Genomic DNA, 57,671 nt, shown 5'->3' with positions numbered 1-57,671 from the left:
AGATGAGGAAACAGCTATAGGTGCCATGAATCGTGCAAAATGTGTTCTAGCGATATCTGGTGGGGATATAGGAATTGGATTAGAAGGAGGGGTGATGGAAACACCTTTTGGACTTGCGCTAACCAACTGGGGTGCTCTAGCTACCAGTACCCAGCCTCCTATTATTGCAGGGGGGGAGAGAATCATCCTGCCTGAGAGTATTGCTGAGAGATTAAGAAGTGGCGAAGAGCTTGGCCCTGTAATGGATGACTATAGTCAAAGAGAAGGGATACGTCATAGGGAAGGTGCTATAGGAATCTTTTCAAATGGAAAAATTACGCGACATGACATGTTTTATCATGTTGTTAGATTACTTCTTGGACAGTGGCAGTATCAGAATGGGTTTGATTGAGTGAAGAGTTTTTCTTAAGACCGTGGTGTCAGTCCCTACCATTGAGGAGTGGGGTTTTGATGTGGTTTGTAGTTCATATAAATTTACATAAGATTTTCTAGGTAGTGACGGACCCCTATGCTCCTGAAATGAGGGTGCTGACCCTCGTTATCGGAGAGAGGAGTGTGGCTCATGGATTTTTTGTATAGGATTATTTCTTCGTTTTGAACTCTTTTGCTTTTGATTTATACTAACTCCAGCGCCTAGGCCCTCGAGTCATAAGCCAAGCCATGAATGAAGGGAGAAAGCGCCCTTCCTTCTTGACTCGACTTATGCTTGTCCGGCCTGTTCAAGGCGCTTCCGCTTTTGGGTGTTACTCCGTGTCAAAAATATATGACAGTGCTTTTATTGCTTGATTTACGGTTTCGACTGTTACATTTGCTTTACTAGAGAGCTCTTTTAAAGGATGGTGAAGCTGTTCTGGACGAATGAGAATAAGTGGTTTTCCAAGTGATAATGCAGTGCTGGCATCCATAGCTGTATTCCATTGCTTGTATTTTTCACCAAATAAAGCAATGACGATATCTGATTTTTGCATAAGCACGCTGGTGCGTAGATTATTAAAGCTAGAAGCAGTCTCGTCTCTAAGTACTGCATTTGGCTGTTTTCCAAGAATCTCTTCCCCGATTGAATCGGAACGGTCATGATTTTCCATCGGCCCTACAAAAGATATAGGTAGTTTTAATGACCTAACTTTTTCTTTTACTTCATCTCTCCAGCTGCTATGTATTTCTCCTGCTAAATAAACGGTCAATTCCATTTACAGTCCCTCCTCTTATGAATTTATCCATATTCTATCATGAACCTCCAATACTTTCTTTAATATACACTTTCTTAGGGATAAAAGATTAGCGTCTTTGGAAAACTACGGGATACATAGGTTGTCAATAGTACTTTATGACGGGTATTATAGACTTGATTCTAGGCTCAGTAAAGGAGGATCCTATGAAAAAAATATATATGACTTTGATGATATCGGTGTTCTTTGTTCTGATTCTATCTGGATGTAATAACATGACTTTTGACGAACATTTAGGGAACATTGAAAAAATCGTAAGTGAATCATTGGATAACCCTAATGGGAAAACAAATGAAGAAACTGAAAGATTTAAGTTTCATTTACCCTTTGGTGCGGACATAAAAGAAAAAAAGGAAAACAATGTCATCATTGAAAAAGGAAATAATACTTTTATTTTATTTAATAACCCTAATGAGGAATATGATAGTGAAACCCTTTATAAATCTTCTACCAAAGATCAAACGGGGATTATTAAAGAAAAGACCTTCGAACAAAATAACCGATTTGGCTATTATATTGTTAGGGAAATAAAGAATGATAAGTATGAATTAACAGTGGGAATAGGTGGTATCAAAATGACAACAAAGAGTGATAGGAATGACCTCTCCGATGCTGCTGAATTTATGATGGATGTTATTTCTTCTGTGAAATATAAGTAAAAGAGGATTACCTAGAATAAACTGCAGGTTTATTTTAGGCTTCCTCTTTTTTTATTTGTAAGAGCCAATTAGAAAAACGACAAATTAAATGTATCAGTAACAAAAATCTAAAAATGACTACTAAAATTAGATATAGACAAAAACAACATGTGTCTTTACACTAGTAAATAGCTGTAAAAGGGGGGACTTAAATGAAAAAGTTCTTAGAAAGTAAAAATGTTAAAATATCAGCGAAAGTGTATTTAATAGATGCTCTAAGTTATATGGCTTTAGGTTTATTTAGCTCATTAATCATTGGGTTGATTATTAAAACAATTGGGGATGAAACGGGCTTTGGATTTTTCACGGAGATGGGAGCACTCGCTATGAGTTTGACTGGCCCTGCTATAGGTGTAGCTATTGCTTATGGTTTAGGTGCACCACCACTTGTCGCGTTTGCTGCTGTTGTGACGGGAGCAGCAGGTTACACATTAGGGGGCCCTGCTGGCGCATATGTAGCAGCTGTAGTCTCCACAGAAATCGGAAAGCTTGTAAATAAAACAACAAAAATTGATATTATCGTCACACCCTTTGTCACAATCCTAGCTGGGTACAGTATTTCTGCATTGATAGGCCCTGAAATTGATAGCTTTATTAAAATGTTCGGGAGCTGGATTGAGTGGAGTACAGAACAGCGTCCGATTATAATGGGAATCCTGGTTGCAGCTCTTATGGGATTGGCTTTAACTGCTCCAATATCAAGTGCTGCCATCGCTTTTATGCTTGAATTGAGCGGAGTTGCAGCAGGGGCTGCGACAATTGGTTGTAGTGCTCAAATGGTCGGATTTGCCGTAAGTAGTTATCGTGAGAATAAAATGGGGGGAATATTTGCCCAAGGGATAGGGACGTCCATGCTTCAAGTCCCGAACATTATTCGTAACCCACTCGTTCTCATCCCGCCAACCATTGCCGGTATGATCTTAGCCCCAATCGGAACCACCATTTGGGTGATGCAAAATAATCCAGCAGGAGCTGGCATGGGGACTAGCGGCTTTGTAGGACAAATCATGACCTTTTCTGTAATGGGCTTTACCTCAGGTGTAATCATGAAGGTTCTTGTGTTGCATTTTATTGGACCTGCCGTCATCAGCCTGATACTATCAGAATATATGAGAAAAAGAGGTTGGATCAAAGATGGGCAGTTGCTCATAAGAACTGGAGGAAATTAATATGAAAACATTAGAATCAATGGAAGAATTTAAAGAAAGAAAATCTACGGGTAAGCATATTTTTATGTTTTCGGCTGATTGGTGTCCTGATTGCCGTATTATCGAGCCTATTCTTCCAGAAATTGAAGAGAAGTATTCAGAATATACTCTTGTCTATGTTGATCGTGATAAGTTTATCGATCTCTGTATTGACCTTGATGTTTTTGGAATCCCAAGCTTCCTGGCATTTGAAAATGGAGAAGAATTAGGACGCTTCGTCAGTAAAGATCGAAAGACGAAAGAAGAAATCGAAAACTTTATCGACTCTCTTTCCTCATAATTGGCACATTAAATCCCTTCATCCTTTGTGTTGAAGGGATTTTAATGTACAATGGTACGGGATACTTAAAGAAAGACCTCTACTCTTAAGGAGGGAATAACGATGGATGTAAAACAGATAAAGAAAAAACTTGAAAATAGACTCGCTTCCTCAAAGCGAACCTTCCATTTTGATCGTGAAAAGGATACTCTTAGAATTGAAAATATAGAGACTGGAAAGGGGATCACTATCACTCTTCCGCCGATTGTAGCAAAATGGGAAAATCAGAAAGAAAAGGCTATTGATGAGGTCGTCTATTATGTAGAAGAAGCCTTAGATGTGATGGGCAAAGATCAATCTTTACGTAATGAAGAAAAGAAAATATTTCCTGTAATTCGCTCCACTTCTTTTCCAACTGAAGCAAGAGAGGGTGTGCCATTTGTCACAGAGGAACATACGGCAGAAACTCGGATTTATTTTGCTCTTGACTTGGGGAAGACCTATCGTATGATAGACAGGGAGCTATTGGCTAAAGAAGACTGGGATGAGCAAGAGATGAAAGAAATGGCCAGGTTTAATCTCCGCTCATTACCAACGGAAATGAAACAGGATACTATAGCTGGTAACATTTTTTATTTTTTAAATAGCAAAGATGGTTATGATGCGAGTCGAATTTTAAATGAATCTCTTCTAAAAGAAATGAAAAATAAGCTTGAGGGTGAAATGACGGTGTCTGTTCCCCATCAGGATGTCCTGATCATCGGCGATATTCGCAATGAAACAGGGTATGATGTCCTAGCCCAATTAACGATGAGCTTTTTTACAAATGGGCATGTTCCGATTACCGCATTATCATTTCTTTATGAAGAGAATGAGCTTGAACCAATCTTTATTTTAGCTAAAAATCGAAAATCTAGAGAGGAGAAATGAAAATGAACGTTTTTTACAATAAAGAAGGTGTTGGTGATACCCTTATTATTTCCTTAACACCATCATTTGAGGGTGAAAAGGGGTTTCAGAAGAAGGGAAATGCAGTACGAATTTTCAACGCAGAAACCGATGAAACTCTAGGTTACAATTTGTTTAAAGCCTCTACATATTTAAATGTAAGTGAAAATGGCCAAGTTTTAATGGAAGATGACCGCCTTCAAAAGATTAACAAAGCATTAAAGGAAAACGGGTTTACTGAAGAAATTGTAGCCGACTTTTCACCGAAATTTGTTGTTGGTTATGTAGAAGAAAAAGAAAAACACCCGAATGCTGACAAGTTAAGTATTTGTAAAGTGAATATTGGAAACGAAACACTTCAAATTGTGTGTGGAGCACCAAATGTAGATCGGGGACAAAAAGTTGTCGTAGCAAAAGTAGGGGCTGTTATGCCAAGTGGAATGGTTATTAAAGACGCAGAACTCCGGGGTGTGGCTTCCTCTGGAATGATTTGTTCAGCAAAAGAATTAAATCTTCCTGATGCACCACAAGAAAAAGGAATTCTTGTGTTAGATGAAAATGAGGTTATTGGTAAGCCTTTTTCATCATGATTGACCGAATCCTAACAGAGATTGTCTAAAAGGTTCGTACCTTTTGGCACAGTCTCTGTTTTTAATTTGTACTTTTCTGTAACATAACTCCTAATCTAGTAAATGTACTCGAATTTTTTCTAGTAACTGTTACAATAAAAGGTGATTCTAATAGAAAGAGTGATTATATTGAGTTGGTTAAAAAAACTATTAGGAAGAGTAACTGAGGATGAAGATGATTATATAGAAAAACCGAATCATACGGCACCTAGAGAAAAAAAACAAAAACTTGAAAAAAACCGAGAAATTGAGACAAGAATGACTTACCAATATCCAAAAGGTGAATTTCGTTTTCCTATCATTCCAGATGGATCCGAGGAAAAACCAAAGGGAAGAAGGAGGCCAAAGGATGGCCCAAAGCCTCAGCAGGAAAACAAACAACCCATTAAGAAAAAAGAGGAGAAGAAGGTAGTTGTAAAGGATACAAAGAAAATTGTAAAGAAAAAGAAAAACGATCCATATCAACGACCGTTTCGCCCAACAGAAATACCGTCACCTATTTACGGGTTTAATCAAAGACCAAACCTCAAAAAAGAAGAAGACTTTCATGAGCCTGTCTCGATTGAACTGAAGACTTACGAAGAGCTAAGAAAACAATTCGTCCATGAACCCGTTAAGGTTGAAAAAAAACCAGCTTCCCTTTCATTTGAATTGGATGAAGAGGATGAATTAATGGTATCTGAGACTGAACATTCTGATGCCGATAAGGATACAGACGAATTTCAAAATGAATCATGTGATGAAAGGAAAGAAAAAGCCGCTGTAACACAGATTAATTTTGGAGAAGAGATGGCTGTGGCAGAGAAAGAAGTCGCTACAGCAGTTGAAGTAGTTCCTGAATCAGCTCAGGTAGAAGTACCAATAGAAGAAGAGGAAGATAATGGGGATTCTGAGGAATTAGAAGTAAATGAAATTCCTCGCTTTGAAATAGTTGAGGAGAAAAAAGCAGAGCCACCGAAAAAGAAGTCAGGTCGTTCACATTTGCCCTTTAATGTACTTATGTTAAAGCAAGACAAAAGGAAGCTTGAACAAGGACAAATGGGAAGAGGGAATTCAATAGAGAAAACCGTACCTACTAAAACAAGTAGTGAAAGACAAGGCGAAAAAGCTATTGAAGAATACAAAGAATTAGAGAAAACGGATTTCTATCAAGAGGCAGCAGGGGATTATGAATTTCCATCGATCAATTACTTGGCACCTCCTATTGCGAAGGAAATGAGTTCAGAGTGGCTAACGAACCAAAGTCATCTTTTAAATGATACGTTGCTGAACTTTAATGTTAAAGCAAGGGTTGTGAATGTGACTCAAGGTCCTTCTGTTACGCGTTTTGAAGTTCAACCAGAGCCGGGAGTTAAGGTGAATAAAATTACCAATCTATCAGATGATATTAAGTTAAGTTTAGCCGCTAAAGACATTCGCATTGAAGCGCCAATTCCTGGAAAGCATACTGTCGGAATTGAGGTTCCGAATCAAGATAGCAGACCTGTATGTATTAGCGAGATCATTACGAGTGAGGCTTTTAGAGACTCGGATTCACCTTTAACGGCGGCGTTGGGACTCGATATATCCGGTCAGCCAATTGTCACGGATTTGAGAAAAATGCCTCATGGATTAATTGCAGGTGCAACCGGTTCAGGAAAGAGTGTTTGTATAAACTCGATTTTAGTGAGTCTATTATACAAAGCCGATCCCGAGGAACTGAAATTATTATTGATTGACCCTAAAATGGTCGAGCTAGCTCCCTATAATCGAATTCCACACCTCGTTAGCCCTGTGATTACAGATGTTAAAGCGGCAACAGCTGCATTAAAATGGGCTGTAGAGGAAATGGAAAGAAGGTATGAACTATTTGCTCATACAGGAGTTCGAGATATTACTAGATTTAATGAACTAGCAAAACGGGAGGGGAATCTGAAGAACAAGCTCCCTTATGTCGTGATCATTATTGATGAATTAGCAGACCTCATGATGATGTCGCCTGCAGATGTGGAGGAGGCGATTTGCCGAATTGCCCAGAAAGCAAGGGCATGTGGTATTCATCTTATTATAGCGACACAACGACCTTCTGTAGATGTTATAACAGGATTAATTAAAGCAAATGTCCCAACAAGAATTGCCTTTTCTGTTTCATCAGGAGTAGATTCTAGAACAATCATTGATTCAAGTGGAGCTGAACGATTACTTGGAAAAGGAGACATGCTCTTTTTAGAAAACGGCTCTTCAAAGCCTGTTCGTTTACAAGGGACATTTGTTTCAGATGATGAAATCGATGATATTGTCAGACACGCTAGAGAACAAAAAGAACCAACCTACCTCTTTCATCAGGAGGAGCTTTTGAAAAAGGCTCAATCAGTAGAAGACGAAGATGAGCTTTTCTATGATGCCTGTGAATTCGTCATTGATCAGGGGGGTGCATCGACCTCATCACTACAAAGACGCTTCAGAATCGGGTATAATCGTGCAGCTAGATTAATCGAAATGATGGAGGACAATGGGATTGTCTCTGAAGCGAGAGGAAGTAAACCGAGAGATGTATTGATAACAGAGGAAGATCTTGGCTCCCTACTAGAGACTAGTAACAATTTTTAATACGTGGTATTCTAGTGCTATGTGTAAAAATACTTGGGAATACGAGAGAACGATTAATCCTTCTAAAAGATAAATCGTTCTTCTCATTTTGGTTTTTACAGGACATTGTAAGGAGCTTCGAGGATGAAAGAAATCGAGTTAAAACTTCAAGGAAAAATAAATCGTTTAACAAATAAAACCTTCAAATTTGACAAAAGAGTTAGGGAAGGTTGGTTTTCTGCTGTATATTTTTTAAAAACAAGAGAAATTGTCAAAAAATATAAACCGGAAAGCAAGATTACCATGCAATTCTTTCAAAAGAATCATGGTGTCCTATGTGGAACGGATGAAGCCATTGCTCTTTTGCATACATTCGCAGACAATCCAGAACAGCTTGAGATTCATTCACTAAAAGATGGAGATGAAATTCATCCTTTTGAGACAGTTCTAACCATATCTGGACGTTACCAAGACTTTGGATACTTGGAAGGAATAATCGATGGGGTCCTTGCAAGACGGACGTCAGTTGCAACAAATGTCTATCGATTGATGAAAGCCGCTGCTTTATCAGGGGAGCAAAAGCCGGTGATATTTATGGGTGACCGTGACGATCATTTTACTCAACAAGCAGGAGATGGTTACGCTGCTTTTATCGGAGGCTCTACAGCACAAGCAACCAATGCTATGAATGAGTGGTGGGGGAAGCAAGGAATGGGAACGATGCCTCATGCCCTTATTCAAATGTTTAATGGTGATATTGTCGAGGCAACTCAAGCTTACAAAGAAACGTTCCCAAATGATGAACTCATTGCCCTTGTAGATTACAACAATGATGTGATTACGGATTCCTTGAAAGTTGCCCGAGTTTTCGGGGATGAATTAAAAGGAGTCCGTATTGATACATCAAGAACGATGATAGATAAATATTTCCTTCGAAATCAACATCTCTTAGGTACATTTGATCCAAGAGGGGTCAATGCAGAACTGGTTCATGCATTGCGTAATGAGCTTGATTCAGAAGGGTTTCAACATGTGAAGATTGTCGTGACTGGTGGGTTTAACGAGGAGCGTATTACTCAATTTGAAAGCAATAATGTTCCAGTCGATGTTTATGGAGTTGGAAGTAGTTTATTAAAAATTAATATGGGATTCACAGGCGATAACGTTATATTAGATGGTAAGCATCAAGCAAAAGCAGGTAGAAAGTTACGCTGGAATCCTCGCTTAGAAAAGGTCGATTTTGAATAGGTGTGAAAAAAATGTCTGACCAGGAATTCCTTATTGATTTAGACGCTTACCGAAAGAAGAAATTGCAATTGGCTATTGCGCAAGGAATGAACTTGTACAATGAAAGTCTTGAATTTTTAAACAGAGAAGTGAACATTCGCGAAAAAGTAAGAGCGAAAATGCTTTTTCAAGAGAAATTTCACATTGCTGTAGATAAAGAATTAACTTCAACTAAAATTAAAGATACGTTTCAACATTGGCTGTTATTTGATTATAAAACGATTAAGGGCCAGTCCATTTTCTACCAATTTTTGCATTTGAAAGCTTCTGAAGCTTCAGAGCCTACCAGATTATTGGGGGCTCTGTTTTTAACGGCACCCTGGCAACCGGTAAAATTAATTGACCTGTCAGAAGAATACCTGGTCGTTCGCAGCCTTTTTAATGATGAAAACTTGCATGTAGTAAATAAATCATTTAAACAAAATAACGAGCATGACCCATATTTATTTATAAGAAGTATTCCAATTCAATTAAATCAATTGTTACTTGGTCCAGCTTATTGGGTAAAAGAAAAAAGCCTTATGAATGACCTTTTGGATGACTATAAACGGGTAGAGAACTCAGAGAATACATGGAGAAGTTTTCTTAAAGAAAATGCTGTTCACTATATCTTAAAGACACTGTAACATGCGATTCATAGAAATGGGCTTGAAAAGATGATATAATGAGGCAATATGAAAATCATAAGTAGTATGACTATAAAAAGATTGTTACATGATTACATAGCAAAATAGGCTAAGTATCATATACTGTTTACAGATAGACGATTGTTGGAGGTTCTATTATGACAATATACCATTTCGTAGGGATAAAGGGTTCTGGAATGAGTGCGCTAGCCCAAGTGCTTCACGATATGGACTATAAAGTTCAAGGATCTGATGTGGAAAAGTATTTTTTTACACAGAAAGCATTGGAAGATTCACAGATAAAGATTATGCCATTTAATGCTGATAACATTTATGAGGGGATGGAAGTAATTGCAGGTAATGCTTTCCCTGACAGTCATGAAGAAATTGAAAAAGCACAATCACTCGAATTACCAATCACAAGGTATCACAAGTTCCTAGGTGATTTCATGCAAAAATTCACGAGTGTGGCTGTGACTGGAGCTCATGGGAAAACCTCTACTACAGGCTTACTAGCCCATGTCATGAGAGGAGCTAAACCTACCTCTTATCTTATTGGGGATGGAACAGGTAAGGGAGAAAAAGATGCAAAATATTTTGTATTTGAAGCATGTGAATACAGAAGACATTTTCTTTCCTACTATCCAGATTACGCTATCATGACCAATATCGATTTTGATCATCCTGATTACTTTGCCAATATTGACGATGTCTTTGAAGCATTTCAAGCAATGGCCATGCAAGTTAAAAAAGGAATTATTGCATGCGGTGATGATGAACAACTTCAAAAGATACAAGCAAAAGTTCCAGTATTGTTTTACGGATTTGCAGAAGAAAACGATTTTCAAGCAAGAAATATCGTAAAAGAACCAAGTGGGACAACTTTTGATGTATTTGTCAGAAACGAATTCTACGCAACTTTTACAATCAATACATTCGGTGACCATAGTATCCTTAACGCTCTTTCTGTTATTGCACTATGTCACTACGAAGATATCGATCCTGAGAAGGTTCAAGATAGGTTAGCTTCTTTTGAAGGTGTTAAACGCAGATTCTCAGAAAAACAATTAGGTGGACAGATTCTTATTGATGACTATGCCCACCACCCAACAGAAATCAAAGCAACGGTTGATGCAGCTAGACAAAAGTTCCCTGGCCGGGAAATAATAGCAGTCTTTCAACCGCACACATTCACAAGAACTCAGACCTTTCTCACCGATTTTGCCGACAGCTTAAGCGAGGCAGACAAAGTATATCTCTGTGAAATCTTCGGCTCTGCCAGGGAAAATCATGGGAAGCTTTCGATTAAAGATCTTCAGAACAAAATCGATGGCAGTATGATCATTCAAGAAGATAATACCTCACCACTTCTAGTCCATGATAATGGTGTGCTAATATTTATGGGTGCTGGAGATATCCAGAAATTTCAAGATGCATATGAACGTACTCTTGAAGAACATTTAAAGATAGAAAAGTCTTAAGTGGCTTTTGATAAGAAGGTGATCCTATGATGGGTCACCTTTTTTGGGGGGAGAAGAAAAGCTGGAGTAATCTAGTGGAAACTTAGATTTAAAGTAGCCTATAAAAGTATTAAAGAGGCTTGAAAACGGTTGGACGCATAAAATCGGAAAAAGCATCATAAGGAATGAATTTGGCGCATAAAAAGAGGGAAGTGCCTCATAAAAAGTTGATAGAAGCTTATAAAAAGGGGGGGGCATATGAAATCGAAAGCTTACCTACAATCAAGGAGTCAAGCTGCAATACACCTCTCATCTACAAAGCTACATTCTAATACTGCTACTAACTAATTCACTAAAAAGGTTAATCACACGAATTATCCTTATATATTGCACGAACACCTGTCCTATTTACACAAGATTTAAAATTTATGCACCAAAACAGGCCATTAATTGCACGAAAACAAAATTTATTACACATTTCCCGAAAATGGTTTCTTTTTATTTTCTACTTTGCACTCTCCCAACCAAAAAAAGGGCAACTCCAGCTGAGTCACCCTCCAAAATAAATGATTACTTTAAATTCTCAGGATTCAACCCCTCTAACTCGGGTAAAACAAATTTTCCATCTTTTCGAATCAGAACATCATCAAAGTAAATTTCGCCACCACCGTATTCAGGGCGTTGAATCATGACCATATCCCAATGGATATTGGAATGGTTTCCATTATAGGCATCTTCATAGCACTCGCCAGGTGTAAAGTGGAAGCTGCCATCGATTTTTTCATCAAATAAGATATCTTGCATTGGATGCTGGATATAGGGATTTACTCCAATCGCAAACTCACCAACAAAACGAGCTCCTTCATCTGTATCGAAGATTTTATTAATGCGCTCTGTGTCATTAGCTGTAGCTTCTACAATTTTCCCATCCTTAAATGTTAATTTAACATTTTCAAAGGTAAATCCATGGTAAGGGGATGGAGTATTGTATGAAATCGTCCCATTAACAGAGTCTTTTACAGGGGCAGAATATACTTCTCCGTCAGGAATATTAAGGCGGCCTGCGCATTTAACAGCCGGTATGTCCTTGATAGAGAATGAAAGATCTGTGCCTTCACCGGTAATGCGAACTTTGTCCGTTTTGTTCATTAAATTGACCAGTGTATCCATTGCCTCATCCATTTTTGCATAATCAAGGTTACATACGTTAAAATAAAAGTCTTCAAATGCTTCTGTACTCATTTTAGCAAGCTGGGCCATTGAAGCATTTGGATACCTTAGTACAACCCATTTTGTTTTTGGAACACGAATTTCTCTATGTACTTTTTTCCCGATGGTATTTCCGTGGATTTTCATTTTTTTATCAGGGACATCAGATTGCTCGCTGATATTTTCTCCAGATCGGAGACCGATATAAGCATCCATCTGACTCATGACATTGGCTTCAAAGTGTGCCATCATTTCATATTGTTCTTCATTTGCTCCCATTAGGAGTGAGCGATCTACTGTGTGATCTTTTAACGATACAAATGGATGACCTCCAGCTGCGTAAGCTTCTTTCACTAAAGCTGTTACAAGTTCACGCTGCAGTCCGAAGTTTTCAATCAATATTTTTTCTCCCGGTTGTAATTGAACAGAATATTGAATTAAATTTTTGGCTAGTACGTCAATTCTTGGATCTTTCAATTTTAATTCCTCCTTTTTTTCTATTTTATCGTATATTCGGTCATTAATTAAAAGCTTTTTCTTCAATAATTTTTCATCTATTGGAGGGCTTCTTATTATTGATGTGTAAACATTTTAAAAAAATATTCGTTAGGGCAGGAAAATGAGCAGAGCGTACAGAAAGTATAATTAACTGTTTATAATAAAATTTATTGGGTAAAGAATACTGTAAGCAGGAGGTGCATAGCAAAATGGAAGTCATATTATATTTAAGTGTTGCCCTAATCGCAATTGCTTTTTTAATTTTAGTTATTAGCCTTACAAATACCTTGAAGTCGGTAAAAACTACACTAGATAGTGTTTCAAACACGATGGAAGGGCTGGAAGGGCAGCTACAAGGTGTAACAAAAGAATCAGCGGATTTGTTACATAAAACAAACCAATTGGCAGAGGATATCCAGAAAAAGTCCGAAAGCTTAAACACAGTCGTCTATGCCGTAAAGGGTGTAGGAGATTCGATTAATGATTTAAATACCTCTGTTAGAAAAGTTACTAATTCTGTCTCTTCTGAATTAGAGAGAAATCAACATAAAATTTCTCAAGCTGTTCAATGGGGAAATGTCATCATGGAGTTAAGAGAAAAGTGGAAGCAAAAAAACACACCCACTGAATCAAAAGTGGAAACAACTGAACAACATGAACACATCCAAGAACCCAGATCTAAAGAGAAGAAACAAAGAGTGAGAATGGTTCAAAGAGCCAGACAATAAGAAAAGGGAGGAATTTAAATGGCACAGCAAACTGAAAACAAACAAAACACAACGGAAAGTAATATTAACACAAAGGATTTCTTAATTGGAACCCTAATCGGTGGAATTGTAGGGGCCACTACAGCATTATTCCTTGCTCCAAAATCCGGAAAAGAACTTCGCACTGATTTAAATGAGCAAGCTGGTGTATGGAAAGAAAAAACCGGCCAATGGAAGGATAACGCTGTTGAGAAAAGTAACGAATTTGCAGCTGTTGCAAAAGAAAAGACATCTGCTTTAACAAAATCAGTCCAAGAGCAATCCTCGAACATTGCAAACAAGGTAAAATCTTATAGAGGTCAGTCATGTGACGAATCCGTCAATGAGGAGTTGCCTCAGGATGCAATTGCTTCAGATCTGGTTCGAGAAGATGAAGCAAATCAAAAGCTTGAAGAAACGAAAAAGGCTTTTGACGAAACAGAACAAACCATTAAACAATAGACGGCTATATTAGATATACTGCCCGCCTAAATGAATAACTTGATTATTAAAACGGTGAAGTGGTAAGATTACTTCACTGTTTTTAATTGAAAAGAAAGGAGCGCTTGAAATGGTGACCAAAATCAATGAAATTGAAGAATTCGAACAGCTACTGAATGAGCATAACCGTTTCTTTTTCCTAAAGCATAGCCTTACATGTCCAGTGAGTGGAAATGCTTATGATGAATATGTGACTTTTATAAATAATGAGAATATAGATGGTTATTATCTAGCGGTACAGGAGTCACGTTCCCTATCTAATTACATTGCCGAGAAGTTTGGAATAAAGCATGAGTCTCCTCAGGCCTTTCTATTTATAGATGGTAAACCAGGATGGACAGCTTCTCATTGGAATATTACTCAGAAAGCTTTAAAGCAATTATAATTCTAATATGAGGTTGCCCCATAATTTAATGGTTAGGTCAAAGAAATTTTCAGGTTAAAAGTTTTCGTTGCTGAAGATTGTTTTTCCTGATCTTTATAGGGCAGCCTCTATTGTGTTCATCTTTTTGGAGTTGATATGACTGGCCAAGAAATTTCTAACCGATCACCAGTAGAAATTGAATCGTAAAAAGATGTTTCTTCCCCATTTTTTAAAAGAATGAAATTTCCTTTAGCATTTGTTGGCATTTCAATTTCTACATGCCGAAAGATATCTTGAAAGATGAACGTGGCTTCTTCGTTTATTTTATACTGAATAGAATCACCTGAATGGATAAGGGAGTCTGATGAAAGCTTCTTATCATTTCTAAATACCTCACCAACTTGTTTCTTTAATTGAACTTCTTCCTCATGAAAAAATACCGTGATTTCCTTTTCGAATTCCATTTGTTTTTTAGTTAGAATCATCTGAAGAGTGGGAGTTTCAGGCAGATGAAAATCGATCGAATCCTTATGTTGGACAATATATGTCGGTTTTACGTCGATTCCATTTGCTTTCAGTTTTCCAGTAAATGCAGGGAAAAAGGTGTCTTTACCATTAATGGTTACTCGAAATGGGTGAGCCAGTGATAGATACTCTTGATAACCTAATTGAAGAAATACATCTTTTAAATCTTGAGTTTGTTTCACTTCAATTCGGTCTTGATCGCAGACTATTTCGTTTATGCTCACTACTTTATCATTTTTTTTAACGTTAATAGAAACTTCATAGGGTTTGTTATTTATTCTAATTTCTTTCGTAGGAATCGCATCAAGTAAATCCGATATTTTGATGTGTGGAGACAAGCCGTCTTCCCCTTTGCCGACTATGATTCGATCTCCATTGCTTATGGCAGTTTCTAAGGATCCATGCTTTCCATTTATAGATATACTAGGGGGATTTCCATAAGTCCCTGGAAGCGTTATCGCTTGGTTATTTACATATGCCATGATAGCAAGCCCTGGTTTCCCATGAAGTTTGTTAACATTATGACCTGCTGCAAGTAAACAATCACCGACGGTTAATGGTTTAACCTCGAACATTCGAACAGGCTTATCGTTCACATATGTAGTTATATACTGAACAGGTGCCTTCTTGGCAGCAATTGCGATGCCGACAGGAGTTACGTATTCTGGCCCTTTCATTTTCTCCTCATGGATGGATAGTTCACTAATTGCCTCGCAACCTCTAATAGCAACACGATTCGGTGGCAGCTGTAAACATTCCGCAATCATTTCAGTTATATTCGGTGTTAAACTCCCACCTCCAACAAGCATAACGGCCTTAGGTGGTTTTTGATTGTTTAATCTTAATATTTCCGTTGAAATCTTTTGTGCAAGGTTCTTAATAGCAGGAGCAAGTTTTTCCTCCACTTCTTCTCGGGACAAAGTGTTTTCAAATCCAAGAATGTCTTTAATTTGGATAGTTGATTGCTGTGAAAACTCCCTTTTAGCTTGTTCTGCTAATGGGAAATCTAGTAGGAACTCATCACTAAAAGCTTCTGTGATTTCATCGCCTGCTGTTGGAACCATGCCAAAAGCAATTACGGTTCCGTGGTGCGTAATGGCAATATCCGAGGTTCCTGCACCAATATCAATAAGAGCAACATTCAATCTTCTCATCGATGGGGGAATGAGCACGTTAATTGCTGCAATTGGCTCAAGGGTTAAAGCTTCCATTTCTAATTTAGAACGATGAAGGGCAGAAATAAGAGACTCAACCACAACCTTTGGTAGGAAGGTAGCAATAATTTCTACACTTGCCACTTTCCCTTGTTGATCAATGAGGCTACCAATCTCTTCACCATCTAATTTAAAATGAAGGACAGAATATCCTACACAATAATAGTGATAACTTTCCTCACTTTCGTTTTGTGCTGCTTTTGCTTGGGCTTGTTGAACAGCTGATAGTTCTAAATGAAGGATGTCCTCTTTTGTTAACAAAGGCTTTCCATTAATAGGAAGTGAAACGCTTGAGAATTCCGTTTTTAACGCTCTTCCAGCAGCTGCTACACAAACATTTTTTAATGGGCCATGAACTGCTTCCAAATCTTTCTTAATTGCTGAAATGACTTTGGATACTGCTGGAACATCATGAATTTGTCCATCTAACATCGCTCTCTCCTTATGTTCTTGAGAGATCATATCCATAATTTTATATTCTCCTTCATGTTCTTCAAGAATAATTCCGACAACAGAGCGTGTTCCAATATCTAATGCAAATACCTTTTCTTTTTTCTCCAAAAGGATACACCTACTTTATTTTATATCTAAAATACTTTAGTGCTTAAAAGCGTTTAATTAATAAAGAATTTTTTCGTGACATTTCTGACTTATTCGATTATAATAGTCCCTAATATAAAAAATGTATCATATCTTAATAAAAGAATGACAGGCTTTCATGTAAGATGAAAGAAATATTTGACGGAGAGGATGTTGGCAAGTGAGTAATCAAGAGCTCGATCAACTACGAAAACAGGTTGAAGAAAAGAATTTGAAATTATTAGAACTTATTAATGAACGAGCAAGCTTAGTACAAGAAATCGGGCGAGTAAAAGAAAAACAAGGTGTAAATCGCTATGATCCGGTTCGAGAAAGAAATATGCTTGACTTAATTAAAGAGCATAATGATGGACCTTTCGAACATTCGACGGTTGAACATATATTTAAAGAAATCTTCAAAGCAGGCTTAGAGCTTCAAAAGGATGATCACCGAAAAGCATTGTTGGTTTCTCGTAAGAAAAAACCAGAGGATACCATTGTCAATATTAAAGGTGAAACGATTGGTGATGGGAATCCACACTTCGTCTTCGGCCCATGTGCTGTAGAGTCATACGAGCAAGTTGCGCAAGTGGCTCAAGCTGTTAAAGCCAAAGGTCTTAAACTTTTAAGAGGAGGAGCATTTAAGCCGAGAACTTCCCCTTATGATTTCCAAGGACTAGGGATTGAAGGCTTAAAAATCTTGAAAAAGGTTGCAGATGAATACGATCTAGCGGTTGTTAGTGAAATCGTCAATCCAGCTGATATTGAAAAAGCAGTTGATTACATTGACGTGATTCAAATTGGGGCACGGAATATGCAAAACTTTGAATTGCTTAAAACAGCTGGAGCAGTCAACAAGCCGGTATTACTAAAGCGTGGACTATCAGCTACCCTTGAAGAATTCATCAATGCTGCAGAGTATATTATTTCACAAGGGAATGGCGATATCATTCTATGTGAACGAGGAATCCGTACGTATGAGCGCGCAACACGTAATACGTTAGATATCTCAGCTGTTCCAATTCTAAAACAAGAAACGCATCTTCCGGTATTTGTTGATGTCACCCATTCTACAGGTAGAAGAGATTTATTAATCCCAACAGCGAAAGCAGCACTCGCAATTGGAGCAGACGGAGTAATGGCGGAAGTACATCCTGACCCAGCAGTTGCCCTTTCTGACTCTGCGCAACAAATGGATCTAGACCAATTCGATCATTTCTATAATGAAATTGGTGCCAGTGTAAAGGCAAGAGTATAAAAGGTATTTGAACGATTATAAGCTGATCCGAAAAGAACCTTATCCTGAAGTTTAGTCATTAGAGCTATGGATAAGTGCTGCTTTTCGGGTTAGCTTTTTTTTTGCATGAAATGGAGGTAAGGTAGGATGAAAGCCAATAGTAATATTCCTATGTATATAGGATCTAGGATGAATCATTCTTTTATAGGATAAGTTAATAAGGAGAAGTCATGAAAACTTTGTTACAATGGTTAACTATTATTGCAGGAAGATGTTGTCTGTCGTATGATTAGGTACATGATTAGTGAGGGTACTATTGAATGTTGACTGAAAAAGTGTAAAAGTTCGGGGATAACCTTTTTTAATTCATTAATAGATAGTGTAAAATAAGACTAATTGTAAAGGTTTCTTGAAAAAGGAGTGTAAGGAAATGAATGTAACAATTTATGATGTTGCAAGAGAAGCGAATGTATCAATGGCGACCGTTTCTCGCGTAGTGAACGGTAATCCAAATGTAAAACCAGCAACAAGAAAAAAAGTATTAGAGGTCATTGATCGTCTCGGCTATCGTCCAAATGCGGTTGCACGTGGTTTAGCAAGTAAAAAGACAACAACCGTTGGGGTGATCATCCCTGATATTTCAAATATTTTCTTCGCTGAGCTTGCCAGAGGGATTGAAGATATCGCCACAATGTATAAATACAATATCATTCTGAGTAACTCAGATCAGAATAAAGATAAAGAGCTTCATTTATTAAACACAATGCTTGGGAAGCAAGTAGATGGCATCGTCTTTATGGGTGGACATATCACAGATGAGCATGTAAAGGAGTTTGAACGTTCACCTGTCCCTATCGTACTAGCAGGAACAGTGGAGGAATCCCATACTGTCCCTTCTGTCAATATTAACTATCAAGATGCTGCTTATGATGCAGTAAAAGAGTTAGTTAATAAAGGGCATGAAAAAATTGCATATGTTAGCGGACCCTTTCATGACACGATTAATATTAAGTCAAAATTAGAAGGGTATAAACAAGCCTTATTAGATTCAAATATTACGTATAAGGAAGATTTAGTCTTAGAAGGCGATTATACGTATGATTCAGGACTTGAAGCATGGCAAAGGATTAAAGAATTAGAGGATACTCCTACAGCAGTCTTTGTTGGCAACGATGAGATGGCATTAGGAATCGTGCATGGAGCACAGGATGATGGTGTGAATATCCCTGAAAAAGCGGAAGTCATTAGTTTTGATAATACAAGACTTGCTTTGATGGTACGACCACAATTAACATCTGTTGTCCAACCACTGTATGATATCGGGGCCGTATCCATGCGACTATTAACAAAATATATGAACAAAGAAAATGTCGACGAGAATATTGTCGTGCTTCCTCATCGAATTGAGTTTAGAGGCTCAACAAAATAATAGAAGTGACGATATAAAGACTATAGTCAACGTTATTATTTAGTTAGGGAGAGAAACCATGAGGAAGCTAGATTATTTCACTCCTATAGGGGTGCTTGTCGGACTTGCCTTCATTGCTTTTTCCATTATATCCAGTGGCGGCATTGCTGGATTTGGATCATTTATTAACGCTCCTTCCGTTCTTATTGTTGTTGGAGGTGTCTTAGCTGCAATGCTTGTCAGTTTTTCCATTGGTGAGTTAAAGCAATTTCACAAGGTATCACGACAAACATTTAAGCAAGATCAATATAATTTGCAGGATGTCATTAACACTTTTGTGCGTTTATCCGAAAGAGCACGTCGTGAAGGCCTGCTTTCTCTTGAAGCAGAAGTCGAGAAAGTAGAGGATCCTTTTATAAGAAAAGGGGTTCTACTCGCCATCGATGGGATTGAACAAGACATCATTATCGATATTCTAAATGCGGAAATTCTTGCTTTAGAGGAGAGACATCGAAAGAACAGAAGCTTGTTTGAAAAGGCTGGGGACTATGCGCCGGCTTGGGGAATGATCGGAACACTTATCGGGTTAGTCTTAATGCTAAAAAATTTAAATGACCCTACAAGTTTAGGGCCTAATATGGCTGTTGCCTTATTAACTACCCTGTATGGAACATTGTTAGCAAACCTCGTTTTCAATCCGATGGCCGCTAAATTAGCACTAAAAACGGAGAAGGAAGTTTTTATTAAGCAGATTGCTATTGAAGGGGTAATTGGTGTTCAGTCAGGACAAAATCCGAAAATATTAAAAGAAAAGCTACAGGTTTTTCTATCAAAAGAAGATGTAGCAGAAAAAGGTGTGAAGTTTAAAGGGGAGGCCATTTCCAATGAGGCGTAGGCTGCGTCCGGAGCAAACCTCAAAGGGTGCACCTAAATGGATGGTAACCTTCTCAGACCTTATCACATTAGTACTTGTATTCTTTATTCTATTATTTTCGATGTCACAAATAGATGTAAATAAATTTAAAGCGATTGCAGATTCCTTAAATAATGATGAGATTCTTGAGTATAACTCATCCATTGTCCCCTCAGACATTCCTGAGGAAAAAGACGAACAGGAGGAATCGTTGGATACATTACTTTCAGAAATAAAAAGTTATCTACATGAAAGCGGCTTAGGCGATGTCATTGTTGCTACTCGTACGGAGCGGGGAGTTGTTCTTGTCCTTGAAGAGCAGGTGCTGTTTCAATCAGGTGACGCAACAATCAGAAAAGATGCCTATCCATTTTTAAACAAAATTGGTCAGTTGATTACGAACATCCCTCATTTGGTGAAGGTTGAGGGTCATACAGACAATAACCCTATTCAGACGTATCAGTATCCTTCTAACTGGGAGTTATCAACGGCAAGAGCAAGCAGTGTTATTCGTTATTTAATCAGTCATCATGATCTCGATCCGGCTCGGTTCGTTGCTGTTGGGTACGGGGAAACAAGGCCTATTGCTCCTAATGATACAGCTAGTAATCTTCAAAAAAATAGGAGAGTAGAGGTCATTATCGCAAACCCTACAAATAAAAGTGAAACCACCCCTTAAACGGTAAGGGGTGGTTTTATTGATGATGATTCTTTCTGTTTGAGAGAATTGGGTATAATGCTTTTTCAACGGTTTGAGCATTTTTTTCTGAAATTTCTTGTTTTCGTGGTATCGGTTTATACATATCATCTGGGTCACTGAAGCTGGTGGGGAGAGGGAGCTGTGAATGCTCCTGCCATTTCTTTGTCCATTCTAAAGGAAAATCATCTATGAGATGCAATTGATTAGACATCTCAAGCCAAATGAAAGACCATGCTCTTGGGACGACACGCCATATATCATACCCGCCGCCACCAACGGCTATCCACCGTCCATTACAATATTCATGTGCAAGTTCATGTGCTAATTCTGGGATCTGTTTATAAATATTGATTGTACTAGATAGGTGCGTCAAAGGGTCATAATAATGGGCATCCGCTCCATTCTGGGTCAAAATCACGTCTGGCTTAAAGAATTCAATGACTTCACGAAAGGAAGTTTCATAGGCATGCAGCCAAGATTCATCCTCCGTAAAAGCATCAACAGGGATGTTAAAAGAATACCCATATCCCTTTCCTAATCCGCGTTCATTGACATTTCCAGTACCCGGGAATAAGTATCTCCCTGTTTCATGAATCGATAGTGTACAGACATTGGGATCATCATAAAAGGACCACTGTACACCGTCTCCATGATGTGCATCGGTATCAATGTACATCACTCGGGCATTATATTTTTCTTGTAAATACTTTATCGCAACAGAGCTATCATTATAGATGCAAAAGCCTGAAGCTTTTCCCTGGAAACCATGATGGAGACCACCGCCTAAATGAAGGGCATGATCCGCTTTACCTTCCATTATGCAATCAACAGCTGTTAGCGTTCCTCCAACTAGTAGAGCACTTGCTTCGTGCATGCCTTTGAAAATGGGAGTGTCTTCTGTGCCAATCCCATAGCTTTCGGCTTTATCATTTGAAAGTTGACCAAGACTTGCTTGCTTGACAGCATTGACATAAGAAGGGTCATGGATAAGTAAAAGCTCTTCATCTGTCGCCATTCTTGGTTCAATAAAATCCTGTTGTGAAAGAGCTTTAAGCTCTTGTAATAAGTCAATCGTAAGTTTTAAACGATATTGATTAAATGGATGCTGATCCGAAAACCGGTATTGCAAAAGCTTGTCGGAATAGATAAAAACCGCATCTTTTTTCATGAAGAGATACCCGGAATATTCGGCCATAGAACCGAATATCCTTCATTATTTAAATCATTAATAACAGAGACAGGATTCATCGTTCTAACGCGAAAGACGAGAATTTTATATGCATCATCTTTTTTATCTGGATATACGAGAACACTATGAATATTTGCATTATGCTTACGGATAATACCGGCAACTTCATAAAGGATTCCTGCTTTATTGGGGACACGGACTTCAATTTGTGATCCAGGCTGATGAGCTCCTGTCAGCTGGACTAATGTATGTAGTAAGTCTGATTCTGTAATTATTCCAACAAGCTGTTTCTCTTTAACTATTGGGAGAGAACCGATTTTATGCTCATAAAATAGTGCGGCAACTTCTTCTACAAAGTCAAGTGGGTGCCCAATGATGACATCCTTTTTCATAATAAGCTTGAGAGGTTTACTTAATTCATCAGAGGCTTTATCCCTTTGAAAAATAGATGGAGTACCGACTTTAACATCTCGATCACTGACAATTCCAATGACCTCACCTTGGTCATTTATAATAGGGATATGTCTGATTTTTTTCTCTCTCATGAGCTTAATCGCTGCTTCAATCGTATCGTTTTCTGTTAAGGTTTCTACATTCGTATTCATTATTTCTTCAATTATCATGATCGCATTCAACTCCTCCCGCTGTAGTGTTACGTTATTAATACATAAAACGATTCATAAACCTCAACTGATCGAATGCTTGAACATTTTCATTATTTATCCGTTTTCCAATACGAGCCATCAAACAATTGGCCGGATGGGAGCTAATTTCCGGATCATCTGTGGCATACCATTCAAGGCCACCGGCATTCATCATTTTTTCCATCACTTTGCGATATTCCCATATGTTAAGGCCAGTTCCCTTCAAGTCCCAATGCCAATAGTATTCGGTTGTAATAATAATATAATCCTCCATGGCATCGTCCATCATCGAAACCCTTAAGAGGTTTTTACCAACGGACGCTCCGCGGAACTTTGGTATCACTTCAATGGCCCCTAATTCTATTAACTTCTCCATTTTCCCTTGTGACCATCTTTCGAGCGGGTCTGGATAGAGATAGGTTACATAGCCAACGATTGTATTCCGATCTCTGACTATGATAATTCGCCCTTCAGGTAATCCAGCAATCTCGATAAGCGCTTTATGCTGCTGTGCAGGTGGGCGAAATGCTACTAAATCCTCATGAAAATCAAGACGAGATAATTCATCAGGTGGAATCGGCCCCTCGATGATCAAACTTCCCTTAGCTGTTTTTAATTCCATTGCATTATAGGTTTTCTTATGATTCACTATGTCACCACCCTGATATTTTCCATAACACTATTATACATAAATCTATCAGAAAAAAAGCGCTTACACAAAATTTTCAGATTTTTGCAGGGATAATTTAATAGGTTAAAAGCAAGATATATGTTATCGTAACCAAGAAAAAGTAGAGTTATCTGTAATATTATATAATTTTAAAAATTGAGAAAAAATCCTTTTTGTACTATAATAATAACTACATTTCTTACATAAGGGGGAATCGTTCGATGAAAGTGGAAGCGTTACCAGCTATTAAGGGAAATTATAATTTGGAAAGCTATGAAAATACTTATGAGTCGTTTGATTGGAAAGAAACGGAGAAGAATTTCTCATGGCATGAAACAGGTCGAGTGAATATTGCCCATGAAGCGATTGACCGTCATGCAGAGTCCTTCCGAAAAAATAAAGTGGCTTTGTATTACCGAGATGGTAGTCGTGACGAGAAGTATACCTTTAGAGAAATGAAAAAATTAACGAATAAAGCGGGAAATGTTTTAAAGAATTTCGGGGATGTTGAAAAAGGGGATCGAGTATTTATCTTTATGCCCCGATCACCAGAACTATATTTCTCTGTTCTTGGAGCGATCAAACTCGGAGCGATTGTTGGTCCATTATTTGAGGCATTCATGGAAGGCGCTGTACGAGACCGTTTAGAAGATAGTGAAGCAAAAGTGCTGATAACGACTCCAGAACTATTAGAGCGTGTTCCTGTAGAAGAATTACCTGCATTAAAGCATGTCTTTTTAGTAGGTGAAGGCGTACAAGAGGAAGGTACTTACATTGATTTCTTATCTAAATTCACTGATGCAAGTGATCAATTGGATACAGAGTGGGTAGAGAAAGACGATGGGATGATCCTACACTACACATCGGGATCCACTGGAAAACCAAAAGGTGTTTTACATGTTCATCAAGCAATGATTCAGCATTACCAAACATCAAAATGGGTATTAGATTTACAAGAAGAAGATGTTTATTGGTGTACAGCAGACCCAGGCTGGGTTACCGGAACTACTTATGGGATTTTTGGTCCATGGCTTGCAGGAGCATCCAATATTATTGTCGGCGGACGTTTCAAACCTGAAAGCTGGTATCAAACCATTGAAGATTTCGGAGTGACCGTTTGGTATAGTGCTCCAACAGCATTTAGAATGTTGATGGGTGCAGGGGATGAGGTAGTAAAACAGTTTGACCTAAGCTCATTAAGACATGTATTAAGTGTAGGGGAACCTTTAAACCCAGAGGTTATCCGTTGGGGAACAAAAGTCTTCAATAAGAGAATCCACGATACATGGTGGATGACGGAAACAGGCAGTCAGTTAATCTGTAACTACCCATCCATGGAGATTAAACCTGGATCAATGGGAAAACCGATTCCAGGTGTGGAAGCAGCGATTGTAGATGACCAAGGAAATGTCGTCCCTCCGAACAGAATGGGCAACTTGGCAATTAAAAAAGGTTGGCCATCAATGATGGGAGCGATCTGGAATAACCAAGAAAAATATGAATCCTACTTTATGCCAGGTGATTGGTATGTATCGGGAGATTCAGCGTACATGGATGAAGAAGGGTACTTCTGGTTCCAAGGAAGAATTGATGATGTTATCATGACTTCAGGTGAGCGTGTTGGCCCATTCGAAGTCGAAAGTAAGCTTGTAGAGCATCCGGCAATTGCCGAGGCTGGAGTCATTGGTAAGCCTGATCCTGTCCGCGGGGAAATTATAAAAGCCTTTGTAGCCCTTCGTGAAGGCTATGAAGTAACGGATGAATTAAAAGAAGAAATTAGACAGTTTGTTAAAAAAGGATTAGCTGCACATGCTGCCCCAAGAGAAATTGAATTTAAAGATAAACTACCAAAGACACGAAGCGGAAAGATCATGAGACGTGTGCTAAAAGCCTGGGAGCTTGATCTGCCGACAGGTGATTTATCAACAATGGAAGATTAATAGGATTTTAATATCCCCGCACTATATACGGGTTCCTATCAGAAGTAAAAAAGTTTAAATCACAAGGGAAACACACTCGATTTCATATATGATTTCGCAGTGTGTTTTTTATTGTAGTTTATCAGTGTTTTTTCCACTTTTTTCGGTAAAGAAAAAGGAAATATCAATGGTGGAATAATTTTGATTTTTGGTGAATGTAAGTGTGAAAAGTTAAGTATAAAGTACCTATCATAATAACCAATGAAGGTCAAAATTTCGTAGGGAAAGGGTGAGATTATCCATCATAAAGCGTAGGAAAGACAGAATCCAGTAGGAAAGTAGGGGAATGTTTCTTTATTAGTCAGATGAAGGACAAAACCTTGTGGAAAAAGCAGGCGGAAGGTCTTTTATGAAGCCAATGAAGGACAAATCCATGTATGAAAGGAAGGTCCTTCATAAAGGGTATAAGGAAAAAACCAATCAAGAAAGTGGTGAAATGCCCTTTATATTCACTTGAGAAAACATATAAGGAGTTTCCAGTGAATGAAGTTGTGAATGATTCGTTATTTTTCCACCTACAAGTAAAACCCCCGCACCAATAAATGCGGGGGTTTTACTTTAGCCTTCAGCAGGAGGTTCTCCTCCATTTTGATTCTCACCATTGTTCCCTTGCTCGTCGTTAGGATTTCCTGTTACAGGAGTCTCTGGCTCCGGCTTAGGATCTGGCTTTGGCTCTTCGGGTGGCGGTTTTGGTTTATCTTCTTTTGGTGGCTTAGGTTTTTCTTTCGGTTGACCGATCATAACGACATTAGAGGGAGCTGATTGCTTCCCAGCAACATCTACTGCGACAACATAGTAACTGCCGTTGCCTACAGATTGAGAGAAGCTGCCGTCTGATTTGATGCTGCCAATCTTTTGAGCGCTATTTCCATTTTTCTTATAAACTCTATACCCAACGACATCACCACTAGCGGAGGCTGTCCAAGTGATGCTACTACCAGATGCCGTTAATTTTACTGTTCCTGGAGCGTTACCATCATCGGCAATTTTGTTTTCAGCAACTAATATATTTTTGAACTTTTCGTTGCCAACTGGGAATAGCTGACGTGGATCCGCATAGATTCCACTCAATATACTATCAACAAAATCAGGATTTAGTATCACTCCAGGCTGTGAAAACTCCGCTGGGGTTGAATCAAGGGCTAAGTATTTCGCGCCATTGATAAGAACATATCGGCTCTTTAGCAAACTATTATCGGTCTTGCTTGGAACATACTTGGCATTAAAAATATCATTTGAGATTAATCCGGCTTGACTACATGCCTCAGATGGTAGATTACCAGAAATACTGCAGAAGGAACGATCGACAATTCCGCCTGGTCTCTTAAATCGTTCTTCAGGGTCAACTAAATCAGGCTTAATATCATAAATGTCATTTAAAAAGTATGACCAAAGTCGAATCGTTCTAACTCCATAATGACCGGCCCAAGCAGATTCAGGGGCATTTAATGACTTCGGATCATCATAACCAAACCATGTCCCCATTGTAATATTAGGGTTTGAGGCAACAAACCAGTGGTCGTGATATTCATTGGTCGTTCCTGATTTTCCTGCCCAATCGGTATCGAAATTCAAGAATCTCTTGGCCGTACGACCTGTTCCGGTATGATAATTCATTGTATCTCGCATCATATCAAGCGTTAAATAAGCGGTCTGAGGACTGAATACATTAACAGGCTCGGCTTTATGCTGATAAATAACCTTTCCTTCGTCATCGACAATTTTGTCAATCATGTATGCATCTACAAATTTACCGCCATTCGCAAATGTTGTGTACGCATTCGTATTTTCTTCAACGGTAACACCCCTGCTCATTGCTCCGAGAGATAATGCGAGGTTATCCTTTTCCGAATTAAGAAGGGTACTAAAGCCCATTTTCTCAAGGAACTGTACGGGTCCTCGATCAGCGATTTTTGTGTACAGTCGCGCAGCTGGAATGTTTAACGATTCGGCAAGGGCGTATCTAGCTGGCATTAATCCATGATAATCGTAGCTATAGTTTTTCGGTTCCCAAATTTCACCGTTTCCAGCTCGAATACTCATTGCTACGTCAGGTAGTGGTGTACCAGGTGCAATGACTCCATATTCAATGGCTGGAGCATACACTAGTAATGGCTTCATTGTTGATCCATTTTGGCGAATGGCCTGTGTGGCATGATTGATTTGCTCGGTTTCAAAGTCGCGTCCACCAACAAAGCTGAGGATTTTCCCTGTTTTGTTTTCAATCATGATGGCACCGACTTGAACAGGTTCTTCGATTTTCTTTTCTTCTCCCGTTTCTTCATCTGTTATCGTTTTGGTATAGCTATGTCCGTAAAGATCGTATTCATTCTTTGTTTTTTGCATGGAATCATAAATATCTTTTTGAATGGTAGAATGAATTTTATAACCGCTACGGCGCATGTTTCTGTCCGCTAAGGTCATATATTTTTCATAGATTTCATCGTTATTCTTTAAATCTTCTTCGTTAAGCCCATCTTTTTTAGCAAGAACTTTAGCAATGATTTCTTTTGCCCGATTTTCTAATTCAGCTGTAAGATATGGATATTTCTCGTGAGGGGATTTCACAGGTTTCGTAAAATCCTTTGTGACGTCATAGGCTAGTGCCTCGTCATACTCTTTTTGAGAGATGAATCCTTCTCTATGCATACGGTAAAGGACGGTTTTCATTCTTTCAAGTCCAGGCTTTAAGTTTTCTTTAACTTTCCCATTATTTGTGAATGGTGTATAAGTAAAAGGGGCTTGTGGCATTCCGGCAATATAAGCTGCTTGTGGCAATGTTAAATCTTTTGCGTCTACACCGAAAATTCCTTTGGCAGCAGATTGTACACCGGCAATATTATTCCCTGATGCGTTTCTTCCAAGGGTAGCGACATTTAAGTAAGCTTCTAAGATTTCCTCTTTTTCAAAAAATCTCTCAAGTCTTAGTGCAAGAAGGATTTCTTTTGCTTTCCGTTCAAAGGAAACCTCATTCGTTAATATTTGGTTCTTAATCAACTGCTGTGTTAGCGTCGAACCACCAGATTGTGTTGCTGAATTTGTGAATTCTTGGACGATCGCCCTGCCGATGGCTTTTGGAACGACTCCATTATGCTCTCTGAAATACTCATCTTCAGTAGCAATGACCGCATTAATAAGATGTTCTGATACATCTTTTAATTGTACTTCTTCACGCTCTAAATCTGTCCTTAGCTTTCCTAAAAATTCATTATTCGCAAAGTAGAGCTGTGATGTTTCTTCATAGTTGTAAATATCTTTTTTCATGCTATCATAGGATCGGATTGGTTCGTCTTTTACAAGTGAAGCGAAATAGCCAGCCCCTACCCCTCCTGCAAAAGTTAATCCTAAAACAGAAACGATTGTGAAGACTAACAATAGGTTCCATGCGACTCCATATGTAATTCTAGCTCGTTTCCGGAATCTATTATCATTAAAAAACTTGAAAACAGGTTGAAGCTTTTCAAGCAATGACTCCCACTTTTCTTTCATCTATTCATTCCCCCTAAAAATCAACTATATTATAGCATATATAGGCAGGATTCGTGTCGGAATGTCGAAATCCTTTTGGATGTCCAAAAATTAGCAATTTTTCAAGGGAGGGATCATTGACTTTTAAAATAGAATATGATAAAAATTTCTTATAACTAAACAATGTATAAAGGCAATGAATGGATAAAGTAGCCAACTTTCCCTGTTAATTAGAGAGTCAGTGGATGGTGCGAACTGACACAAACTGTTTGGTGAATTACTTCCTGGAGCTTTTACTGTGAACTTTATTAGTAGCAGTAAACGGCGAAGAGTCGTTAAGATGATGAAGTGATGGAATTTTATATTCCGTAAGTTTGGGTGGTATCGCGTTTCGGGCGTCCCTGCATTGCAGGGGCGCTTTTTATATTTTTTTATAGGAGGATTATTTATGGATTTACTTAAGGATTTAGCTTGGAGAGGGATATCGTATCAACAAACTGATGAAGAAGGATTAGCTAAACTTCTCGATAATGAAAAAATCTCGATTTACTGTGGAATAGATCCGACTGCAAATAGTATGCATATTGGTCACTTGTTGCCATTCTTAACATTGCGTCGATTCCAGAAACACGGTCATCGCCCACTTGTGCTAGTTGGTGGAGCTACTGGATTAATTGGTGATCCAAGTGGAAAAAATGAAGAACGAAAATTACAAACAATCGAAACGATTCAGCATAATGTTGAAAGTATTAAAGGACAATTAACAAGAATTTTTGATTTCCAAGGAGAAAATGGGGCTCAATTAGTGAATAATTTTGACTGGATTGGTCCAATGAGCATCGTTTCTTTTCTTCGTGATTTTGGTAAGCATGTTGGTGTGAATTACATGCTAGCGAAAGATACCATTGCTTCTAGACTTGAAACAGGAATATCTTATACAGAATTCACTTATACAATTCTTCAGGCCATCGATTTTAACCATCTATATGAAAACTACAACTGTAAGCTTCAAATCGGTGGAAGTGACCAGTGGGGAAATATTACAACAGGGCTTGAACTCATTAGGAGAACAAGGGAAGAAGAGTCTAAAGCATTTGGCCTAACGATTCCTTTAGTGACAAAAGCTGACGGAACAAAATTTGGTAAAACAGAAAGCGGTGCGATTTGGTTAGATCCAGAAAAAACATCACCATATGAATTTTACCAATTCTGGATTAACACGGCAGATGCGGATGTTGTTAAATATTTGAAATACTTTACTTTCCTTTCACAAGAGGAAATTGAATCATTGCAACAAACTGTAGAAAATGAGCCGCATCTTCGCAAGGCTCAAAAGGTTCTAGCAGAAGAAATGACTCGACTTATTCATGGCGAAGAAGCACTTAGACAAGCAATTAAAATTACTCAAGCCTTATTTAGTGGGGATATCCAAGCATTATCTGCAGAGGAAATAAAGCAAGGTTTCAAGGATGTACCCACTTTCCAACAACCGAAAGAAGAGACAATTGGACTTGTAGACTTAATCGTTTCTGCAAAAATTTCCCCTTCAAAGCGTCAAGCTCGTGAAGATATCCAAAATGGTGCAGTCTATATTAATGGTGAGCGTACGACCGATTTAGGTCATGTTCTTGAGGAAAAGGATATGATAGAAGAAGAATTCACGATCATTCGACGTGGAAAGAAGAAGTATTTTATGATTCAGTATGTATAATAAAAAAGGGCTGTCTGAACGATCAGGCGGCTTATTTTTTATTTTCATGTATTTGGTCCTTTTCGGACTACCCATTTTCTACTTCCCTATGACATCTATATTAATTTGTTGTTCTTCAGCCTTAACATTTGATAAATTTATTATCATTCATTGTTTTTTCTTTAAGATTCATACGAGAATCATTCCTGCTCATTCTATTTATAAGAGCAATCCCTCATCTTCCTGGAAAAGCGATCATTCAGACTCTAGCAGACGGCATTATGTCCGTAGCTTCCGCCCCGTTTGACGCGGTTAAAAGTGCTTTAGGAGAGGTAAGAGATTTATTACCTTTCTCCGACGCAAAAACAGGACCTTTAAGCAACCTTATGTATAACGGCGGTAAAATCATGAGTACGCTAGTGGAAGGTGTATATAAGCAAACAAGGACGCTTCATAACGCTATGGGGAACGCCTTCGGGTCAGAGCCTGGTCTGACAGCTGGATACAGTTTTTCAAGTAACGACTCTAGTTATGGTCCGAGGTCTTCGGTAAATAGCAGTAATTTAAAGCTTAGTACTGTTTTAAAAATAGAGAAAGGTGCTATCCAGATCAATTCAACAGATGGACGCAGCAATGAAGAATTAGGTCAAGTTATAATGGAGTACCTAACCGAAAAACTAAGCCAGGCGGACGATATACTAAGCGCTGCAGACTTGGAGGGATTACTATATGATTATTAAGAAAAGGCGCCAGGTTTAGTCCTGGCGTCTTTTGCTGTTTAGAAGATCGGTAACTTCCTCGAATAAACTATTTACGGGTTGCTTCCCTTCTCCCCAGTTTCTTAGAAGCCGCAGGGCTTCTTCGGGTTGCTGGTAAGATAGTTCGGCTAGTTTGTCTGGAAGGTATGCCAGCTTTCGGGCAGCTTCTTGTAAAATCTCGAATGCTCTTTCTTGTTTACTCTCTAACAAATATATCACCACACACTGTAAAGCGTTCTAAGGGGGCAAATTCGCGTTTTAAGCTTCTAGATACCTAGAAACCCTACAAATGAATTTCAACAACGTCATTAACGATGGTAATAGCCTCCCTTTACGTTTAATTTATTTTTTAAGCGCCTGGAGTTTAGAAACTCATTTATGCATAAATTACTTCGCTAATAGTAAGAGTAAACATGAAAAACGGCATAAAATCAATCTTGTATAAAATTATGAATATCCTTTTCTCTGTAGTAGGCGTAAAACCAGCAACCGTGACACCAGACGCAATTTCGGAAATAATTGGATGATGAATCGTTTTAACAGCTGTTTTCATTCTGTAACAAAAAAGTGATTCAGGTTATATAGTGACAAAATAATTTGTTATAGATTTTGTGACACAACCTAACCACTTGAAAATTCTTCGTTTTCCATTTTTTTTCGAAAGTGCGTTTTGTTGTTTAGTTGCTGGTTTTACCCCAATTAAGAGGAATATAGAAAAATAGAATCTATTTTCATTAAGGGTTAAAAAAATATTAAATTATTACCTTTTTCTACATAAAATAACAAATTAATGCTGACAAATGATGTAGAAAATGTAATAATTTAATAGATTTATCAAATTCATACATAATTAGAGGAGAACATGAAAAGTAAAGTAGGAAAATCCATTATTGTTTTTGGGTTACTCATAACGATTTTAGGAGGATTTAACACGAAAGAGGTATCAGCGTGCTATCCTGCCTATAAATGCATGACACCGCCAGCAACCTACACATTAACTTATTCAAACCCAGATAGGAGACTTGGCACTATTCTTGGTGGTGTTGCTATTGGGACAGTCGGATTTTTTGGTTCATATGCAGCCGTAGCCTCATTTGGTGGTGCTACAGCATATGCCGTAAAAGAAGCATATTGGGGCAGTTTGTCTTATAAAGTATACATAAAGAAAAGTGATCGAAGCGGTTACAAATATAAGACAAAAACGGTATACTATAGTGGAACGAATTACAAAAACTACAAAAAAACAGTTTATAGGTACACTAATTAAGGGGAGTGATTTTATGTCCAAATATCGTTTATACCATAGTTTAATAGTGCTTATGGTTATGGCGTCCGTGGTCTATGGGCTAATAGAAAAAAGTACACAGGGCATTATAGTAACAGTTATCACTGCTGTAATTGGTGCTGTGTTGGTAATACTTAATCATAAGAAGAATAATCCCAAAAGCCAAACGAGATAAATAAATTTCCATGTCAGCAGTATAGACCAAAGCACCTTAAAAGTTGACATAACATCTGATGTGGAAGACCCCACTAAACCAAATCCCTGAATTTCGCCAAAAAAGACGGAATTCAGGGATTTTCTCTTTGGGAAATACTCCATTTTAAAAGGAATAAGGGAATAGTGAAATCTCTTGTTTTCTTTGGATTACTTTGAATATCGTTAGCAAGACAGATTTGACAAGTTTATAAAATAAAGATACTCCCTAAAATTTGGAGGGTATCTTTAAATATTGATTTGGGGATAGGGTGTTTGAGGTGTGAAGAGAAGAGTGATTAAGAGATTAAAGGATTAAATTATAAAAGGGTAAGTTCAAATTTCAAGGTCGAGAGAGTTTAATAGTGCTGGTTTTACCCCTAGTAACTAATGCTTATATATCAACGTATTTTTCGTTTTATTAATGTAACAAAAGAAACAATTTGTTACATTCAAGTTAATATCATATACATTTCATTAGTATACTCGGGTAATCTTTGTAAGCAGGGGATATTGTAACGAAACACCAAAAAGCAGGACCTTGATAGCCCTGCTTATAATGCTTATATTAAAAGTGCTAACGGAGCTGCAATACCGACAGAATTACCAATTCCTACAAGTAACTTCATCATAAGGGGCATTAATTGAACCAGGATATAACCAATTGAAGCATTTTGTATGAGAGAAATTCCTTTATCTTTTTGGTTTATCATAAACATGAGTGCCCCACCAGTAAGCATAACTAGCGCGATCGGGTAAGATAACGCTACAAAATACGTTTATCAAATACCGCAGGGCTTATCGTTTAAAGAATTCCAAGCGAAATTAGATAACTTCCAGGACGGATTAAATAGTGAAAAGTCGCTATTAGAATTCTCTATAAGCGACGTAAAAGAAATTAACTGGAAAGTCAACGTTCTCCACCAGATAAAGGACCTTCTAGAAAAGAAGAACGATCGAAGCCTGATTATTTTCTTTTCGTCATGGGAATTAACTGCGGTCTAAGGATTAGCGATATGCTGCAATTAAAAGTTAAGGACGTCCTTATATGAAAATTAAAGAAGGGAAGACCGATAAATATAAACGATTTAGAAATAACACTGCCCTGCAGAACGAAATAGCCCTTTATGCTGCAGATATGGAACAAACCGATTATCTTTTCCCTTCTAGGAAGGGGGTGACAAGCCGATTACCAGGGTGCAGGCTTATAGAATTCTAAATAAAGTAGCCGAAGAGGTAGGTCTGGAAGAGATCGGGACCCATACACTGCGTAAAACTTTCGGCTATCACTTTTACAAGAAAATGAAGGACGTAGCAATGTTGCAGGATATTTTTAATCATTCTGCGCCATCTGTTACGAAACGCTATATAGGTATATCACAGGATGAAATAGACCAGGCGATAGACGATTTTAGTTTATAAAGGGGGTGTAAGTATGACATTTGTACGCATAAAAGAATTAGAAGCGCAGGTAGTACAGCTGCAAAAAGAATTAAAAGCTGCGAAGGTTGATAGTTTAATGATGGAAAAATACATACAGGAGAAAGGGCTTATTGACGACTGTGTAAAGATGGCTGAAAACGAAATTTTAGAGGTCCAAGCAGATATTTTACGTCGTCATTTTAAAGTAGTAGACCAGAGTGAGTAGTAAAGAGCCTTTCTAATATGTAGTTATAGTGTGTCTAATTACCCGACAGCCCATTGAGCCTATTACAATTCTTATTTTGGCATTCGGTTATGCTGTAATGATAAAAAGGAATTTCGTGTTTATTGAATTGTGGGAAAAGTGGTTTAAGAAATAGACAATCACATAAATTGTTGGAGTTGATAGTATGGGTACATATATAGGTCTTTCTTTGCTTCCGAGTGGAATTACTCAACAGGATTGGGAAACTGTCTATGAGGGTAAGTCTTAATTTGCTAAGAGCATATCCTTTTGCCGATAAGCAAGAGAAGGTGTATTTTGAGACTGAAATTCCATTCTATGTACAATCGAAAGAAAAGATTGATCCGGTTAAATATTGGCGTACTTGTGGTGATTTAGGTTCTAAAAGGTATGGAGAAACCTTTAGGTTGTATAGGGGTTTTACCAGCTATAATCAAGAATCGAACATATGGGAGGAATGGACATCTTGTTTGAACAGGATCAGTCTCGTGGCAACGAATTGATGAATTAAAGGGAGAAAAAATAAATGTATTACTTGCAAAATTAATAATAGATGAGTTATCAGACAATAAATTCGAGAAAGATACTGCAGATATTCGAAAAGCTCTATTTGAAAATCATATTCTTTTAGAGAGATTATATGGTTATATAAAAGATGATAAGACAATGAAAATGGTTCAGAAGTTGATAATTAATAATTCACAATGAGTTTTATATTCAAGTCAGTATGAACTGATAATGGGAAAATGAAGTGAGAAAATTAATCCAATTAGTATTTATTTATTGTCCTTATCATCATCTAAAAGTGATAGTAACTCATCTGCTTCGGTTTCAATTTTATTTATTTTTTCTTCTCGAATCCTCTTTCTTGCTGCAATTAATTGATTCATTGACTTCTTCTGTGAAATTGTACGTGGCTATTTCTTTATATCTATTATCTTATTCCGGTTCAACAGAAATCACCCTTTCAATTATTGTGTGCTACTAATAAAAATTTTGATGTTTCTCTAGATTATTAAATGGTTATTAATTCAATTGGGTGAAATAAATTAATTTTCACATCTACAATGAAGAATTGACTTATATTCCTATTTTATATAAATGTTGAACAAGGTGCTTTGAAAAAAAGGCTATAGAGCAAAGAATTGTAATCATTGGGTACAAGGGTGCAAAGGTAACTCTTGCACCCTTATTTAAATTCTTCTAATCTTTTTAAAGCTTTCTCATAAGCTATTTCTCTTTCTTTCTCTTCCCATTCAAGTCTTTGAAGAATTCGTTGCCAATAAATATTCCCTTCAATAGCATATGATTTTGCAGTTTCTCTCCAAAGGTAAGCTTCAGCTTCCTCCAATACAATATAAAACCTACTCTGGATTTTGAAGTGGGGCATTCCATCTTCTTTAATTAGATTATATATTGTCGAAGGACTTGTTCTAAAATGAGCAGCAGCTTCTTTTATTGTTAAAACGGTTCTACCATAATAGCTAGTCTTTTCTTTGTTTGTATGCTTTTTAATATCCTTAGAGAAATTATTAAGCTCATCTCTAATTATTTCTCTCAGTATGTCTTCAATCATTTTATTGCCTCCCTTATTTCTTTCAAAGTGCATGATTTCATTCCGTACTAAATGTACATCCCAGCAATTTTCTGGATCAGTCCAACCAAATTTTTTGTATTCTGAGATAGTTTCTTTTATTTCTCTCTCTTCAAAAAGTAACCGAGCTTTAATTTTCCTGTGAGGCATAGCTCTTGCATAGGTTAGCTGTCGTAAAGTATAAGTTCCTATACCTGTAATTTTTGATACTTCCTTAATAGTTAGGTACTTATTTGGTAAAACGTCAACATTTTTAGTGAGAGCATCAATAAAATAGGTGAATTCCTCATTAACAATTTTTTTTAAAAGGAATTCAAAAGACTTGTCCATAACTTCACCTCTTTTGAATAGGGTAACTAAATATTATAAATATAATTATAGAACATTAGTTCTTCGTTGTATCTATTATTTCGAATTGTCTGTATAATTAAAATGAGAGAAATGTAGAATTAGAGATTTTGAGTAAGTGATAAATATTTTGGTTAGAGCTTTAAAGGAAATAATTAATAAATACCAATATAAATAGAAGGTAAAGGTATAAAAGAATTTCTATATTAGAGAAGTTAGAGTATTTAACGCATTGGGATAATTTAAAAACTAGTTTAGAGTATAGTGAGGAAAAAAGATGAAAATATCTGATGAATTGAATAAGAATGATTTCTATTTTTCAGAGGGATATAAACGTATGAATTATCCTAAAGAAACAATCAATGAACCGGGTCTAAGAAACGCGCAAATTGGAGCAATTCATGCAATTTCCTCGTATTTTACTATTAATCATTCTAGTGCTGCAATTGTAGTAATGCCTACCGGATCAGGTAAAACTTCTGTTTTAATGATGGCACCATATGTATTAGGGGGGAAAAAGGTTCTTGTTGTTACTCCAAGCAGAATGGTTAGGGGACAGATTACCGAGGATTACAGCCAATTGATTACCCTTACTAGAGCCTGTGTATTTGATGACAGGGTTGAAAGACCAAATGTATTTGAGATGGAACATTTGTTTAAAGAAGATAATATTAGTGATGTTCAAGAAGCACAAGTAATTATAGCTACCCCAACATGTGCTTTATCTCTAACAAAAAACTCTGACGCCACCAAGTTAATAGATTTAGTTCTGATTGACGAGGCACATCACGTTCCAGCAAAGACTTGGGAGCAAATACTCGTAAATATGAAACACGCTAAACAGATACTATTCACTGCCACACCCTTTAGACTAGATAATAAAGAGATAAAAGGGGATATAGTATTTAATTATCCGCTCTCACTAGCATATAGAGATGGTATTTTTGGGTAAATACAGTATATACCAATTGAAGAATTTTTTGAAAGGGATAAGCTTATTGCAAAAAAAGCAGAAGAAGTTCTTCTAATAGATAGAGATAAAGGTTTGGACCATTATCTAATGGTTAGAACTAACTCAAAAAAAAATGCACTAGAACTGGAAAGACTTTATAGGGAGATTACAACTTTAAAACTAAAAAGAATAGACAGCTCTATGTCAAACTCAACAATTAAAAAGAGTATAACAGATCTAAAAGAACGAAAACTAGATGGTATTATATGTGTGGATATGTTAGGTGAGGGATTTGATTTCCCAAATCTAAAGATTGCTGCAATTCATGCTCCACATAAATCCTTAGCAAACACTTTGCAATTTATTGGCAGGTTCGCAAGGACAAATGCTAAAAATATTGGAGTAGCTAAATTTATAGCAATGAACGATAGTGAATTAATAATTGAAAATCAGGCTCTATATACCAGTGATTCCGTTTGGCAAGACATGATTATTGATATGAGTGAAGGGAAGATTAAGGAAGAAGAGTCGATCAAGGAGTATATAGGTGAGTATCAGAATTACAATGATAAAAAAACAGTAGGGCTAAATGGATTATCATTGCATGGTATTAGACTAAACTGTCATGCAAAAATCTATAAAGTTGTAGGATTCAATAAAACTGCAGAATTTCCCGAAGCGTGTAAAATTGAATATGGTCCATATTTAAATGAGAAGGATAACACCGTTATTGCAATCGGTAAAAATACAATGTCACCAAAGTGGTTTATAGGAGATAATGTAAAGGATGTAGAGAATCTTTTATATTTAATACACTTTCAAAAAGAGACGAACCTCCTTTTTATTTATTCACAAGTTAAAAGTGAAATAGTTTATGAAGGAATAGTAAACTCATTTTGTACTTTTTATGAAAAGATTCCTAAACATGAAATGAATAGAGTGCTTGGAAACTTACGCGATTTCGAAATTTTTAACTCTGGTATGCAAAATAGATATAATGATTCCGGTGAATCATATAGAATTTCAGCTGGTATTGATGTGAGTCAATCTATAGATCCTAGCAGTGGAAAATTGTATTCCGCAGGGCATGTATTTTGCAAGGCTATAACAGAGGAAAGTGCCATTACTATAGGCTATAGTAGTGGTTCTAAAATGTGGAGTAGTGCTTACGCTTCGTTAAGAGATTATATTAAATGGTGCGATTATAATGGATTGAAGATATCTAATAATAAACTTGTTGTAAAGACAAATACAAATTATGATTATTTACCTATACCAAGTAGACTTCATACTTATGCTTCAAATATCTTTATGACAGATTTCTCTTGGAAAACTTACAGTAATCCTCCTGCAGTATTTTTAGCAGGAAATAATGAGATCCAAGGTACTTTATTAGATTTATCATTAAAAATAAAAGCGCTAAAAAAGGATAAAATTCACCTACTGGTTTCTTTGAGGGATGCTGATGAAGAAGTAATTTGTGATGTAAATGCTAAATATACTTCAAACGGGAATAAAATCCTAGTTTCAGAAGGTCATAAACAAATACCTATAACAGAGTATTTAGATAACAACCCTTTAGTTTTCAGAACGACGGATGATATTATGATCCAAGGTATAGAAGTAAGTGAAGGAGATCCGAATGCGATTGCGTTCAGCAAAGAGAATATTGTACCTATCGACTGGGTTGAAGAATACAGTACCGATATCAGAGTAGAAGTTAATGATCCAAGATATCATCCACATGAAAAATCCATACAGACAACGTTGGGGGAAATTTTGGACAGTAATAGTGCCTACAAGTATATAATCTATGATCATTCAAGAGGGGAGATAGCTGATTATATTACAGTGTACGAAAATAAGACCTCATATGATATAACTTTCTTTCATGTAAAAAAGATGTCTGCTACTAATTATAATAGTGATGTAAATGATATTTATGAAGTAGCAGGTCAAGCAGTAAAATCTATAATATGGCTTAAAACTAAAGCTATTCTTTTAAGAAAGATTGAAGATAGAAGGAAGTCTAACCATTGTATTTTTTTACGTGGTGATTATGAGCAATTTAAAAAAGAACTTAGGAGTATTGAGAAACAGATTACTGGGAAAATTGTTATTGTTCAGCCGTCAATAAGTAAGGAGACTTATATGCCAGATAAGATTCAAGAGGTGTTAGCTGCATCTAGGTACTATATTAGCAACTCTGGAAAGGTGAAAAGTCTTCAGGTTTGGGGAAGCAAATAGTATGCCCGGAATACAAAAATAGGACAGGAGAATATCTCCTGTCTCATTTATTTGCCACGGTGAACCGTACCATAAGTAAATGAGGTTTTATTGAATGTGTTTATAAGAGTAGATATGCAAATCCTAAATTATATATTAGTAAATATTTTAAAGCTTACAGAAATTATTAAGTATAGAAAGTATAGAACGCTTAGTTAGTTAGAGTAACGTGACTCTTTAATACAGTCATAGTAAGAGGGACTAAAGTGATGATTTTAAAGGAGATGAAAGGGATGGGCAGAAATATAAATACTAACGTTGAAAGAAGGATATATGCTGAATCTATGGGGAGATGTATGAATCCAGAATGTAAAGTAGAATTGTTCAAAGAAAGTGGCGACATAATGGAAAAGGCACATATAATTCCGTATTGTGATACTAAAGACAACTCGTATGAAAATTTGATTATTTTATGTCCAAATTGTCATACAAACTTTGATAAAAACGGTGCATTCAGTGTAGATAATGTTAAAAAATGGAAACAAATACGTAAGGATGAGTTTGAGCGTTTTTTTAGTGAAGAGTATGATACATTTGAGGATTTAAAAAGTGAAGTAGTTCCATTGTTATTACATAATCAAGCAATTTTTGAAAACTATTATTTAGAGACTAAAAGGGAATTATGGGATATTTCTGAGGGAAAGATTTTATCAAACAATAGAATACTAAGGAGTATTTTAAAACATAATGCTAAGTTGATTCAAAATCATTCTCATGAAAGCTACTCAAATTTAGCAATAGTACAAAAATTCATGCTTCATATTGATGAGTTTGAAGCTACTCGATTAAGTAAAGAAAAAATAAGACATGTATTATTTCCGGCTGAGATTAACTCCTTGTTTGGAATAGAACCTTTAAAGGAAGATTTTATACCATCTGTAGAGTCTATTGAGAGTTTAATAGCAGTATTGCAGAATAAGGGAGAATTTGAATTTATTGTTTTAGGTGTCGATAATCCATATATACAGGTTAAAAAAGACAATACTTCTGAAAAAATTTATCTTAACGATACCCCTAGGTTAAGACAAATGTATTATGATAACAATTGTTTTAGGAAAGTGAATGTTCGATTTGAAAGCTTAAATTATGCTCTAAAAGCTATAAAGTCAAGAGGGTTAAATTTTAATTTTTTGAATATAAACAATCTAAAAGAAATTACAGTAAATGGTGTAAAGATAGTTTTTATTTATGAGTATTGCTTAAGTAAAGTTAAATTACTACAACTATCTCCAGAGGAAAAATGTGTGGTTTTAAACTTACATAATTGGAATGGTGAGAGTTGTATTTCAGCAGAAGCATACGAACTAGCAAAAGAAATGAAAGTTACGTTATTAACAATGGATAAATTTTATGGATACATTAATAGCATTAAACAAAAAAGATAGTGTCATTCAGAAAATCATATATCATATAGAATTGTTTGAGTCATTTGAAAGTGTGTATTTGTTTGGATCAATAATCAATGAGAAAAGAACTCCAAATGATATAGATTTATTGCTAATATACAAAGATTTTTCTAGTAGACTTTTAATTGATTTAGATAAGATAAGCACTATTTTTGATCAATTATATGGATTCTCCTTTGATTTAACTATACTAAGTGAACATGAGGAAGATGAGTCAAGTTTTATAATTAGATTAAACTCAAATTATTTAAGACTAAAATGACAAATCTTTATATAAATAAAATATATGATTATTTTGCTTGAGTGAATTTACTTATATTATTCAGTAATAAAGCTTTTTATCTATATAATTTTATGTTTAGTGGACATAAAACTGTACTTGGATAGATGGTTGAAATTTATTGCCTTGAGAAAACCTCAGTTTAAGTAGTTACGGAGAACCGTACCATGTTAATAATCGATTACAGCCATAAGAATGTACCGCTTCTGCCTTTTTTTCACCAGCGGTTGCCATGAAATTTACCAGTTGCTACTAAACAGTTTACCAATGGGGTAACGTTAAGGCTTTGGAAAGTGAAAAAACCTAATTCCTCCTTTTTTTGATGGGGAATTAGGCTTATGTTCTTCCGCAATCGCCCGATTGTTGAAGATCATTTCTATTGAATAGTATATTTGTACTGTGCAGCAAAAGGATTTTTAGTTTTTCAGCTTTCTTGTTCAACATAAGCTCCGTTACTTGAATAAGAAGTGACTTAAATTAAAGACATTATTTTTTATTTTATTATGGTAATATTATACTGTAACTCTATTAAATTAAGCGGGTGAAGCAGCTGACTACCATACAAGAATTATACAGTGATTTCAGTGTGGATCATTGGTTCGATTTAGAGCCTTGGGATGTACATTATATGAATTTTGAACCTAATATCATTTACGCAGCACATAAAATTGGTGATGTCTATTATGCCTTTAGTAATGGAAGGTCTTATCTTTCAGATTTCGATTGTGAAAATTTTGGTCAATTAATATCTCAAAATGATGACACACACCTAAGATACTTAAGATCTAAATTTCTTCAAAGTGCTTTATCTTTTTACAACTATGCCATCGATTTATCTTGGCAAGTTATCTGGTTTTATTTAGGAGATAACTCATTTCTATTCATGGAGAAGCATAGATACTATCAAAAATACTCTGGGTTCTGTACTTTTCCAACCCTACTTGAAGTGGTTGGATTAAGAGGCAGGGAAGAATTCAGGCAACATTTACTTGCCTTTAATAACAACCCTCTAACGTTAGAGGTGAGACAATTATATAACTATGTAAAACATAGAGGTAGCTTATATACCAAAAATTTAGGGGAGCAATATAATAGCATGATGATGGGATATGTTAGTGGTAGTATAGAATATACGCCTCAAATGATTACAAGAAAAGTCTTTGATTTGGATGAATGGAAAGAAAAATTAATTGAATTTGACCAGTTGTTTTTTCATTATTTTGAATGTTTAATCCATTTGATACTTCCACAAAATTATCAAACTACTCAATATGATTTTGGTTTATCCCTTAATTATAGTCGCAGAAGGTTAGAATTTATTCAAAATGACATGGAAGATTATGAGAGACGATTTAATGAGAACTTTTCAGGATAAAGCGATTTGCTTTATCCTTTTTTATTTTTAGAAAGGATTATTACATTCTCTGCCATTGTCAACTCTGAATAAAAGAGGTGAATTTATGAATATTGAACATTAAGAGTTCATCGTGAAATGCATTACCAAACTAATTCGTTGCTGCGCAGTATGTGTCTACTACGCAATATAAGAATTACTCCACATTATGGTCAAGGATGGTACATCTCACAAGCAGTAATCAAATAATAGATGCACCACTTCTTTCAACAGTCAGCCCACAACACATGTAGTGTACTGCTCTTTTCTTTCCATCCCTTCACCCATACCAGTAATTTATTTGGTCCCAAATTGGCCCCAGCTGGCCCCAATTTAGTACATTATCCTGCATCATTTTGCAAAGTAGATAAAAATAAAAAATCCCCTGAAACGTTGATATAACAACATTTCAAGGGATTTTTGTGCATTACTCTGCAATCTAAAAAGATTAACGAGAGTAGAACTCAACGATAAGAGCTTCATTGATTTCTGCTGGTAGTTCAGAACGTTCTGGAAGACGTGATAAAGATCCTTCAAGCTTGTCAGCATCGAAAGTTAAGAACTCAGGTACGAAGCTGTTCACTTCAAGAGATTCTTTAACGATGTCAAGGTTACGAGACTTTTCACGTAAGCTGATTGTTTGACCAGGTTGTACACGGAAAGATGGGATATCTACACGATTTCCATCAACAGTGATATGACCATGGTTTACAAGTTGACGTGCTTGGCGACGAGTACGTGCAAGACCAAAACGATAAACAACGTTATCAAGACGAGCTTCAAGAAGTGCCATGAAGTTTTCACCGTGTTTACCTTGCATTTTGCCAGCTTGATCAAAAAGGTTACGGAATTGGCGTTCTGTTACTCCGTACATGTGACGAAGCTTTTGCTTTTCTTGAAGTTGTAAACCGTATTCTGAAAGTTTTTTACGTTGGTTAGGACCATGAGGACCTGGAGCGTAAGGACGCTTTTCTAATTCTTTACCTGTACCGCTTAAAGAAATACCTAAACGGCGGGATAATTTCCAACTTGGACCAGTATAACGAGCCATGAATGACTCCTCCTTTGTGTTTTTATTTTGTTGTAAAATAAAAACCGATGTGAATTATCTAATATGAATATTTTGTTTTCATGCACCTTCGCTCCAGCAGCAGAGAGTTACAAGATACACCTCACAGAAGAGGAACAAAATACAGCATATCAGCCATCACCAAGGCTGCATTTATTTTACACAAAGAATATTATATGAGTTTGCATGAATGAAGTCAAGGTATATTTCATTTTATCCTTTAAAGAACATTTTTTAAAGGCTGTTTTCGTAACCTAGGAAGTTCTTCTTTCATTTCGGGAATACTATCTAACATTTCTTCGGAAGGAATTTCTCCCTGGAAGTAGGAGAAAACCTCATCGTTTTCACACCAGAAAAACCGGGAACCTACATGTACAGCTGCTAGTTGGGAATGATCCGAGGTGTAATCATTGTGAAAGAATCATAGTAGGAAGTAAAAGTTCTATAAAAAATCGGCTTTATCCAATGGGGTAGCTGGTTTTAAAAATTAGAAAATCCAGTTGACAGTCCATCTACTGCGTGATACGATATACCTGTAATTAGTCATACTGAATAGTGATGTTGCAAAAATATTTATAAGAAAAGTAGTTGACATCCTTACTACTCAGTGTTACAATGTACGTGTAATAAGCAATACTGAATAGCTGATCCCAAAAGCTATTCAGTAAAAATTTCCCTTGGTACTAAGTTATACTGAATATAAGTCATACAAAATAGAGGTGGCTCTGAACATGGAAAATTTAACTGAAATGCTGAAAGGTTCGCTGGAAGGCTGCGTGCTGGAAATCATCAGCCGCCATGAAACCTATGGCTACGAGATTACCCGCCGCCTGAACGAGCTTGGGTTTACCGAAGTCGTGGAAGGGACGGTCTACACCATCCTCGTGAGATTAGAAAAGAAAAAACTGGTGAACGTAGAAAAGAAACCGTCAGATATGGGGCCGCCCCGCAAGTTTTACTCACTTAATGAGGCTGGCAGCCAGGAACTTGAATTATTTTGGGAAAAATGGGATTTTGTATCATCAAAAATCAACGTCTTAAAGTCAATTTAGTTTCATAAGATATTCCGTCTGATATTTTTGGAGTGTCTTGTTCAGCTTTATAAAAAAGGAGGAAAAATAACATGTTAGAAATGTTCAAAAAAATGATTGGTGATAAAAAAGAGTATAAGATGATGATGGCACGGGTTGAAGCCCTGCCAGAGGACTACCAGTTTGTATTTAAGAAAATTCAAAACTACATGTGGAATTTTTCAGCGGGCAACGGGATGGATATGCTGCACATGCAGTATGAATTAATCGAGTTGTTCGAAGCCGGTGCGGCGGAAGGCAGACAGGTGCTGGAAATCACTGGGGACGACGTGGCGTCCTTTGCCGACGAACTAGTAGCAAACGCTAAAACCTATGTCGCCAAGTATCGTGAAGATTTGAATCAGAGTATCATAAAGCGATTGGGAAAAAAGTAAATTCAATAGATAATAAATACCGACTGAATAGCTGGTTACAAGTGAGGATTGTCACCTTCGTTATTCAGTTATATTTTCAACTCGGTAATAAGTCATACAGATTATCAGTCAGACTAAATAGAAGAGTATAGGCAATCTAGCTCCGTAAGGCGCTTTTATAAGGAGGAAAAAATATGAGCAATGCAGCGATTACTGTAAAAGGGTTAAAAAAATCCTTTAAAGACAAAGAAGTCTTAAAGGGGGTGGATTTTGAGGTGCGGCGTGGAGAAATTTTCGCACTGCTGGGCTCAAATGGAGCGGGCAAGACGACGACGGTCAACATCCTCTCGACGCTGATGAAGGCCGATGGCGGCGAAGTAGGTATTTGCGGCTTTGACGTCCAGCGTCAACCAGATCATGTTCGCCAGAGCATCAGCCTGACAGGGCAGTTCGCAGCTTTAGACGGCGTGCTTACAGGAAGGGAAAACCTGATGATGATCGCTAAGTTGCGGGGAGTTTCCAATCCCGCTCAAGTCGCCGACAATCTGCTTGCAAGATTCAGCCTGACCGATGCGGCTAACCGCCGGGCGGATAATTATTCCGGCGGGATGAAGCGCCGGCTTGATATCGCCATGAGCCTGATCGGGACGCCAGCAGTCATTTTTCTCGACGAACCGACGACAGGTCTTGATCCCGAAGCGCGGATTGAAGTCTGGGATACCGTCAAGGAGCTTGCCGGCGGCGGTACGACCATCTTGCTGACGACACAATACCTGGAGGAAGCCGAACAACTGGCTGACCGTATTGCCATCCTGCATGGCGGAAAAATCATCACGACCGGTACCCTTACCGAACTTAAAGAGATGTTCCCGCCAGCGGAAGTAGAGTACATCGAGAAACAGCCGACATTGGAGGAAATTTTCCTCGCGATCATCGGCAAAAAGGAGGAGATGTAAATGAAAAGCAAAACAGGGGTATTACTATGGCGTCTAATGCGCAACATCATGCGAAGCCCGGATACGATTATCACGGTGGCGATTACGCCGATTATGATGATGCTGCTGTTTGTCTACGTATTTGGCGGCGCCATAAAGACAGGCACAGACAACTACGTTAATTATTTATTGCCGGGAATCTTGCTGATGGCTATCGCATCCGGCGTCGCTTACACTTCCGTGCGGCTGTTTACGGATGTAAAGAGCGGGCTGATGGCGCGTTTCATTACCATGCCCATCAAGCGCTCGTCAGTATTGTGGGCTCACGTCTTGACCTCGCTTGTTTCCAATGCGCTTACTGTCGTGGTGGTTATCCTCGTCGCGCTCTTGATGGGCTTTCGTTCCAGCGCTGACATCCTGGCTTGGCTCGCGGTAGCTGGGATACTTGGGCTGTTTACGCTGGCGCTGACATGGCTGGCGGTCATTCCCGGATTGACAGCGGGCTCTATGGAAGGGGCGACAGCCTACTCGTACCCGCTGATTTTCCTGCCGTTTATCAGTTCGGCCTTTGTCCCCACCGAAACCATGCCTAAAATTGTCCGTGCGTTCGCTGAGAACCAGCCCGTGACTTCAATCGTGAATGCGATTCGTTCCCTCTTGTATGAAGGGTCTGTTGGCAACGATATCTGGATCGCGCTTGCTTGGTGCGTCGGCATCATGGTCATCGCTTACTTCTTCGCTAGTAAACAATTTAAACGCCAGTTAGGGTGAATACACCATTATAGAATTAGCCCTATCAATAGTCAGCCGCTGTGATGAATGCATTTGCGCTGCTAAAATGCCGGGGCAACCAAATCATGGAGACGCTCAAAATTAGTGTGATTGGTGGCGGCTCGATCACTTATCTCAACACGAGGTTTGCTTTGCATGCTTTAGAAGAATTTACAGAGGTAGTGCTCTTTCGCAGGAGAAGAAATTAAAAGAATAAAGCCCATAGATATAATTGATAGTAAAAGAGTAGATTCTGAATCAAAACCGCATTGGTAATCAATGTCATTAACTTAAGGAACTATGGATTACATTTCAGTTGGAATGTGATTCATAGTTTATTTCGATTGAAGGAAAAAAATTTAAAGGCAGTACGAAAAGAGAGAATGTTTCTCCCTTAAATCAGATTTTAAGTTGTTTTATTCTATCGGATCCATTAAAAGCTTTCCTTTTGTATATGTGATGTCTGTTTTTCGAACTCTTTGTCCCTTCATATTTCCTTCCCTTTCAAATAAAAACTATTTCCTTAAGAATCTTGTTGTGCAATCGATTAAAGAGCTGCTCCTGTTTCGATGGATCTTTCTTCTAGTAGGATTATATACCTATGCACAACTCGGATTTTATAGGTATTATATCATAGTTACGATGATTCAATTATGATATAATTACATCAAGAGAGCTACTTAGCTAATAGAAGTTACTGCTTATAAGTTTAAATATGAGCGAGAAGAAGTGTGGGTGGAATCGATGGATTGGAGTAATAAGTATTTCTTACATATCTATAAATCTCGTCTTTATGATCTAATGAACGTGGATTCTAGTACAAATACAGTGAATATCCACCATTGGTACAGAGAATGGTTTAAGATTGTGCAGGACTGTTTTCAAGCACAGGATATAGTCTATTATCAATGGATGGGAGAAGAGTACAGAATAGTCCATGTTTCGACAAATCATAATGTGAGTTATTCAATGTCCTCTCAATCAGCTGATGCCTTATTTCACTACCATTCATTAAGTTATAATTCCGAAATAGGGAAGGATACTTTTGCTTATGATATTGGCTTTAAATTAATGAAAAAAAACAGTACCCCGCTTGGCATTTTATTTGTTCAAGGGTCGCAAATCAGTATGTCTCAATTATTTGAAAGTGATCTTCTTGATTTTGCATTAGAAAGTGAGCAATTTTTAAAGAAAATGAATTATTTTTATAAGATCGTTGAGGATGAACAGCGTTATCGCGAACTTTATAAGGTGACAGAAATATTCCATTCTACAATGGATATTGACCTTTTGTTAAAACAAGTTATTACCACCTTATACCGAGTATTTCCTGACTATTCTTTTAATTTGCTGCTTTCAAATGATCATCATAAGCACGAAGGCTTACCGATTAAAGGTTTTGAATATGACACTGCCGACCTTGCTGCTATGCAGTCATTTGTGAATGGAACGATTGAAATAGCAGATTCTACTCATGTAGAACATGCTACTTTATATGCTCCACTTAAAGGGAAACAAGGGGTTTATGGTGTTTTGGAAGTATGCTCTACACATTCATTTAGCTACCCAGAATATGAGGTTGAGTTCATTCGATTACTCGCATATACAGCTGGCAGTGCCCTTGAAAACGCGAAACTTTACCAGCAATCAAAAAGTCTGATTACTGATCTCCAGCTAATAAATGAAATATCTCATAAATTAAATTCAGACCTACGTATGTCAGAAACCCTTTCCTATTTGAAAGTTCAAATTGATCGGTCATTTCAAGCTTCTGCAGTGGCATTTATCATGATAAATCAAGGAGAAGAACAGGTATTAAATGAGAGTAGCTCGTTCTTTTTTTCAGAAAATGGGAATCAATACATTCGGTTTGTAAAGGACCGAATTGTAAATGAAAATGAGTCTCTTTTCATAGGGGACATCAGTACTAAGCTGGAGGGACAAATTCCATACTTTTCGCTAATGGCTGTGCCAATGGTTCAAAAAAATTTAATAAAAGGATTTTGTATTGTTCTCCAAGAAAAACCGTATTCCTTTTCTTTCGATATGTATAAATTGCTTCAATCCTTTATTCATCACTCTACTCTAGCGCTCACTAATTCAATGTTAAGGGAAAAGCTTGAAAAAATGGTCATTACAGATCATTTGACCAGCTTATACGCAAGAAGATATTTAGATGATGAAATGAAAAAATCGATGAAACGAGATGATAGAGGAAGCTATATTTTAATGGATCTCGATAATTTTAAAGAAATAAATGATCGCTACGGCCATCAAGTTGGAGATGAAGTTCTCATTCAAACAGCCAGGGTTATTCAAAGGACTGTAGAAGGGAAGGGGCTCCCAGCTAGATGGGGGGGAGAAGAAATAGCTGTTTATTTTCCAAACTATTCTGCCGCTGAATCGAAAGTAATAGCAGACGAAATTGTTAAAAGGATTCCAAAAGAGACAAGCCCAAGTATAACGGTATCTTGTGGAATCTCTAGCTGGGAAGATCATAATGATATAAATGTGAAATCGTTAATAAGAAGGGCTGATTCAGCTCTATACGTTGCTAAGAACAAGGGTAGAAATCAAGTAGTCATGCAACATGTTGAAACTTCTATCAAGTAAAAATGATTCTCAAAAAAATAAAACGATGGGAAGCTGCCCTACCTCATCGTTTTAATTATGTAAATTATGGTTGAAATGTTCTCTCACAGAAAATTTGATTTGGAGATCTGTAGATTTTTAAACCATGTAGGGTGTTGGATTTATTGAAAACGCTTTCTTTTTGGGTGTGAATATCATATCCTAATAATAGATAAAGAAGATTGTAGCTATAAGAAGAGGAGTCCATTAAATAGAACCACGAACTATTCCATCACTTGTATACTGTGTTTACTTAAATAGCTTATTGATGGAAAGGAGTCTCGGGTAAATATTGGATCAATCTTTAAAGGGAGGAATAGGAATGTCAAAGGGGTTTGAAAAATTTGAAACGAAGGTCATTCATGAAGGGTATTCGTCACCATTGTATCGTGATAGTTTAGCTCCCCCATTATTTCAAACATCTACATTTACGTTTGATACAGCTGAACAAGGGGAAAGAAGATTTGCCGGTGAAGAAGCTGGCTATATCTATTCACGCTTGGGGAACCCAACCGTTACGTTTTTAGAAGAGAGAGTGGCGGCTCTGGAAAACGGTGAATCTGCACTGGCTTTTGGCTCAGGGATGGCAGCGGTTTCATCTGTTCTATTATATTTAACAAAATCAAATGATCATGTATTATGTTCGCAAGGTGTATACGGTTGCACATTTGGACTGCTAAAGCTGATGGAAGAAAAATATAATATTCAACATGATTTCTCTTCAATGAATTCAGAAGAGGAGCTGCTAAGCTGCATTCGAGATCATACCACATGTATCTATGTTGAGACACCTATAAATCCGACGATGAGTCTTATTGATTTGGAAATGGTGGCAAGAGTAGCAAAGAAGAAGGGGATTCCTGTTGTTGTCGATAATACTTTTAGCTCTCCTTACTTACAGAACCCATTAGATTTTGGATGTGACTATGTGGTTCATAGTGCTACGAAGTATATTGGAGGACATGGTGATGTCATTGCAGGACTTGTTGTTGGCCGCTCTGAAAGTTTGGCTGAAATCAGAATGACGACACAGAAGGATATTGGAGGAATAATCTCACCATTTGATGCTTGGCTATTATTAAGAGGGTTAAAGACATTGCCTATCCGCATGGATCGTCATTGTGAGAATGCAGAAAGGGTTGCAAACTTTTTACAACAACATCCATTGATTGAAGATGTTTTCTATCCTGGAGATTCAAAGAGTCCATTCTATGAAATTATGAAAAAACAAATGAAAAAGCCAGGCGGTCTTATCGCATTTACTGTAAAAGGGACAAAAAAGACGGCACAGAAGTTAATGAACGAGCTTCAATTAATTAAAATTGCGGTGAGTTTAGGTGATGCTGAGACGCTTATTCAACATCCAGCGACAATGACACATGCTATCGTACCAGAAGAATCTAGAGCTCAAATGGGGATTTCAGATACATTATTAAGGATTTCTGTTGGTCTAGAGTCATGGGAAGATATTTGTGAGGACATCAATCAAGCTTTGGAGAAATTAGATCCAGCTTTAGAAATCATGAAATAAACGAAAAGCTGACCCATATCAACACCTTGTGTGGTGATATGGGTCAGCTCAATTGAGAAACCCATTCCTTATTTTTTCGAAAATGGGTCCTTATAGATATTTGACTAGAGCCTCAACAAACTCCTCTAATTTTTGTTGGTCGATTTCATCAAACCGATTTTTTTCGGGGCTATCAATGTCCAGAACGCCTAATAGCTCCCCATCTTTTACGATTGGAACGACAATTTCAGATAAAGAAGCAGCATCACAAGCAATGTGACCAGGGAATTGATGTACATCCTCTATTAGCATGGTTTTCTTTTCTTTAGCGGCTGTCCCACATACACCTCGTCCTAGAGGAATTCTGACACAAGCAGGTAATCCTTGAAAGGGTCCAAGAATAAGCTCTTCTTCGTCAATTAAATAAAACCCAACCCAATTTACACGATCTAAAAACTGGTTTAATAATGCAGATGCATTACTTAAATTAGCGATTACATTTGGTTCTCCATCGAGTAGAGCTTTTAATTGTTTAATGACTAAATCGTAGTTAGATTCACGCTTACCTTCATATTTTTCAACTTCAAACATGACTATTCCCCTCATTTCTACAAGATTAGATGATTCCCTATGAATTTCTACCTATATCATAAAGAAACTGTCGACAAATACTTAAAGGATTATCGAAAGCAACCAAGAATTCATACATAACAGGTTCTTTATGTTAGTCAAAATGATTCAATTTTTTAGCGCAAGTAGCCAGCAACCCTAAAGCCTGACATGAATGTAGGAAAAGTACCTTTCATATAATACCATTAGCCAGAACAAGGCATCTCTCGCATATTACTATTAGAACATTATTATCATAAATATATGATCCTTGCAATTAAAAAGAAAAGAGGGATATTATGGGGAAAATGACGACCTCGATCAAAACAAAAGAAGCCATTATTGATGCTGCCATTGTTTTATTTAATACAAAGGGGTATGACGGCTCCTCAGTAAGAGATATTGCAAGTAGAGCTAGAGTGAACTCCGCTAATATATCTTACTATTTTCATGGGAAACAAGGCTTACTAGAGGAATGCTTTACTAGATTCTTTGAGACGTATTTGCTTTGCCTAGAAAATGCGGTAGATGAGCTTGGGAAGTCACCTACAGATTTTTGTTTGAAAAACGCGATAAAAAACATCTTATATTTCCAAAGTGATCATCACCTATTATCGAGGTTCGTCTGGCGTGAAATGTCAATAGACTCTCAAATTGTCCGGGAAATTACTTCCTCCTATCTTATGAAGGAAAAGTACCTTTTGAAAAAAGTAATTGAGCAAGGAATAGAGGAGGAACTATTTCTTAAACTTCCGGCAAATATTCTTATCATCCAATTAAAGTCCATGTTATCGATGCCCTACTTGAATGCCCAATATTTACGGGAAGTATGGCAATTGTTTCCTCAAGAAAAGTACTTTGTTGAGCGGTATTATGAAGCAATTGAGAGCTGGATTGATCAAACTTTAGTGAAAAATATCGAGATCTCTCCTCCAAATTATTTCATGCAAGTGAATTCACTTTAACATTACATTTCTCCCTTGTCCTAAGTCCCTTGCTTGATGTGCATCAGAGCCATAAATCAAAGGGATATTTAGTTTCAGGGCCTGCTGTGCAATATATTCTGGCGGGTATGAATCTTGGCAAAACCTCTTTGAGAATCCAGCGCCGTTATAATCTAGCTCTAATCCCTGTTTAGCGACTAGGAAGAGTATTTCATCTACTTTAGACTGAAAAGATTTCTGTAGCGGAAATCTTTTTTTGAATTTATGAACAAGTGTCATATGGCCAATTCTCTTCGGCTTATAGTGACCTAAATCTGCCTTAATTGAGTGAAGGACAGTATCATAGTATTTTTCGTGAATTTGCTCAAGAGAACCATAACGGCCGATCATCCCTTCAAAAAAGTCGGCACTATAATCTAAACAATCCCATGAGTCTTTATGTTTTAAAAAGTGAACTGATAGAATACTATCGTCTAAGCTTGGACCTACTTCATTCAATAGCTGGGTTGTTTCTTTTTCAAACCCCTCAATATAATCCACTTCCAAACCAGCTAAGATGGTGATTTGACCTTTATACTGATTTTTCATTTCGGTAATTTTAAAAAAGTATTCTTGTAGATGTTCCGATTTCATTCCACTGTCTTTTGTAGGGGTTGAATCCGTAAATCCTTGCGGAAGTGGAGCATGCTCCGTAAATGTCATCTGTTCATACCCTAGATTAAGTGCTGTTTCGATATATTTTTCAAAAGCATCGGTTGTACCATGTGGGCAATATGGAGTGTGAATATGTCCGTCATGAATCAATTTTTATCCCTCTTTTCGTTTGGCTGTGTTCTAAAAGATTGTTATTTTAGAACATAAATTTCGTAAAAAGCTTGGTTGGCGCGGAAACCAACTAACTCTTTTTCAAATAACAACAATGTTGATAAAAACAGCTTTTCGTTTTTAAACAAAAAAATCCTCCTATTTTTTCGCTAAAATTAGCTATTTATTGATATTTTTTTCAAATCCACTATGAAAATTAGAATTTAATAGTCAAAAATTGTCGCTAACATGGTATCATAAATAGAACAAGATACAATAATATTAAAATTTATTCATAGATTTTTAAAGTGGAAAGATGTACGGACAGGGGGCTTACGATGGAATATGTCATCGGTGGAATTATACTCGTAATTATTTTATGTATAACCGCATTTATTTTTAGAAGAAAATACTACCAAGAAGTCGATCGCTTAGAGGCTTGGAAAGTTGACATTATGAATCGTCCCATAGTTGATGAGCTTTCCAAAGTTAAACAGCTAAACATGACAGGTCAGACAGAAGAAATGTTCGAAAGCTGGAGACAACGTTGGGATGAAATAGTCGCCGTCGATCTTCCAAATGTAGAGGAGCTACTGTTTGATACCGAAGAATATACGGATAAATTCCGTTTTAATAAGGCGAAAGAAATGCAGAACAAAATTACGTCAACTCTTCAAAAAATAGAAGAAAAGATGGAAGAAATTCTAAAAGAACTTAAAGAGCTAATTGGCAGCGAGGAAAAAAATCGTCTTGAAATTGAGGAATTACAGGCAGATTTTCAAAGAGGAAAAAAACATCTGTTAGCACATCGACATACCTTCGGAGAAACAGCTAAGATTATGGAAGCCAAAATGGACGAACTATCCGAGAAGATCGATCATTTTCATGACTTAACTGAAAATGGGAATTACTTAGAGGCAAGGGAAGTCGTGTTAATCCTTAATGAAGAGTCCGATAAATTACTACATAATATGGAAATTATTCCTGCATTATTAACAGATTGTCAAACTCTTATTCCTTCTCAACTTAATGAAGTCGAGTCAGGTTTTAAGGAAATGGAAGCTCAAGGCTACAATTTAGATCATCTCCATATTGAAAAGGAAGTAAAAAGGATCAGAGATGATATTGAATCCTACCTTGCGTATATTGAAAAATTAGAGACCAAAGAGGTTGAAGAAGGAATAAGTAATATAAAAGACAGCATTGAAATTCTATATGATCTTCTTGAAAAGGAAGTTCACGCTAAACATTACGTATTACAAAACGAAGAAAAAACGACACAGCTGCTAAAAGAGATAAGAGAAGCAAATGAAGTAATAAAGCAAGAAACCAACTTTGTTCAACAAGGTTACCAGTTGTTAGATGAAGAGCTCGTTATTCCAATTGAACTTGAAAAGAAAATTAGTTCTTTATTTAAAAGATATGAAATTCTTCTTGTCAAAATCGGAGAAAGTCAATCAGCTTTCACTTATCTAAGGACTGAACTAAAAGAAATCCATCAGATTTTAGAAGGGATTAAAGAAGAGCAAAGGCAATATACGGAACATCTGCAAACATTAAGAAAAGATGAAATAGATGCAAGAGAGAAATTAGGTGAGCTTAAAAAGAAGGTTTCAGAAGCTAGCAGGTTAGTGATGAAAAGTAATGTACCCGGTCTCCCATCTGATTACAGTGCACTATTGGAACAAACACAAGAGAATATAGATGATGTTATCAGGTCACTTAATGAGAAACCACTTAATATGAAGTCGATTCAAAGCTATCTAGATCAAGCTATAGATACGGTGGAACACTTTTATGAGAAAACGAATGAACTAATAGAGAATGTGCTTTTAACAGAGAAGGTCATTCAATATGGGAATCGATACAGAAGCAAGGATGCAGGTCTTGCTGAAAGTTTAAATTCGGCAGAAGAATCATTCAGAAATTATGAATACCGAAGCGCGCTTGAACAAGCGGCAACAGCAGTTGAAAAAGTAGAACCAGGTGTGATTAAGAAACTGGAAGAATTATATACTAACGATCAAAAGTAAAACCCGTAGCATTTGCTACGGGTTTTACTTTTAGGCTTTTTCTATTTACTTAATGAGTCCTTTATTAACGTTAGCTATATGTTAACAGATTAAATCATATGGGTCTTACCGAGCTTCAATTGCTTTTTTGGATTCTCCCAAGATTAACGCGAGAATAAAACCAATAATCGCTCCTACAATGGCTGGGATAAGCCAACCGATGCCTTCATTAAAGAAAGGTAGAAAACTTAAAGTATCTGTAGCAAAGCTAACATCTAGTCCAGCCGTTTTTAAGCCGTCTACAAAGCTTACAATGCCAGTAGGAATAAGAGCTCCGATATATACAGTAGAATAACCGTTAAACCAATTGTGCATGAAGGACAGTAATATTAGCACAATCGCTAATGGGTAAATAATAATAAGAACTGGTAATGAAAAAGCAATTAATTGTGTTAAACCAACATTTGCGATAATCGCACTGAAGATTGACAAGATAACAACAAGTAACTTGTAGGAGACAGGTGAAATCTTTGCGAAATACTGTGCACAAGCTGATACAAGCCCGATAGATGTAGTAAGACATGCAAATGTGATGGCTAGTCCAAGAATGATTGTCCCTAATGAACCAAACAAGTGAGCCGCGGAGGCTGAAAGGATCGCACCACCGTTATCTTTAATGCCAATCGCTCCTCCACTAGTAGCACCGATATAACTTAATGATAGATATACAAGGGCTAGTAACATTGCTGCAATGATACCTGCAGTGATACAAACCTTCGTTAAAGAATGACGGCTAGCAACACCTTTTTCTTTAATAGCATTAATCACGACTATTCCAAAAACTAAAGCGGCAATCGTATCCATTGTAAGGTATCCTTCTAAGAACCCTTTAAAGAATGGACCTTCTATATAATCTCCCTGTGGTGCCTGTGCCTCCCCCATAGGAGTTAATATACTTTTTACAACAAGAATAATTAAGATAATAAGAAGAGCAGGTGTCAAAACATTCCCAATACGGTCCACTATTTTAGAAGGGTTCATTGCTAACCACATGGTTACCCCAAAGAAGATGATCGTGTAAATGAACAATGTTAACCCATACTTGGGTGTTCCTTCTGCTAAGAATGGGATAACTCCAATTTCATAGGCGACTGTACTCGTTCTTGGGATCCCGAATAAAGGACCGATTGCTAAATACATAATGACAGAGAAGATGATTCCATAAGTTGGGCTAACTCGAGTAGCTAGAGTTTGTAAGTCCCCGCCCGTTCTGGCTATAGCAATTATACCTAATAGCGGTAAACCAACCCCAGTGATTAAAAAGCCAATAATTCCTGTCCACACATTTTCCCCAGCTTGTTGTCCAAGAAAAGGTGGGAAAATCATATTTCCAGCACCAAAAAATAGGGCAAACAGCATTAATCCTATAGTAAGCACTTGACCTTTTGATAGCGCTTTCTCATTCATGGTAATACCTCCTGAATTAAAATGTTCCAATGAGCCTAATAAATAGTATCATACGTTGTGAAAAAATTGTCGAAAAAACAAATAATCAAAAAATTTAATATTTTAAGATAATTAATCGTTTGAAGTCAGACAACTATTATTGTCACAAAAAACTGTTAATTTATCAATGGAAATAAAATGATTTATGATAATTAGAAAGCCTATGAGTGGCTATATATAGCGAAAGACTCTTAGCTTTTAACGAGATGAAACGATTTATTACTCTAAGAAAAACTTCTAAAGAAAAAGCTTTCACTTTTTGTTCACAAATCAAATTATGTTACCATTATGTTTTGTAATCACCATTCTTAAAGAATGTTTTTTTACAATAGAAGGTCAATAATGTTTATTACTTCTTCACTAAGTTTGAATGATACAAATTTTGATTATAAATTTTATATAGTAGGTGTCACCTTCATGATTTATTTCGATAATAGTGCTACTACAAAACCAGACCCAGAAGTTTTAGAAACCTTTTTAAAAGTGAATCATTATTATTATGCGAATCCTTCTTCCATTCATTCCTTTGGAGGGAAGGTTGAGAAACTTTTACAACAAGCAAGGGCACAATTCGCTAGTATCCTTATGGTAAAAGAAAATGAAGTCTACTTCACTTCTGGGGGAACGGAATCTAATAACACAGCTTTAAAAGGAACAGCATTTCAATATCACAACCGAGGAAAACATATTATCACTACTTCCATTGAACACCCATCCATTATTGAATCTTGTGAACAACTTAAAAATTTTGGGTTTGATATTACCTATCTCACCGTTGATGGAAATGGGGTAATCGATCCTAATGAGCTTAAAAAGGCAATCAGAGAAGA

General features: G+C 37.0%; 52 protein-coding genes, 1 pseudogene and 1 other annotated feature (2 of these 54 cut by a window edge). Of the genes and pseudogenes, 38 read left to right on the top strand and 15 right to left on the bottom strand.

What is annotated here, in order from left to right:
* On the top strand, nt 1-391 hold the 3' portion of the coding sequence (locus JOC86_RS07575) for a DUF84 family protein (protein ID WP_205169714.1). It extends 131 nt beyond the left edge of the window; only the last 391 of its 522 coding nucleotides appear in the window; its start codon lies beyond the left edge, outside the window; its stop codon occupies nt 389-391.
* Nucleotides 392-743: 352 nt separating this feature from the next.
* On the opposite strand, the gene JOC86_RS07570 is transcribed toward JOC86_RS07575, so the two are convergent.
* Nucleotides 744-1,190 carry a YtoQ family protein gene (locus JOC86_RS07570; protein WP_205169711.1) on the bottom strand — a complete coding sequence of 149 codons (447 nt, stop codon included), beginning with the start codon at nt 1,188-1,190 and terminating at the stop codon, nt 744-746.
* Nucleotides 1,191-1,375: 185 nt separating this feature from the next.
* Here JOC86_RS07570 and JOC86_RS07565 point away from each other — a divergent pair, with 185 nt between their 5' ends.
* The 9 genes from JOC86_RS07565 (at nt 1,376) to murC (ending at nt 10,933) form a co-directional block, all read left to right on the top strand.
* Nucleotides 1,376-1,888 carry a hypothetical protein gene (locus tag JOC86_RS07565; protein ID WP_205169708.1) on the top strand — a complete coding sequence of 171 codons (513 nt, stop codon included), beginning with the start codon at nt 1,376-1,378 and terminating at the stop codon, nt 1,886-1,888.
* A 191-nt stretch (nt 1,889-2,079) separates the two neighbouring features.
* Nucleotides 2,080-3,096 (top strand): PTS sugar transporter subunit IIC, encoded by a 1,017-nt coding sequence (locus JOC86_RS07560; RefSeq protein WP_205169705.1) that lies wholly within the window; start codon nt 2,080-2,082, stop codon nt 3,094-3,096.
* A 1-nt stretch (nt 3,097) separates the two neighbouring features.
* A complete protein-coding gene (locus JOC86_RS07555) occupies nt 3,098-3,415 on the top strand; it encodes a thioredoxin family protein (protein ID WP_205169702.1) in 318 nt (105 codons plus the stop codon).
* Between the two features lie 102 nt (nt 3,416-3,517).
* Nucleotides 3,518-4,324 (top strand): DUF1444 domain-containing protein, encoded by an 807-nt coding sequence (locus JOC86_RS07550; RefSeq protein ID WP_205169699.1) that lies wholly within the window; start codon nt 3,518-3,520, stop codon nt 4,322-4,324.
* Between the two features lie 2 nt (nt 4,325-4,326).
* The gene (gene ytpR / locus JOC86_RS07545) at nt 4,327-4,932 is read left to right on the top strand and encodes a YtpR family tRNA-binding protein (protein ID WP_205169696.1); all 606 of its coding nucleotides are present in this window, start codon (nt 4,327-4,329) and stop codon (nt 4,930-4,932) included.
* A 168-nt stretch (nt 4,933-5,100) separates the two neighbouring features.
* Complete coding sequence (locus JOC86_RS07540; RefSeq protein ID WP_239587414.1) at nt 5,101-7,560, top strand: DNA translocase FtsK; 2,460 nt, start codon at nt 5,101-5,103, stop codon at nt 7,558-7,560.
* Between the two features lie 123 nt (nt 7,561-7,683).
* The gene (locus tag JOC86_RS07535) at nt 7,684-8,787 is read left to right on the top strand and encodes a nicotinate phosphoribosyltransferase (protein ID WP_205169693.1); all 1,104 of its coding nucleotides are present in this window, start codon (nt 7,684-7,686) and stop codon (nt 8,785-8,787) included.
* Nucleotides 8,788-8,798: 11 nt separating this feature from the next.
* Nucleotides 8,799-9,452 carry a hypothetical protein gene (locus tag JOC86_RS07530; protein WP_205169691.1) on the top strand — a complete coding sequence of 218 codons (654 nt, stop codon included), beginning with the start codon at nt 8,799-8,801 and terminating at the stop codon, nt 9,450-9,452.
* 158 nt (nt 9,453-9,610) lie between these two features.
* Nucleotides 9,611-10,933: a UDP-N-acetylmuramate--L-alanine ligase gene (gene murC, locus JOC86_RS07525; protein ID WP_205169689.1), complete on the top strand. Its 1,323-nt coding sequence runs from the start codon at nt 9,611-9,613 to the stop codon at nt 10,931-10,933.
* 549 nt (nt 10,934-11,482) lie between these two features.
* On the opposite strand, the gene JOC86_RS07520 is transcribed toward murC, so the two are convergent.
* On the bottom strand, nt 11,483-12,598 hold the full coding sequence (locus JOC86_RS07520) for an aminopeptidase (protein ID WP_205169687.1): 1,116 nt from the start codon (nt 12,596-12,598) through the stop codon (nt 11,483-11,485).
* A gap of 230 nt (nt 12,599-12,828) precedes the next feature.
* Between JOC86_RS07520 and JOC86_RS07515 the strand changes: the two genes are divergently transcribed.
* From JOC86_RS07515 to ytxJ, 3 genes are all read left to right on the top strand, one after another.
* A complete protein-coding gene (locus tag JOC86_RS07515) occupies nt 12,829-13,347 on the top strand; it encodes a DUF948 domain-containing protein (RefSeq protein ID WP_205169685.1) in 519 nt (172 codons plus the stop codon).
* An 18-nt stretch (nt 13,348-13,365) separates the two neighbouring features.
* A complete protein-coding gene (locus tag JOC86_RS07510; protein WP_205169682.1) occupies nt 13,366-13,827 on the top strand; it encodes a YtxH domain-containing protein in 462 nt (153 codons plus the stop codon).
* 109 nt (nt 13,828-13,936) lie between these two features.
* Nucleotides 13,937-14,251 carry a bacillithiol system redox-active protein YtxJ gene (ytxJ, locus tag JOC86_RS07505; RefSeq protein WP_205169679.1) on the top strand — a complete coding sequence of 105 codons (315 nt, stop codon included), beginning with the start codon at nt 13,937-13,939 and terminating at the stop codon, nt 14,249-14,251.
* Nucleotides 14,252-14,367: 116 nt separating this feature from the next.
* Here the strand turns inward: ytxJ and JOC86_RS07500 are convergent, their stop codons facing one another.
* Nucleotides 14,368-16,530, bottom strand: coding sequence for a cell division protein FtsA (locus JOC86_RS07500; RefSeq protein ID WP_205169676.1), 2,163 nt, complete (start codon nt 16,528-16,530; stop codon nt 14,368-14,370).
* Between the two features lie 199 nt (nt 16,531-16,729).
* Between JOC86_RS07500 and JOC86_RS07495 the strand changes: the two genes are divergently transcribed.
* The 4 genes from JOC86_RS07495 (at nt 16,730) to motS (ending at nt 20,785) form a co-directional block, all read left to right on the top strand.
* Complete coding sequence (locus JOC86_RS07495; protein ID WP_205169673.1) at nt 16,730-17,806, top strand: bifunctional 3-deoxy-7-phosphoheptulonate synthase/chorismate mutase; 1,077 nt, start codon at nt 16,730-16,732, stop codon at nt 17,804-17,806.
* A 388-nt stretch (nt 17,807-18,194) separates the two neighbouring features.
* Nucleotides 18,195-19,214: a catabolite control protein A gene (gene ccpA / locus JOC86_RS07490; RefSeq protein WP_419096027.1), complete on the top strand. Its 1,020-nt coding sequence runs from the start codon at nt 18,195-18,197 to the stop codon at nt 19,212-19,214.
* Between the two features lie 58 nt (nt 19,215-19,272).
* Nucleotides 19,273-20,088: a flagellar motor protein MotP gene (gene motP / locus JOC86_RS07485; RefSeq protein WP_205169654.1), complete on the top strand. Its 816-nt coding sequence runs from the start codon at nt 19,273-19,275 to the stop codon at nt 20,086-20,088.
* The gene (motS, locus tag JOC86_RS07480) at nt 20,078-20,785 is read left to right on the top strand and encodes a flagellar motor protein MotS (RefSeq protein ID WP_205169651.1); all 708 of its coding nucleotides are present in this window, start codon (nt 20,078-20,080) and stop codon (nt 20,783-20,785) included. Before motP ends, motS begins: the two co-directional genes overlap by 11 nt.
* A 16-nt stretch (nt 20,786-20,801) precedes the next feature.
* On the opposite strand, the gene JOC86_RS07475 is transcribed toward motS, so the two are convergent.
* From JOC86_RS07475 to JOC86_RS07465, 3 genes are read right to left on the bottom strand one after another with little or no spacing between them, the layout of a single operon-like run.
* The gene (locus JOC86_RS07475; RefSeq protein WP_205169648.1) at nt 20,802-21,974 is read right to left on the bottom strand and encodes an acetoin utilization protein AcuC; all 1,173 of its coding nucleotides are present in this window, start codon (nt 21,972-21,974) and stop codon (nt 20,802-20,804) included.
* Entirely contained in the window at nt 21,971-22,618 is a 648-nt protein-coding gene (locus JOC86_RS07470) for an acetoin utilization AcuB family protein (protein ID WP_205169646.1), read from the bottom strand. Before JOC86_RS07470 ends, JOC86_RS07475 begins: the two co-directional genes overlap by 4 nt.
* A gap of 37 nt (nt 22,619-22,655) precedes the next feature.
* Complete coding sequence (locus JOC86_RS07465; protein WP_205169644.1) at nt 22,656-23,288, bottom strand: GNAT family N-acetyltransferase; 633 nt, start codon at nt 23,286-23,288, stop codon at nt 22,656-22,658.
* A gap of 242 nt (nt 23,289-23,530) precedes the next feature.
* Here JOC86_RS07465 and acsA point away from each other — a divergent pair, with 242 nt between their 5' ends.
* On the top strand, nt 23,531-25,249 hold the full coding sequence (gene acsA / locus JOC86_RS07460; protein ID WP_205169642.1) for an acetate--CoA ligase: 1,719 nt from the start codon (nt 23,531-23,533) through the stop codon (nt 25,247-25,249).
* Between the two features lie 597 nt (nt 25,250-25,846).
* Here acsA and JOC86_RS07455 read toward each other — a convergent pair.
* Nucleotides 25,847-28,777 (bottom strand): transglycosylase domain-containing protein, encoded by a 2,931-nt coding sequence (locus tag JOC86_RS07455; protein ID WP_205169639.1) that lies wholly within the window; start codon nt 28,775-28,777, stop codon nt 25,847-25,849.
* Nucleotides 28,778-28,943: 166 nt separating this feature from the next.
* Nucleotides 28,944-29,162, top strand: a binding site (T-box leader).
* 42 nt (nt 29,163-29,204) lie between these two features.
* Between JOC86_RS07455 and tyrS the strand changes: the two genes are divergently transcribed.
* Nucleotides 29,205-30,467 carry a tyrosine--tRNA ligase gene (gene tyrS, locus JOC86_RS07450; protein ID WP_205169628.1) on the top strand — a complete coding sequence of 421 codons (1,263 nt, stop codon included), beginning with the start codon at nt 29,205-29,207 and terminating at the stop codon, nt 30,465-30,467.
* Between the two features lie 386 nt (nt 30,468-30,853).
* Nucleotides 30,854-31,186 carry a hypothetical protein gene (locus JOC86_RS07445; RefSeq protein WP_205169626.1) on the top strand — a complete coding sequence of 111 codons (333 nt, stop codon included), beginning with the start codon at nt 30,854-30,856 and terminating at the stop codon, nt 31,184-31,186.
* Nucleotides 31,187-31,201: 15 nt separating this feature from the next.
* On the opposite strand, the gene JOC86_RS07440 is transcribed toward JOC86_RS07445, so the two are convergent.
* Nucleotides 31,202-31,426 (bottom strand): hypothetical protein, encoded by a 225-nt coding sequence (locus tag JOC86_RS07440; protein WP_205169624.1) that lies wholly within the window; start codon nt 31,424-31,426, stop codon nt 31,202-31,204.
* Nucleotides 31,427-31,580: 154 nt separating this feature from the next.
* The gene (locus JOC86_RS07435) at nt 31,581-31,757 is read right to left on the bottom strand and encodes a hypothetical protein (RefSeq protein ID WP_205169622.1); all 177 of its coding nucleotides are present in this window, start codon (nt 31,755-31,757) and stop codon (nt 31,581-31,583) included.
* A 309-nt stretch (nt 31,758-32,066) separates the two neighbouring features.
* On the opposite strand from JOC86_RS07435, the gene JOC86_RS07430 reads away from it, so the two are divergent.
* Nucleotides 32,067-32,471: a hypothetical protein gene (locus JOC86_RS07430; RefSeq protein ID WP_205169621.1), complete on the top strand. Its 405-nt coding sequence runs from the start codon at nt 32,067-32,069 to the stop codon at nt 32,469-32,471.
* Nucleotides 32,472-33,244: 773 nt separating this feature from the next.
* Here the strand turns inward: JOC86_RS07430 and JOC86_RS07425 are convergent.
* Nucleotides 33,245-33,400 (bottom strand): hypothetical protein, encoded by a 156-nt coding sequence (locus JOC86_RS07425; protein WP_239587413.1) that lies wholly within the window; start codon nt 33,398-33,400, stop codon nt 33,245-33,247.
* A gap of 183 nt (nt 33,401-33,583) precedes the next feature.
* Here JOC86_RS07425 and JOC86_RS07420 point away from each other — a divergent pair.
* Together JOC86_RS07420 and JOC86_RS07415 are read left to right on the top strand one after the other, a co-directional pair.
* A pseudogene (locus tag JOC86_RS07420) lies at nt 33,584-34,103 on the top strand (tyrosine-type recombinase/integrase).
* A gap of 13 nt (nt 34,104-34,116) precedes the next feature.
* Nucleotides 34,117-34,329 carry a hypothetical protein gene (locus JOC86_RS07415; protein WP_205169619.1) on the top strand — a complete coding sequence of 71 codons (213 nt, stop codon included), beginning with the start codon at nt 34,117-34,119 and terminating at the stop codon, nt 34,327-34,329.
* A 1,207-nt stretch (nt 34,330-35,536) separates the two neighbouring features.
* Here JOC86_RS07415 and JOC86_RS07410 read toward each other — a convergent pair.
* Nucleotides 35,537-36,271 (bottom strand): helix-turn-helix domain-containing protein, encoded by a 735-nt coding sequence (locus tag JOC86_RS07410; RefSeq protein WP_205169617.1) that lies wholly within the window; start codon nt 36,269-36,271, stop codon nt 35,537-35,539.
* Nucleotides 36,272-36,566: 295 nt separating this feature from the next.
* Here JOC86_RS07410 and JOC86_RS07405 point away from each other — a divergent pair, with 295 nt between their 5' ends.
* The 5 genes from JOC86_RS07405 to JOC86_RS07385 all read left to right on the top strand — a co-directional run bounded on the left by JOC86_RS07405 (nt 36,567) and on the right by JOC86_RS07385 (nt 42,588).
* Complete coding sequence (locus JOC86_RS07405) at nt 36,567-37,241, top strand: DEAD/DEAH box helicase (protein WP_205169615.1); 675 nt, start codon at nt 36,567-36,569, stop codon at nt 37,239-37,241.
* Between the two features lie 108 nt (nt 37,242-37,349).
* Nucleotides 37,350-39,488 carry a DEAD/DEAH box helicase gene (locus JOC86_RS07400; RefSeq protein ID WP_205169613.1) on the top strand — a complete coding sequence of 713 codons (2,139 nt, stop codon included), beginning with the start codon at nt 37,350-37,352 and terminating at the stop codon, nt 39,486-39,488.
* A 248-nt stretch (nt 39,489-39,736) separates the two neighbouring features.
* Nucleotides 39,737-40,912: an HNH endonuclease signature motif containing protein gene (locus tag JOC86_RS07395; RefSeq protein ID WP_239587483.1), complete on the top strand. Its 1,176-nt coding sequence runs from the start codon at nt 39,737-39,739 to the stop codon at nt 40,910-40,912.
* Nucleotides 40,878-41,195, top strand: a complete 318-nt coding sequence (locus JOC86_RS07390) for a nucleotidyltransferase family protein (RefSeq protein WP_239587412.1) — start codon at nt 40,878-40,880, stop codon at nt 41,193-41,195. The genes JOC86_RS07395 and JOC86_RS07390 overlap by 35 nt, the downstream gene beginning before the upstream one ends.
* A 646-nt stretch (nt 41,196-41,841) precedes the next feature.
* Nucleotides 41,842-42,588 carry a hypothetical protein gene (locus JOC86_RS07385; protein WP_205169611.1) on the top strand — a complete coding sequence of 249 codons (747 nt, stop codon included), beginning with the start codon at nt 41,842-41,844 and terminating at the stop codon, nt 42,586-42,588.
* 466 nt (nt 42,589-43,054) lie between these two features.
* Here the strand turns inward: JOC86_RS07385 and rpsD are convergent, their stop codons facing one another.
* Nucleotides 43,055-43,657 carry a 30S ribosomal protein S4 gene (gene rpsD, locus JOC86_RS07380; RefSeq protein ID WP_205169609.1) on the bottom strand — a complete coding sequence of 201 codons (603 nt, stop codon included), beginning with the start codon at nt 43,655-43,657 and terminating at the stop codon, nt 43,055-43,057.
* 749 nt (nt 43,658-44,406) lie between these two features.
* Between rpsD and JOC86_RS07375 the strand changes: the two genes are divergently transcribed.
* From JOC86_RS07375 to megL, 7 genes are all read left to right on the top strand, one after another.
* Entirely contained in the window at nt 44,407-44,727 is a 321-nt protein-coding gene (locus JOC86_RS07375; RefSeq protein WP_205169601.1) for a PadR family transcriptional regulator, read from the top strand.
* A 71-nt stretch (nt 44,728-44,798) separates the two neighbouring features.
* Nucleotides 44,799-45,140: a DUF1048 domain-containing protein gene (locus tag JOC86_RS07370; RefSeq protein ID WP_205169599.1), complete on the top strand. Its 342-nt coding sequence runs from the start codon at nt 44,799-44,801 to the stop codon at nt 45,138-45,140.
* A 173-nt stretch (nt 45,141-45,313) separates the two neighbouring features.
* Nucleotides 45,314-46,075: an ABC transporter ATP-binding protein gene (locus JOC86_RS07365; protein WP_205169596.1), complete on the top strand. Its 762-nt coding sequence runs from the start codon at nt 45,314-45,316 to the stop codon at nt 46,073-46,075.
* A complete protein-coding gene (locus JOC86_RS07360; RefSeq protein ID WP_205169595.1) occupies nt 46,076-46,825 on the top strand; it encodes an ABC transporter permease in 750 nt (249 codons plus the stop codon).
* 44 nt (nt 46,826-46,869) lie between these two features.
* Nucleotides 46,870-47,034: a hypothetical protein gene (locus JOC86_RS07355; RefSeq protein ID WP_205169593.1), complete on the top strand. Its 165-nt coding sequence runs from the start codon at nt 46,870-46,872 to the stop codon at nt 47,032-47,034.
* Between the two features lie 535 nt (nt 47,035-47,569).
* Nucleotides 47,570-49,438 (top strand): sensor domain-containing diguanylate cyclase, encoded by a 1,869-nt coding sequence (locus tag JOC86_RS07350; protein ID WP_205169591.1) that lies wholly within the window; start codon nt 47,570-47,572, stop codon nt 49,436-49,438.
* Between the two features lie 340 nt (nt 49,439-49,778).
* A complete protein-coding gene (gene megL, locus JOC86_RS07345) occupies nt 49,779-50,987 on the top strand; it encodes a methionine gamma-lyase (protein ID WP_205169589.1) in 1,209 nt (402 codons plus the stop codon).
* Between the two features lie 90 nt (nt 50,988-51,077).
* On the opposite strand, the gene JOC86_RS07340 is transcribed toward megL, so the two are convergent.
* Nucleotides 51,078-51,557: a GAF domain-containing protein gene (locus JOC86_RS07340; protein WP_205169587.1), complete on the bottom strand. Its 480-nt coding sequence runs from the start codon at nt 51,555-51,557 to the stop codon at nt 51,078-51,080.
* 317 nt (nt 51,558-51,874) lie between these two features.
* Between JOC86_RS07340 and refZ the strand changes: the two genes are divergently transcribed.
* Nucleotides 51,875-52,540: a forespore capture DNA-binding protein RefZ gene (gene refZ / locus JOC86_RS07335; protein WP_419096026.1), complete on the top strand. Its 666-nt coding sequence runs from the start codon at nt 51,875-51,877 to the stop codon at nt 52,538-52,540.
* Here refZ and hisJ read toward each other — a convergent pair.
* Complete coding sequence (hisJ, locus tag JOC86_RS07330; protein ID WP_205169585.1) at nt 52,532-53,323, bottom strand: histidinol-phosphatase HisJ; 792 nt, start codon at nt 53,321-53,323, stop codon at nt 52,532-52,534. The genes refZ and hisJ overlap by 9 nt on opposite strands.
* Before the next feature lie 338 nt (nt 53,324-53,661).
* On the opposite strand from hisJ, the gene ezrA reads away from it, so the two are divergent.
* Complete coding sequence (gene ezrA, locus JOC86_RS07325; RefSeq protein WP_205169583.1) at nt 53,662-55,356, top strand: septation ring formation regulator EzrA; 1,695 nt, start codon at nt 53,662-53,664, stop codon at nt 55,354-55,356.
* A 105-nt stretch (nt 55,357-55,461) separates the two neighbouring features.
* Here ezrA and brnQ read toward each other — a convergent pair whose 3' ends face one another.
* Nucleotides 55,462-56,802, bottom strand: a complete 1,341-nt coding sequence (gene brnQ / locus JOC86_RS07320; RefSeq protein WP_205169581.1) for a branched-chain amino acid transport system II carrier protein — start codon at nt 56,800-56,802, stop codon at nt 55,462-55,464.
* A 456-nt stretch (nt 56,803-57,258) separates the two neighbouring features.
* Between brnQ and JOC86_RS07315 the strand changes: the two genes are divergently transcribed.
* Nucleotides 57,259-57,671, top strand: partial view of a cysteine desulfurase family protein gene (locus JOC86_RS07315; RefSeq protein WP_205169579.1) — the beginning only. Its footprint extends 739 nt past the window's final position; only the first 413 of its 1,152 coding nucleotides appear in the window; its start codon is at nt 57,259-57,261; its stop codon lies beyond the right edge, outside the window.

Origin of the sequence: Rossellomorea pakistanensis, from assembly GCF_016908495.1 — a bacterium.
Lineage (GTDB): Bacteria > Bacillota > Bacilli > Bacillales > Bacillaceae_B > Rossellomorea > Rossellomorea pakistanensis.
This window is presented reverse-complemented; position numbering and strand designations above follow the sequence as displayed.

What these genes read in the sequence shown, in the direction of transcription:
- JOC86_RS07425 (WP_239587413.1), bottom strand. Translation starts at nt 33,400, where the DNA reads ATGTTTATGATAAACCAAAAAGATAAAGGAATTTCTCTCATACAAAAT.
- JOC86_RS07350 (WP_205169591.1), top strand. Translation starts at nt 47,570, where the DNA reads ATGGATTGGAGTAATAAGTATTTCTTACATATCTATAAATCTCGTCTT.
- JOC86_RS07565 (WP_205169708.1), top strand. Translation starts at nt 1,376, where the DNA reads ATGAAAAAAATATATATGACTTTGATGATATCGGTGTTCTTTGTTCTG.
- JOC86_RS07395 (WP_239587483.1), top strand. Translation starts at nt 39,737, where the DNA reads ATGATTTTAAAGGAGATGAAAGGGATGGGCAGAAATATAAATACTAAC.
- JOC86_RS07390 (WP_239587412.1), top strand. Translation starts at nt 40,878, where the DNA reads ATGGATACATTAATAGCATTAAACAAAAAAGATAGTGTCATTCAGAAA.
- motP (WP_205169654.1), top strand. Translation starts at nt 19,273, where the DNA reads ATGAGGAAGCTAGATTATTTCACTCCTATAGGGGTGCTTGTCGGACTT.
- JOC86_RS07550 (WP_205169699.1), top strand. Translation starts at nt 3,518, where the DNA reads ATGGATGTAAAACAGATAAAGAAAAAACTTGAAAATAGACTCGCTTCC.
- rpsD (WP_205169609.1), bottom strand. Translation starts at nt 43,657, where the DNA reads ATGGCTCGTTATACTGGTCCAAGTTGGAAATTATCCCGCCGTTTAGGT.
- JOC86_RS07405 (WP_205169615.1), top strand. Translation starts at nt 36,567, where the DNA reads ATGAAAATATCTGATGAATTGAATAAGAATGATTTCTATTTTTCAGAG.
- brnQ (WP_205169581.1), bottom strand. Translation starts at nt 56,802, where the DNA reads ATGAATGAGAAAGCGCTATCAAAAGGTCAAGTGCTTACTATAGGATTA.
- JOC86_RS07510 (WP_205169682.1), top strand. Translation starts at nt 13,366, where the DNA reads ATGGCACAGCAAACTGAAAACAAACAAAACACAACGGAAAGTAATATT.
- ytxJ (WP_205169679.1), top strand. Translation starts at nt 13,937, where the DNA reads ATGGTGACCAAAATCAATGAAATTGAAGAATTCGAACAGCTACTGAAT.
- acsA (WP_205169642.1), top strand. Translation starts at nt 23,531, where the DNA reads ATGAAAGTGGAAGCGTTACCAGCTATTAAGGGAAATTATAATTTGGAA.
- JOC86_RS07340 (WP_205169587.1), bottom strand. Translation starts at nt 51,557, where the DNA reads ATGTTTGAAGTTGAAAAATATGAAGGTAAGCGTGAATCTAACTACGAT.
- JOC86_RS07355 (WP_205169593.1), top strand. Translation starts at nt 46,870, where the DNA reads ATGAATGCATTTGCGCTGCTAAAATGCCGGGGCAACCAAATCATGGAG.
- JOC86_RS07530 (WP_205169691.1), top strand. Translation starts at nt 8,799, where the DNA reads ATGTCTGACCAGGAATTCCTTATTGATTTAGACGCTTACCGAAAGAAG.
- JOC86_RS07470 (WP_205169646.1), bottom strand. Translation starts at nt 22,618, where the DNA reads ATGATAATTGAAGAAATAATGAATACGAATGTAGAAACCTTAACAGAA.
- motS (WP_205169651.1), top strand. Translation starts at nt 20,078, where the DNA reads ATGAGGCGTAGGCTGCGTCCGGAGCAAACCTCAAAGGGTGCACCTAAA.
- megL (WP_205169589.1), top strand. Translation starts at nt 49,779, where the DNA reads ATGTCAAAGGGGTTTGAAAAATTTGAAACGAAGGTCATTCATGAAGGG.
- tyrS (WP_205169628.1), top strand. Translation starts at nt 29,205, where the DNA reads ATGGATTTACTTAAGGATTTAGCTTGGAGAGGGATATCGTATCAACAA.
- JOC86_RS07555 (WP_205169702.1), top strand. Translation starts at nt 3,098, where the DNA reads ATGAAAACATTAGAATCAATGGAAGAATTTAAAGAAAGAAAATCTACG.
- JOC86_RS07445 (WP_205169626.1), top strand. Translation starts at nt 30,854, where the DNA reads ATGAGTACGCTAGTGGAAGGTGTATATAAGCAAACAAGGACGCTTCAT.
- JOC86_RS07410 (WP_205169617.1), bottom strand. Translation starts at nt 36,271, where the DNA reads ATGGACAAGTCTTTTGAATTCCTTTTAAAAAAAATTGTTAATGAGGAA.
- JOC86_RS07560 (WP_205169705.1), top strand. Translation starts at nt 2,080, where the DNA reads ATGAAAAAGTTCTTAGAAAGTAAAAATGTTAAAATATCAGCGAAAGTG.
- JOC86_RS07385 (WP_205169611.1), top strand. Translation starts at nt 41,842, where the DNA reads ATGAATTTTGAACCTAATATCATTTACGCAGCACATAAAATTGGTGAT.
- JOC86_RS07430 (WP_205169621.1), top strand. Translation starts at nt 32,067, where the DNA reads ATGAAAAGTAAAGTAGGAAAATCCATTATTGTTTTTGGGTTACTCATA.
- JOC86_RS07435 (WP_205169622.1), bottom strand. Translation starts at nt 31,757, where the DNA reads ATGAAAACAGCTGTTAAAACGATTCATCATCCAATTATTTCCGAAATT.
- JOC86_RS07375 (WP_205169601.1), top strand. Translation starts at nt 44,407, where the DNA reads ATGGAAAATTTAACTGAAATGCTGAAAGGTTCGCTGGAAGGCTGCGTG.
- ytpR (WP_205169696.1), top strand. Translation starts at nt 4,327, where the DNA reads ATGAACGTTTTTTACAATAAAGAAGGTGTTGGTGATACCCTTATTATT.
- JOC86_RS07475 (WP_205169648.1), bottom strand. Translation starts at nt 21,974, where the DNA reads ATGAAAAAAGATGCGGTTTTTATCTATTCCGACAAGCTTTTGCAATAC.
- JOC86_RS07360 (WP_205169595.1), top strand. Translation starts at nt 46,076, where the DNA reads ATGAAAAGCAAAACAGGGGTATTACTATGGCGTCTAATGCGCAACATC.
- refZ (WP_419096026.1), top strand. Translation starts at nt 51,875, where the DNA reads ATGGGGAAAATGACGACCTCGATCAAAACAAAAGAAGCCATTATTGAT.
- JOC86_RS07365 (WP_205169596.1), top strand. Translation starts at nt 45,314, where the DNA reads ATGAGCAATGCAGCGATTACTGTAAAAGGGTTAAAAAAATCCTTTAAA.
- JOC86_RS07515 (WP_205169685.1), top strand. Translation starts at nt 12,829, where the DNA reads ATGGAAGTCATATTATATTTAAGTGTTGCCCTAATCGCAATTGCTTTT.
- JOC86_RS07415 (WP_205169619.1), top strand. Translation starts at nt 34,117, where the DNA reads ATGACATTTGTACGCATAAAAGAATTAGAAGCGCAGGTAGTACAGCTG.
- JOC86_RS07400 (WP_205169613.1), top strand. Translation starts at nt 37,350, where the DNA reads ATGGTTAGAACTAACTCAAAAAAAAATGCACTAGAACTGGAAAGACTT.
- JOC86_RS07370 (WP_205169599.1), top strand. Translation starts at nt 44,799, where the DNA reads ATGTTAGAAATGTTCAAAAAAATGATTGGTGATAAAAAAGAGTATAAG.
- JOC86_RS07455 (WP_205169639.1), bottom strand. Translation starts at nt 28,777, where the DNA reads ATGAAAGAAAAGTGGGAGTCATTGCTTGAAAAGCTTCAACCTGTTTTC.
- murC (WP_205169689.1), top strand. Translation starts at nt 9,611, where the DNA reads ATGACAATATACCATTTCGTAGGGATAAAGGGTTCTGGAATGAGTGCG.
- ezrA (WP_205169583.1), top strand. Translation starts at nt 53,662, where the DNA reads ATGGAATATGTCATCGGTGGAATTATACTCGTAATTATTTTATGTATA.
- JOC86_RS07570 (WP_205169711.1), bottom strand. Translation starts at nt 1,190, where the DNA reads ATGGAATTGACCGTTTATTTAGCAGGAGAAATACATAGCAGCTGGAGA.
- JOC86_RS07535 (WP_205169693.1), top strand. Translation starts at nt 7,684, where the DNA reads ATGAAAGAAATCGAGTTAAAACTTCAAGGAAAAATAAATCGTTTAACA.